Origin of the sequence: Streptomyces sp. NPDC018045 (genome assembly GCF_044327445.1) — a bacterium.
Classification (GTDB): Bacteria; Actinomycetota; Actinomycetes; order Streptomycetales; family Streptomycetaceae; genus Streptomyces.
In genome coordinates, this window is record NZ_JBIRFL010000014.1 from 57672 (window position 1) to 115342 (window position 57671).

The following is a 57671-nucleotide window of genomic DNA, read 5'->3' on the forward strand; positions in this document are numbered from 1 at the left end:
GCGAAGAGATCCACTGGACCGGCCTGGCCTTCGAGAAGGAGCGCCCGTGACGATCGACACCTTCTACGCGAACGCTCCGTCCGCCCGCGCGTCCTGGCGCCTGGCGATCCTGATGGGCCACAACGCCCGTACGTACAAGTTCGCCCTCGGCAACGCCCTGCTCCACCACGCGGCCCAGGGCCACACGGAGGTGCCCCTGCGCGATCTCGCGGCTCCGTACGCGATGACGCTTCTCGAACGTGCGGCCCAGGCTCCCCAGGCGCCGGTCGGCCGGATGGCTCTGAGCGAAACGGACTTCCTGACCGTCGCGACACAGGAAAGCGCGGAATCCCGCCGCCTCGGCCGCCCCACCGACCGGCTGCTGGACGCCGCGGTGCGGTCGATGCCGGGCATGGTGATGCAAAAGTTCCACAACCACGGCGGGACCGAGGTGCCGCACCGCTTCTACGAGGTCGTCGGCAGCCCGCGTAACCGAACGGTCCGGCTCAGCTCCGCCCTCGGCCGGGTGGCCCGGTCGCACGAGATCGCCGGGCTGCACGCGGAGCTGGACGCCCGCTGGAGCATCGTGGAGAACTCCTTCGCGACCGGCATAGGACGCAGCCTGATAGCGGACGGCGTCCGCGTCGACCGGGAGACCCTGCGCCTGACGGACCAGCGCCGGCGCCGTCAGGTCACCGGTGTCGCCGCGGCCGTGGCCGGGTTCCAGCACGGCCGCTGCCACGTCTGCGACGAGACGGTGAGCCCTGAGGAGACCGCCGTCGACCACGTCTTCCCGTACGCGCTCATGCGGCGCTTCGAAAGCGTCCGCGGCTGGTCCGGGCCCGACCTGGACTCGCTGTGGAACCTCGCCGTCGCCCACAGGACGTGCAACGGGAAGAAGAGCGACCGGATGCCGACCGCCGACGAACTGGCACGACTGGCCCGCCGCAACGAGCAGATCATGCGCTCGCCCCGGCCGCTCCACACCACCCTGCGTCTCACTCTGGAAAAGGCCGTGCCCGGTCGGCGGATATCCGACTGGGCGACGTTCCTGCGGGAGGTCGCGAAGGCCTGCGCGTGAGCGGCCCGGCACGGCGCCGCAGCCGGTGCTCCGCCCGCCCCGGTTCACCGCCCCGACCATGGCGCTCGGCTCACCGCCCCGGCCGCGCCGTCCGGAGCACCGTCCCGGCCTCGCACGCCGTCCGGAGCGCCGTCCCGGCCGCGCCGCCCGGCTCATCAGCCCGACCGCGCACGCCACCCGGCCCGCAGCTCCCCGACCCGCAGGCTTCCCGCCCCGCGAGTCCCGACTCATGCCCCCCCGGTGGCAGCTCAGCATTCGATGATGTTGACCGCCAGCCCGCCCCGGGCCGTTTCCTTGTACTTGACGCTCATGTCGGCGCCGGTGTCCTTCATGGTCTTGATGACCTTGTCGAGGGAGACGTGGTGGCGTCCGTCGCCGCGCAGGGACATGCGGGCGGCGGTGACGGCCTTGACCGCGGCCATGCCGTTGCGTTCGATGCACGGGATCTGGACGAGGCCGCCGACCGGGTCGCAGGTCAGGCCGAGGTTGTGCTCCATGCCGATCTCGGCGGCGTTCTCGACCTGCTCGGGGGTGCCGCCGAGGACCTCGGCGAGGCCGCCGGCGGCCATCGAGCAGGCCGAGCCGACCTCGCCCTGGCAGCCGACCTCGGCGCCGGAGATGGAGGCGTTCTCCTTGAAGAGCATGCCGATGGCGGAAGCGGCGAGCAGGAAGCGGACGACGCCGTCCTCGTCGGCGCCGGGCACGAAGTTGACGTAGTAGTGCAGGACGGCGGGGATGATGCCGGCCGCGCCGTTGGTGGGGGCGGTGACGACCCGGCCGCCGGCCGCGTTCTCCTCGTTGACGGCCATCGCGTAGAGGGTGATCCACTCCATCGCGTGGGCCTCGGGGCTGCCCTCGGCGCGCAGCGCGCGGGCGCCGTTGGCGGCGCGGCGGCGGACCTTGAGGCCGCCGGGCAGGATGCCCTCGCGGGCCATGCCGCGGGACACACACGCCTGCATGACCTGCCAGATCTCCAGCAGCCCGGTGCGGATCTCGTCCTCCGTGCGCCATGCCTTCTCGTTCTCCAGCATGAGGGAGGAGATGGACAGGCCGGTCTCGCGGGAGAGGCGCAGCAGCTCGTCGCCGGTGCGGAAGGGGTACTTCAGCACCGTGTCGTCGAGCTTGATGCGGTCCTCGCCGACCGCGTCCTCGTCGACGACGAAGCCGCCGCCGACGGAGTAGTAGGTCTTCTCCAGCAGGGGCGCGCCGCCCGCGTCGTACGCGAAGAGGGTCATGCCGTTGGCGTGGTACGGCAGGGAGCGGCGGCGGTGCAGGATCAGCTCGGTCGACTCGTCGAAGTCGATCTCGTGGTCGGTGCCTATCTCCGCGCCGAGCAGCCGCAGCCGGCCGCTCTTGCGGATCCGCTCGACCTCGTCGTCGGCCGTCTCGACGTCCACGGTGCGCGGGGAGTGGCCCTCCAGGCCGAGCAGGACGGCCTTGGGCGTGCCGTGGCCGTGGCCGGTGGCGCCGAGCGAGCCGAAGAGTTCGGCCCGGACCGCCGTCGTCTGGGCGAGCAGACCGTCCTTCTTGAGCCGCCCGACGAACATCCGGGCGGCGCGCATCGGGCCGACGGTGTGGGAGCTGGACGGGCCGATGCCGATGGAGAAGAGGTCGAAGACGGAGATGGCCACGGTGGCGGACTCCCTTGTCTGCTCGTGGTGGACGGTGGAGCAAAGGGGCGGACGAAACGGAAGGTACGTTCCTGCGCCGACTGTCGAGCCTAACCCGGACGGCGGACAGACTCTCAGACGGAGGCCATCGGACGGTTGTCCTCCGGCACAACGGCAGAAGACGCAGCGGAGGCGGTCCCGGTGTCGAGTACCGGGTCGGTACCGGTCAGACCCGTTTCGTGGGCGCGGACCCCGGCGCGTACGGCCAGGAAGTAGAACGCGACGGCGGAGAGCGCGACGAGGGCGATGTCCAGGCCGCCGGGGATGACGCCGTGGCCGCCGAAGTCCGGGCTGCCGAGCGCGGACAGCACGGACATCCAGACCAGGAAGCCGACCAGCCACCAGGCGGGCGCGAACTGCTCGCGCAGATTCGTCTCGCCGCGCCGCCGCAGCACCACCGCCGCGACCGGCGCGGCCACCAGCGTCAGCAGTGCGACCTTTCCGGTGTCCGGCCACTTCGACCAGTACAGCGCGCACGCCGCGAAGGCGAAGGTGACCGGGCACAGCACCGCGGCCGCGGGCAGCCGGAACGGGCGCGGCAGGTCGGGCCTGGTCCGGCGGAAGACGCCCACCGCGATCGGGCCGATCAGATACGAGATGACCATGGCGGCCGAGATCACGCTGGCCAGCGCGTTCCAGCTACGGCCGACGGTGACCAGCAGCAGGACCGAGAACCCGAGGTTGAGCCACATCGCGGGGCGGGCGGTCCCGTACCGGGGGTGCACGGCGGCCAGCTTCCTGGGGAAGAAACCGGTCTCGGCGAGGTTCTGGACCATGTACGCGGCGGACGCGACATTGGCGATGTTGGAGCCGGCCGGCGAGATGAAGGCGCCGAACTGGAGCATCGTGACGACCCAGTGCAGCATCAGCACCTTGGCCAGGTCGGCGAAGGGCGAGCTGAGGTTCACCCCGTGCCAGCCGCCCGCCTGCGTCAACTGCTCCGGCGGTACGGCGCCGAGGAACGCGGTCTGGAGCGCGAGGTAGATCACCAGGCCCAGCGAGAGCGCGCCGACCAGCGCGACCGGGATGGCCCGGCCGGGGTTCTTGGCGGCGCCGCCGAGGTTGACCACGGCCTGGAAGCCGTTGAAGGCGAAGACCACGCCGCAGGTGGTCACGGCGGTCAGTACGGCCGGCCAGCCGTACGGGGCGAAGCCGCCGTGCGCGGTGAAGTTCGACGTGTGGAAGCCGGAGGCGATCAGCGCGGCCACGGCCAGCACCGGGATCGCGAACTTGACCAGGGTCAGGACCGTGTTGGCGCGGGCCAGGAACTGGACCGACCAGTAGCAGGTCAGCCACAGCGCGAAGGTCAGCAGCAGCGCCACGCCGCTGCCGGCCGCGGTGAGGTGGCCGGTGGCCGGGTCGACCAGGTCCCGGGCCCAGCCGAAGCCCCAGGAGGACATGTACTGGGTGGCGGCGATGGACTCGATCGGGATCAGCGAGGCGACCGCGATCCACACCGCCCAGCCGGTCAGGAAGCCGAGCACGGGGCCGTGCGAGAGGTGGCCGTAGCGGGCCATGCCGCCGGGGATCGGATACGCGGAGCCGACCTCCGCGTAGGACATCGCGATCATGCCGATGAAGACGGCGCCGATGACCCAGGCGACCAGGGCTGCGGGGCCCGCCACCTGCGCGGCGGAGCCGGCGCCGAAGAGCCAGCCGGAGCCGAAGATCGAACCGATGCCGATCATGGTCAGGGCGAAGAGACCGATCCCTTTGCGGTTGCCCGCGCTCATGTCCATTGCCGTGCGTGTTCCGTCCTGCTGTGGTGCGAAGGGCCCCGCGTCATTGAGGGGCCGTTCTCAGCCTATGGGGCGGAAAATCACCGTAAGGCGGACGGAAAGGCCGTGCGCCCGGGGCCAACAACCCCGAGCGCACGGCCTGTTCACCCCACGGACACCGCCTCGGCGGCACCCGGCGGGGCGCACTTCATGAAACGCGTCACACAGCGGCGTCACGCCATGACGTCACCCGGCCGTCACGCACCGGCGGGCACGGCGGTGCGTGACGGCCGCGGTGCACGACGGCACCACCCGGCCGCGCCCCATGCGCCACGAGGCCGCGTGGGCCGGGTGGCGCGGGTCACAGCGACGGGTACAGCGGGTGCTTGCCGGCCAGGGTGGTCACCCGGGCCTTGAGCGCCTCGGCGTCGTACGAGGGCTTGAGCGCCTCGGCGATGATGTCGGCGACCTCGCGGAAGTCCTCCGCCGTGAAGCCGCGGGTGGCCAGCGCCGGGGTGCCGATCCGCAGGCCCGAGGTGACCATCGGGGGCCGCGGGTCGTTCGGGACGGCGTTGCGGTTGACCGTGATGCCGACCTCGTGGAGGCGGTCCTCGGCCTGCTGGCCGTCCAGCTCGCTGTTGCGCAGGTCGACCAGGACCAGGTGCACGTCGGTGCCGCCGGACAGGACGGAGACGCCGTGCTCGGTGATGTCGGACTGCGTCAGACGCTCGGCGAGGATGCGCGCGCCGTCCAGGGTGCGCTGCTGGCGCTCCTTGAACTCCTCGCTCGCCGCGACCTTGAAGGACACCGCCTTCGCCGCGATGACGTGCTCCAGCGGGCCGCCCTGCTGGCCCGGGAAGACCGCCGAGTTGATCTTCTTGGCGAGCTCCTGGGTGGACAGGATCACACCGCCGCGCGGGCCGCCCAGGGTCTTGTGCGTGGTGGTGGTCACGACGTGGGCGTGCGGCACCGGGTTGGGGTGCAGCCCGGCCGCCACCAGGCCGGCGAAGTGCGCCATGTCGACCATCAGGTACGCGCCGACCTCGTCGGCGATCCGGCGGAACGCCGCGAAGTCGAGCTGACGCGGGTACGCCGACCAGCCGGCCACGATGAGCTGCGGACGGGTCTCCTTGGCCAGGCGCTCGACCTCGCCCATGTCGACCTGACCGGACTCCTCGTCGACGTGGTAGGGCACCACGTTGTAGAGCTTGCCGGAAAAGTTGATCTTCATGCCGTGGGTCAGGTGCCCGCCGTGCGCGAGGTTCAGACCCATGATCGTGTCGCCCGGCTTGAGCAGTGCGAACATCGCGGCCGCGTTGGCCTGCGCGCCGGAGTGCGGCTGCACGTTCGCCGCCTCGGCGCCGAACAGCGCCTTGATGCGGTCGATGGCGATCCGCTCGACCACGTCGACGTGCTCGCAGCCGCCGTAGTAGCGGCGGCCCGGGTAGCCCTCGGCGTACTTGTTGGTGAGGACCGAGCCCTGGGCCTCCATGACGGCGGCCGGGGCGAAGTTCTCCGACGCGATCATTTCGAGGGTGGACTGCTGACGGTGGAGCTCGGCGTCGACGGCGGCGGCGACGTCGGGGTCGAGCTCGTGGAGGGAGCTGTTCAGAAGCGACATGACTCTTCCTGGGGTACGCGGGGCGCACGGCCCCGCCGGGCGGCGGGTGGGCGGGTCAGCCGGTGAAGGCGGTGTACTCGTCGGCCGAGAGCAGGTCGTCCGGCTCGCCGCTGACCTTCACCTTGAACAGCCAGCCACCCTCGAACGGGGCGGTGTTCACCAGCGAGGGGTCGCTCACCACGTCCTCGTTGATCTCCGTGACCTCGCCGTCGACGGGGGAGTAGAGATCGCTGACGGACTTGGTCGACTCCAGCTCACCGCAGGTCTCGCCCGCCGTGACCGTCTCACCGACCGGGGGAAGCTGCACGAAGACGACGTCGCCGAGCGCGTTGGCGGCGTGCTCGGTGATGCCGATCGTCGAGACGCCCTCCTCGGCGGCCGACAGCCACTCGTGCTCCTTGCTGTAGCGGAGCTGCTGGGGGTTGTTCATGTCTTGATTCTCCTGGATGCGGTGGCGTGCTCGGTGCGGGGGTCTTGACAGGTGAGACGCGAACGCGTCACTTCTGGCGCTTGTAGAAGGGCAGTGCCACGACCTCGTACGGCTCGTGGGTGCCACGGATGTCCACCGCCACGCCGGCGGTGCCGGGCGTGGCGTGCGCGGCGTCGACGTACGCCATGGCGACGGGCTTGCCGAGGGTGGGCGAGGGGGCACCGGAGGTGACCTCGCCGATGACGGCGCCGTCCGGGCCCACGACCGGGTATCCGGCGCGCGGCACGCGGCGGCCCTCGGCGATCAGGCCGACCAGTCGGCGGGGCGGCTGCGTCTCGGCGCGGTCGCGGGCCGCCTCCAGGGCGGCGCGGCCCACGAAGTCACCGCCGTTCGTCGTCTTCTCGAACTTCACGACCCGGCCCAGGCCCGCGTCGAACGGCGTGGTGCCGGTGGTCAGCTCGTGCCCGTACAGCGGCATGCCCGCCTCCAGGCGCAGCGTGTCCCGGCAGGACAGGCCGCAGGGCACCAGGCCCGCGTCCTTGCCGGCCTCGGTCAGCGCCTCCCAGAGGGCGACCGCGTCCGAGGGGCGGACGAACAGCTCGAAACCGTCCTCACCGGTGTATCCCGTACGGGCGATCAGCGCGGGCACGCCCGCGACGGTGCCGGGCAGCCCGGCGTAGTACTTCAGCCCGTCCAGGTCGGCGTCGGTAAGACCCTTGAGGATGCCGGGGGACTCCGGGCCCTGCACGGCGAGCAGCGCGTACGCGTCCCGGTCGTCGCGCACCTCGGCCTCGAAGCCGCGCGCCCGCTCGGTGAGCGCGTCCAGCACGACCTGCGCGTTGGAGGCGTTGGCGACGACCATGTACTCCGCCTCGCCGAGGCGGTAGACGATCAGGTCGTCCAGGATGCCGCCCTCGGCGTCGCAGATCATGGTGTAGCGGGCGCGGCCGACGGCCACCCCGCCGATGTTGCCGACCAGCGCGAAGTCCAGCAGGTCGGCGGCGCGCGGTCCGGTGACGGTGATCTCGCCCATGTGCGAGAGGTCGAACAGGCCGGCGCGGGTACGGACGGCGACGTGCTCGTCCCGCTCGCTGCCGTAGCGCAGCGGCATGTCCCATCCGGCGAAGTCGGTCATGGTCGCGCCGAGCGCGCGATGCGTCGCGTCCAGCGCGGTGCGGCGGGGGGCTTCGGTCATGGTGGTGGCTCCCGGGCATGGGTGACAAGACGGTCTCCCCATCTGTCATCGGAACCTGAGAGGTTCACCGGAAGGCCGTGACCGGTCCCCGGTTTGCACCTTGGGTGGAGCCACACCGCGGCGGCCCGCTTTTCAGATCTGCCTCGCCCGCGCGGTATCGGGGCCTGAGAGATTCAAGGGAGGACTTGCTCCTTCGGCGCCCCGCCGTGACGGCCGGGGACTCTCCCGCGCGGATTCAAGCGGCCGGTATGCAGTTGGCTGGGCGTGGCACCCGTACGCGGACGCACACGGAGGTGCGCGGTCCGGCACATGGCGCGCACATCATCGCACGGGATCGCCGGATACAGGAGCCCTGGTCGTACCGGTGTTCGCAGGGGTGTCACGACAGTGTCCTGGGACTGTACGAATCGTGGGATTTCCTTGAAGCGCATTACCTTTTCTTGACACTCTGCGGGTACGGGGACCACACCGGACCGGGAGGGGCGATCACGGTGCACAGGCAGGCCGCACTCGCGACAAGTCCGGGAGGCGCGCCCCCGGGCTGTGTCCCGGAAGCCACGGGAGCCGCCCCGGGGCCCCGGCGGCTGCCGCTCGGGGTGGTACGCCCCGGCCGGGCGCGGGCCGCGGCGGCGGACACCCCGACGGCGGACGTCGTCGACCTCCGGGACCGGCATGCCGTGCGCGAAGCGGCCGAGCTGCGTTTCGCGGCGGGTGACGTGGTGGTGGTCTCCGGTCTGCCGGGCAGCGGCAAGAGCACCCTCATGCTCCGGGTGGTGCCCGACCTCGACCGCCGGGGCGCCGCCGTGCACCGCGTCGACTCGCAGGACGTACGGGAGCGCTGGGAGCGCGGCAGGCTGCGCCGGCTTCCCTACGCGCTCTACCGGCCGCTGGTCAGGGCCGCCCACTATCTGGGGCTGCGGCGGGCGCTTCGCTCCGGCGGCAGTGTGGTGGTGCACGACTGCGGCACCCTCGCGTGGGTGCGCCGCTGGCTCGCGCGCGCGGCACGGCGCGGCGGGCGCGGCCTGCACCTGGTGCTGCTGGACGTGCCGCCCGAGGTCGCGCTGTCCGGGCAGCGTTCGCGCGGACGCGGCGTCTCCGGTTACGCCTTCGCCCGGCACCGGCGCGCGGTGCGGCGGCTGGCCGCCCGTGCCCAGGCGGCCCGGCTCCCCGCGGGTTTCACCTCGGCCGTCCTGCTGGACCGGCCGGCGGCGGGAGCGCTGCGGCGGATCGCCTTCGAGTGAGGCATGGCCCCGGGGCCGAGCCGGGGTGCGCGCGGCGTCCGCCGCGGCCCGCCCCGCCCGCCGGGCCGTACGCCCGTGGCCGCCCGGGGTGCCGGATGCCTGACGGGCCGTACGGAAGGTTCCGTACGGCCCGTCAGGACCGGTCCTAGCTCTGGCGTATCTCCCGCATCTGCGCCTCCTCCGGACGCTCGGCACCGGCCCGATCTAAAGGCCCAGGGCCTTGAGCAGCACGACCGGCAGCGACAGCACCGACTTGACCAGCGAGCCGGCGGCCGGCTGCTCCGGCTGCTGCGCCGCGTCGGCCGGCCGCGCCTGGGCGTTCGGCTGTCCCTCGGCGTTCGGCCGCGGTTCGGCGGCGGCCGGCTGGGTGTCGGCGTTCGGCTGCGGGTCGCTGGTCGGCGCCTTCGGCTGGGCGGCCGACTGGCCGTCCGCCTCGTCCGCCGGCTCGGCGGCGGGCCGGGCCGGCCGGTTGGCCGCCTGCACGGCGGGCTGCGCGGCGGGCTGCGCCGCGGGCTCGGCGGCCGGCTGCTGTTGCAGGCCGCCGAGCAGCTTGTCGATGCCCAGGATCTTGAAGATGTCGGTGACGGACCGGGAGACCGACTCGGTCAGGCCCTGGGTCGCGCCGGCCGGCTCCTCCGGCCCCGGTGCCCGGCGTGCCAGCTCGTCCATCTGCGCGCGCAGGTTCTGCGAGGCCCGGCGCAACTGGACGGAGTCGGCCGACACCGAGCGGTCGGAGTCCTCGTTCAGCAGGTCCGCCAGCCGCTGCGCGTCCTGGAGGACCGTGTCCAGGCGGGTGCGGGCGGCCCTGACCTCCACGGAGTGGCCGCGGCTGTCGGCCGACTTCTCCGCCAGCTCGGTCGAGGCGTCCGCCAGCCTGCCGATGTCGTCGACGATGATGCTGTGGTTGCGGACCGGGGGCTTGGGGCCCTCCACCGCGGTCGCGGAGCCCGTGGCGCCGAGGGCGAGGGCGCCGGCGGTGGTGGCGCAGAGGAGGGCGGAGGCGGTCCGGTGCGTTGCCATCAGGAGACGTGCCTTTCTGTAGGAACGGCAGGGCAAGATCACCCTGGAGCCACCTTCGGAGCGGGGTGCACGGTCCGCAACCGCTCGCGCGCGTTCGGTGGTCATCCGGATGCACCAGGCCCCCTCCCGTCTGCTGGCGTTAGGGTCGTCGACCAGGTAAGGCGCGGTACGAGCGGTGAAGAGCGGGTGGGTGGACATGGACTTTCCGGAGCAGGGCATTCCGCGGCTGGAGTGGCCCGCCAACGAGCTGGAGGAGGTGCTCGCCGCCTCGGTGGGGCACCCCGGGGCGGGCGCCCGCATCGTCGAGGTGCTCGGCCGCAGCCGTATATGGGTGCCGCTGCCCAAGGGCGGCGGCCCGGAGAGCGCGGGGATGGGCCGGGCGGGCCTGGACCTGCCGACCGTCGAGATCGGCCCGGCCGCGTACGTCCCGGTCTTCAGCTCCGAGCAGGAGTTCCAGCGGGTGGCCGGGCCGCATCTGTCCTTCGCCGTCGCGCCGGCCGCCGAGTTCGCGCGCGGCCTGCCCCCGCTGATCGGCATCGCCGTCAACCCGGAGGGCACGGTCGGCGTGCCGCTGCCGCCGGACGCGGTGGCCGAGCTGTGCCGGACCGGCCGCCCGGACCAGCCCGGCGCGCCGAGCGGTGGCCGGGTCCGGCTGTTCGAGCCGGACTGGCAGGAGGAGCCGGTGGACTTCCTGGCCGCGGCCGGGCTGGAGTTCTCGTCGGCGGGCTTCGTGGTCACCGCGCGTCGCGCGCTGGCCAGCGTCGAGGGGGACGCGCCCGCGCTGTTCGTCGGCGTCCAGGTGGACGCCGCGGCCGTCCTGCCGCACGACCCGGCCGTACGGGACGCCGTGACCGCCGCCCTCGGCCGGGCCCTCGGCGGGACCCCGCTGACCTGGCCCGTCCAACTGGTCATGCTGGACCTCGCCCAGGGCGACCCGGTCGCCGACTGGATGCTGGAGCGGGTCCGGCCCTTCTACTCCCGCGATGTCGCCTAGCGGCCCGCGGACGTCCGCTCCCCCGGCGCCCCCGGAGTGCTCCTTCCCGTGACCGCAAGCGGCGTGTGCTGATCCGGCCGGGGTCCGGACGCAGGCTCTAAGCTGTTGTTGCAACCGGCAGGCGTACCCCACGTGCCTGCCGTCAGGAAGGGACGGACCACGTGAGCGCGGGTGCGCATCAGGGAGCGGCTGCCGGGCAGGTCGAGCAGGTGCTGCAACAGGTCTCGCCCGGCCGGTACGACGCCTACGAGGCGTTGCTGCAGGCCCTCGCCGCCGGTCAGGTCTGGATGCTGCTCTGGCACGGCCAGGCCGGTTCGCCCGATGCGCAGTACGGCAACATGGAGGTCGACGGGCTCGGCTACGCGCCGTGCGTGACCTCCGCCCCCGAGCTGGCCGCCAGTGGCTGGAACCGCGCCCACGAGGTCGTCTACGGCCGGGACATCGCGGCCACCCTCTTCCCCGACCGCTGGGGCCTGTGGCTCAACCCGCACGCCCCCGGTGGCGGCGTCGGCATCCCATGGCTGGACCTGCGGCGCATCGCGGGCGGCCTGGACCGGCTGCCGGCCGGCCCGCTGCGGATCACCGAACCGGCCATCGAGATCCCTCAGTTCTATGCCCTGCTGGGGCAGAACGCGCACCGCACGCCCGCGGTGCGCTCCCTGCGCCGTGCCTGGGTGCAGCCCGCCCTCGGCGCCCCGTATCTGGCGATCGGTCTGGATCTGTACGACACGGGTCAACCGGCCGTCGAATCCGTGCGGCTGATGGTCCAGCAGTCCATCGGCGCGGTACCGGAGGGGCTGCCGGTCTCGACGGTCGCGATGAACGACGAGTACGACCCGGTCGGCATGTGGATGCGGGCCAACGCGCGGCCGTTCTTCGACCGGGACGCCTACGCGGCGGGTCCGGTGGCCGCGCCCGCCCCTGCCCCCGCGCCGTCGTACGGGTACGGCTACCCGCGCCCGTACTGATCCCGCCGTACGCCCTACGCCGGCCGCGTGCCGCTTCGGCCGCCCCGGCGCCCGCGCCGCGCCTCTGCGGGCTTCGCCGTGCCGCCCTGTGGGCCGGCCGCGCCCTCTTGCGGCTCCCGACGGCGTCCCGCGGCCCGAAATGGCCGCCGCTGCCCGTAAGTTGCCTCCTGCGCGCCGCCGCGCGAACCGCTCAGTCGGGGCCGATGTCCGCATAGCGGAAGCCCGTGGGCCACATCACAGTTGCGCATCCATTCCCGGTCAGGGCTGGTGAGTGATCGCGACTCGGATGAAGACTCCGGCAGCAGAGGGTTTCGGCCCTGTGTACGAGATGCACCGCTCGTCGTCGCGTGACGTTCCGCGGCAACTGCTCCGCCCGCACCACCCGCAAGGCCTGCAACACCTGTACCCGCAACGCTCGCTGTACATGCACCAGTTGCTCCTGCTCTTCCAGAGTCCACCCGTCGCCTCCGACGTACCACGCGCTCCAGAGCACGACTCGCACCAGAGCACACCTCGCACCAGTGATGTGAACCAGGCCGCTGACCGCGGCGCGCATGGGCCGGCGGCGCCGGCCGAGAGGGGTCAAAGGCACCGTGACCGCACCGATCGAGACCACCGGGGCGGCTGCCGAAGCGCAGCCGGAAGCGGTGCTGGAAGGCGTCGAGAGCAAGAAGATCGAGGGGCGCTCGCTCGGCCAGATCGCCCTGCTGCGCTTCCGGCGCGACAAGGTCGCGGTGGCGGGTGCCATCGTTGTCATCCTGCTCATCGTGATCGCGGCGCTCTCCCGGCCCATCCAGTCCTGGCTGGGCCTGGACCCCAACAGCCCCCATCAGGACCTCATCGACCCCAACACCACGCTGCCCAAGGGCGACCTCGGCGGGATGAGCCTGGACCACCCGCTCGGCGTGGACCCGAAGTTCGGCCGCGACCTGCTCGCGCGGGTCCTGGAGGGCTCCTGGGTCTCGCTGATCGTGGCGTTCGGCGCGACACTGCTGTCGGTGGCCATCGGCACCGTGCTCGGCGTGGTGGCCGGCTTCTACCGGGGGCGGGTGGACGCGCTGATCAGCCGGCTGATGGACGTCTTCCTGGCGTTCCCGCTGCTGCTGTTCGCCATCGCCATCTCGGCCTCGCTCCAGGGCGGCGCCTTCGGGCTCGAAGGGCTGCCGCTGCACATCTCGGTCCTGATCTTCGTGATCGGTTTCTTCAACTGGCCGTACATGGGCCGGATCGTGCGGGCCCAGACGCTCTCGCTGCGCGAGCGGGAGTTCGTGGACGCCGCGCGCGGCATGGGCGCCCGCGGCCCGTTCATCCTCTTCAGGGAGCTGCTGCCCAACCTGGTGGGCCCGATCATCGTCTACTCGACGCTGCTGATCCCCTCCAACATCCTCTTCGAGGCGGCGCTGAGCTTCCTGGGCGTCGGCATTCAGCCGCCCCAGGCGTCCTGGGGCGGCATGCTCAACCAGGCGGTCAAGTACTACGAGGTCGACCCGCAGTACATGCTCGTCCCCGGCCTCGCGATCTTCGTCACCGTGCTGGCGTTCAACCTCCTCGGCGACGGCCTCAGGGACGCGCTGGACCCGCGCAGCCGCTGACACCGCCCGGGCCCGTACGCCCGGCAGCCCCCATCCAAGTTTCCGACCAACGAAGGGGAAACCGACCATTATGCGAAGGTCAGTCCCGGTCGCGGCGATCGCGGCCCTCACCAGCACGGGCCTGCTGCTGTCCGGCTGCAGCGGCAAGAGTTCGGGCAGCGGCTCCGCCGAGGCGAACGCCGCCACCAAGGGCATCGTCAACGTCTCGGACGAGAAGGGCGGCACGCTCACCTACGCGATGAGCGACGCCCCCGAGTCCTACGACCCGGGCAACACGTACTACGCCTACGTCTGGAACTTCAGCCGCCTGTACGCGCGCCCGCTCACCACCTTCAAGCCGGGCCCGGGCGCCAAGGGCAACGAGCTGGCGCCCGACCTGGCGGAGTCGATGGGCAAGGCCACCGACGGCAACAAGACCTGGACGTACAAGCTCCGCGCGGGCCTCAAGTACGACGACGGCAAGCCGATCACCTCGAAGGACGTCAAGTACGCCGTGGAGCGCAGCAACTTCGCGCGCGACGTGCTCTCGCTCGGCCCGAACTACTTCCAGACGTACCTCAAGGACAACGAGGGCGGCTACAAGGGCCCGTACAAGGACAAGAGCCCGGAGGGCCTGAAGTCCATCGAGACGCCGGACGACCGGACCATCGTCTTCCGCCTCAAGCAGCCCTTCGCCGAGTTCGACTACCTGGTCAGCGCCCCGCAGACGGCACCGGTGCCGCGGGCCAGGGACAAGGGCGCGGACTACACCAAGAACATCGCCTCCTCGGGCAGCTACAAGTTCGACACCTACGAGGAGGGCAAGAAGGTCGTCCTCGTCCGCAACCCCCACTGGTCGGCCAAGACCGACCCGCTGCGCAAGCAGCTCCCCGACAAGATCGTGCTGAACATGAAGGTCGCCCAGTCGACGATCGACAAGGACCTGAAGGCCGGCAACACCCACATCGACATGGCCGGCCGCGGTGTGGACGCCCAGACCCAGGCCCAGCTCCTGACCAGCGCCAAGGAGAAGGCCAACACCGACAACGCGCTCGGCCAGCGGCTGTCCTACGTGGCGATCAACTCCAAGGTCGCGCCGTTCGACAAGCTGGAGTGCCGCCGGGCCGTGCAGTACGCGATCGACAAGAAGGCCGTGCAGACCGCGCAGGGCGGGCCGGTGCGCGGTGACATCGCCTCCACCGTGCTGCCCACCGACCTCGCCGGGTACCAGAAGTTCGACCAGTACCCGCAGAAGTACAACGGTGACAGCCTCGACCTGACCGAGGCCAAGAAGCAGTGGCAGGCGTGCGGCGCCGGCAACGTGAGCACCACGATCACCGCCCGCAGCGACCGGCAGGACGAGGTGGACGCGGCGACGTCGGTGGTCGGCTCGCTGAAGAAGATCGGCATCGACGCCAAGATCCAGACGTACCCGAGCGGCAAGTACTTCTCCGACTACGCGGGCGTCCCGGAGTTCACCCAGCGCAACAAGATCGGCCTGATGATGATGCAGTGGGGCTCGGACTACCCCACCGGCTTCGGCTACCTGAACCAGATCGTCAACGGCAAGGCGATCCAGAAGTCCGGTAACTCCAACCTCTCCGAGCTGGACGACGAGACCATCAACCAACTGCTCGACGACGCCATCGCCAGCAGTGACAAGGCCCAGCGCGAGAAGGACTACGCGGAGATCGACAAGAAGACGATGGAGCAGGCCGTCATCGTCCCGCTGACCTACTTCAAGATCCTGCTGTACCGCTCGCCGAAGGCCACCAACCTGGTGTCCACCTCCGCCTACAGCGGTGAGTACGACTACCTCAACGTCGGCGTCAAGAAGTAGCAGCCCCGAAAGGCAGGTGAAGGCAAGGGCTTCCGCGGGCCGGCCGGTCCGGCCCGCGGTGCCGACGCCGCAGTCCCGTGTTCGCGTACATCATCCGCAGGTTGATCAGCGCGGTGATTCTGCTGCTGATCGTCAGCGCGGTCACCTTCGGCATCTTCTTCGTGCTGCCGAAACTGGCCGGACAGACCGCCGACCAGTTGGCCGCGCAGTACATCGGGAAGGCCCCATCGGCCGCGGACCTCGCCGCGGTGAAGAAGAACCTCGGCTTGGACAAGCCGGTCTTCGTGCAGTACTGGGACTTCCTCAAGGGCATCTTCGTCGGGGTCGACTACAAGTTCGGCCCGGACGCCGCCACGTGCAACGTGCCGTGCTTCGGCTACTCCTTCAAGACCCACATCGAGGTCTGGCCCGAGATCCAGACCCGCCTCCCGGTGACGGCCTCGCTGGCCGCCGGCGCGGCCGTGGTGTGGCTGGTCTCCGGCGTCGCCACCGGCGTGCTCTCCGCGCTGCGCCCCGGTTCGGTCTTCGACCGGGTGGCGATGAGTGTCGCGCTGGCCGGCGTGTCGCTGCCCATGTTCTTCACCGGCGCGCTGGCGCTGGCCCTGTTCACGTACCAGTGGCCGGTCATCGAGCGCAGCGACTACGTACCGCTTGTCGAGGACCCCTTCATGTGGGCCCAGACGCTGGTGCTGCCCTGGATCACCCTGGCCTTCCTCTACTCCGCCCTCTATGCACGCCTGACCAGAGCGGGCATGTTGGAGACGCTGAGCGAGGACTACATCCGTACCGCGCGCGCCAAGGGGCTGGGCGAGCGCAAGGTCGTGGTGCGCCACGGCCTGCGTGCCGCGCTCACCCCGATCATCACGGTGTTCGGCATGGACGTGGGCCTGCTGCTCGGCGGAGCGCTCATCACCGAACAGGTCTTCTCCCTCAAGGGGGTCGGCGCGTTCGCCGTCGAGGCGATCAACGCCAACGACCTGCCGAACATTCTCGGCGTCACCTTGCTCGCCGCGTTCTTCATCGTCATATGCAACCTGGTGGTGGACGTTCTGTACGCCGCCGTCGACCCGCGGGTGAGGCTCTCGTGACCGACTCCCCAGACTCCACCGCCGAATCCACCGCTCCGGGCACCACCGCGGCCGGAACGCCGTCCGCCGCCGCGCCGGACCTGACGAAGACGGGCGTCGCGGTCGGCGAACCGGCCCCGGCCGGCTCGGGGGCGCCCACGGCCTTCCTCGAAGTGCGCGACCTGAAGGTGCACTTCCCCACCGACGACGGCATCGTGAAGTCCGTGGACGGCCTCTCCTTCTCCCTGGAGAAGGGCCGCACCCTCGGCATCGTCGGCGAGTCCGGCTCCGGCAAGTCCGTCACCTCGCTCGCCGTCATGGGCCTGCACCGGGCCTCCCGGCAGCAGCGCGCCAAGGTGGACATGTCGGGGGAGATCTGGCTGGACGGCAAGGAGCTGGTCGGCGCCGACCCGGACGAGGTGCGTCGGCTGCGCGGCCGCGAGATGGCGATGATCTTCCAGGATCCGCTGTCCGCGCTGCACCCGTACTACACGGTCGGCAACCAGATCGTGGAGGCGTACCGGGTCCACCACGACGTCGACAAGAAGACCGCGCGCAAGCGGGCGGTCGAGATGCTGGACCGGGTGGGCATCCCGCAGCCCGACAAGCGGGTGGACGACCACCCGCACCAGTTCTCCGGCGGGATGCGCCAGCGCGCGATGATCGCCATGGCGCTGGTCAACAACCCCGAGCTGCTGATCGCCGACGAGCCGACCACCGCCCTGGACGTGACGGTCCAGGCGCAGATCCTCGACCTGATCCGTGACCTCCAGAAGGAGTTCGGCTCGGCGGTCATCATCATCACCCACGACCTGGGGGTGGTCGCCGAACTGGCCGACCAACTGCTGGTGATGTACGGCGGCCGGTGCATCGAGCGCGGCCCGGCGGAGAAGGTCTTCTACGAGCCGCAGCACCCGTACACCTGGGGCCTGCTGGGGTCGATGCCGCGCATCGACCGGGAGCAGACCGAACGCCTGATCCCGGTCAAGGGATCGCCGCCCAGCCTGATCAACGTCCCCGGCGGCTGTGCCTTCAACCCCCGCTGTCCGTACGCGGACGTCCCCAAGGACAACGTCACCCGCACGGTCCGCCCCGACCTGCGCGAGGCCGGCGGCGGCGGACACTTCGCCGCGTGCCACATGGCGCAGGAGGAGCGGGAGCGTATCTGGACCGAAGAGATTGCGCCGAAGCTGTGACCGAGACTGATGAGAGCGGCATCGCCGCCGGCACGACGGACGAGAGCGCCGACGCCGCGCCGCTGCTGCGGGTGCGCGGCCTGGTACGGCACTTCCCGATCACCAAGGGCCTGCTCAAGCGGCAGGTGGGCGCGGTGCAGGCGGTCGACGGCATCGACTTCGACGTCCGGCCGGGGGAGACCCTCGGGGTGGTCGGCGAGTCCGGCTGCGGCAAGTCGACGATGGGCCGGCTGATCACCCGGCTGGACGAGCCGACCGGCGGCAGCATCGAGTTCGAGGGCCGGGACATCACCCATCTGTCGACGGGCCGGCTGCGACCGATGCGCCGCGACGTACAGATGATCTTCCAGGACCCGTACGGCTCGCTGAACCCGCGGCACACCATCGGCGGCATCGTCGGCACCCCCTTCCGCCTCCAGGGCGTCGAGCCCGAGGGCGGCGTGAAGAAGGAGGTGCAGCGGCTGCTGGAGCTGGTGGGCCTGAGCCCGGAGCACTACAACCGCTATCCGCACGAGTTCTCCGGCGGCCAGCGCCAGCGCATCGGCATCGCGCGGGCACTGGCCCTCAAGCCCAAACTGGTCGTCGCCGACGAGCCGGTCTCCGCGCTGGACGTCTCCATCCAGGCGCAGGTCGTCAACCTCATGGACGACCTCCAGGACGAACTGGGCCTGACCTACGTCATCATCGCGCACGACCTGTCCGTCATCCGGCACGTCTCGGACCGGATCGCGGTGATGTACCTCGGCAAGATCGTGGAGCTGGCCGACCGGAAGGCGCTGTACGAGGCGCCGATGCACCCGTACACCAAGGCGCTGCTGTCCGCGGTGCCGGTGCCCGACCCCAAGCGGCGCACCCAGCGCGACCGCATCCTGCTCAAGGGCGACGTGCCCTCGCCGATCGACCCGCCCTCGGGCTGCCGGTTCCGTACCCGCTGCTGGAAGGCGACCGAGGTGTGCGCGACCACCGAGCCGCCGCTGGTGGCGCTGCGCGGCGGCCACAAGGTGGCCTGCCACCACCCGGAGAACGCGCCGGAGAGCGTCGGTGCGGGGACGCCGGGCGCCGCGGGGAGCGGCGGCTGAACCGGCGGACGTACGGAACGCGGGGCCGGTACGGGACGAGCGGGAACGCCGTCCGCGTACCGGCCCCCGCGCGTCCCCGGCCGCCCTTGACCGGCCGGATTTACCGACCATAGATTCATCGGCGCCCGCCGCACCAGCATCCGGGCGACAGCCGTGCCGGTGCCCGCCGGCCGGCCCCATGGAGAGGTAGTGCCTTGTCCGCGCAGCACGAAGACCACGACGCCACGGCCGCCGACGACCCCGCGCTGACCGCCTACGCGGCGGTCGCGGCGGACTACGACACCATTGTCGAGGACCCGTACCTGCTGCGCTGGGTCACCTTCTACCGCAAGCTCGTCGAGCGGTACGGGCCGGCCGGCAAGCGGCTGCTGGACGCGGGGTGCGGCACCGGACGCGGCACCCTCGCCCTGCGGGACCACCTCGGATTCACGGTCACCGGCTGCGACCTCTCGCCGCAGATGATCGAGGCCGCCCGGGCCAAGCCGGAGGCGGCCGGCACCCCGTTCGTCGTCGCCGACCTGCGGGACATGCCGGACCTCGGCTCCTTCGACGTGGTCACCTGCATGGGCGAGCCGTTGAGCTATCTGTCCGGGGACGAGCTGGCGGCCGCGTTCGCGGGCCTGGGCCGGCAGCTCGCGGACGGCGGCGTCGTCGTCTTCGACATGACCACGCTGGGCAGTTTCCGGCGCGACTACGCGGTGACCAAGGTCGTGGACCGGGACGGCCGGTTCGACGTGTGGCGGGGCGGTCCCGTACCGGCCGGGCCGGACACGGTGGTGGACGTCACCCACGACTACTTCGCGCGCACCGGCGACGACACCTGGCGCCGGGTGTCCTCCCGGCACCTCTACCACCACCACTCCGACGCCACGGTGCGCCGGGAGCTAGCCGCCGGGGGGCTGCGGCTGATCGCGGCGCACGGTGTCGAGGGCCGCAAGCTGACCGACACCCCGGACGAGGACGGCTGCCGCAAGATTCTCTACGTGGCCGGAAAGCAGTCCGAGTGAAGCGTCAACCAGTCCGGCTGTCATGACAAGTTGGCAAAGTCAGGCGTGAAAAACGACAGAAGAGTGCAGAGTCGGCGCGGTTGTTTCACCAGACGACACCCGTGTGTTCGAAGGGACGGCTCATGGCACTCTCCCGTTCAGCACGTCGCCCCGCTCGTCTGCTCCCCCTCGCCACTGCGGCGGCCGCCGCCTTCACCCTCGCGGCGGCCCCCGCCGCCCCGCCCGGCGCCCCGGGCGTCGGCGACCCGTACTTCCCCAACCTCGGCAACGGCGGCTTCGACGCCCTGCACTACGACCTCGGCGTCAGCTATCAGCCCGCCACCGGCCGCCTCGACGGCCGTACGGAACTGACCGCGCGCGCCACCCAGGACCTCGGCTCCTTCCACCTCGACCTCCAGAAGCTGGAGGTCACCTCCATCGAGGTGGACGGCAGACGGGCGAGGTTCACCCGCTCCGGGGACGAGATCACCGTCACGCCACGACGGACCCTGGAGGAGGGCGAGCGCTTCACCGTCGAGGTGGTCTACGGAGGCGTACCGCTGCCGCTCGGCGGACCCATCGTCTTCGGCTCGGACTACGGCTGGATGAAGACCGACGACGGCGTCTTCGTGGCCTGCGAGCCCAACGCCGCGTCCACCTGGTTCCCCTCCAGCGACCACCCGGGCGACAAGGCCACGTACGACATCCGCATCGACGCGCCCGAGGGCCTGACCGGCGTCTCCAACGGGCGGCTGGTGGACACGTGGGACGAGGACGGACGCTCGTACTTCCACTGGCGTGAACGCAAGCCGATGGCGACATACCTGGCCACCGCCACCATCGGGAAGTTCGACGTCCGGACGGGCACCACCCCCGGCGGCATCCCGATCTACGTCGCCACCGACCCCAGGCTGCCGACCGGGAACGTCGACGTGTACGGCATCACCGCCGCCGTGATCGACCACTGGTCGAAGGTCTTCGGCCCGTACCCGTTCGAGGAGACCGGCGCGATCGTCGACGACATGCCGGATGCGGCGTTCTCCCTGGAGACCCAGACCAAGCCGGTCTACTCGGCGGTCCGCAGCGAGACGACCATCGCCCACGAGATCGCCCACCAGTGGTTCGGCGACTCGGTCACGCCCCGCGACTGGCGGAACATCTGGCTGAACGAGGGCTTCGCCTCGTACGCGCAGTGGCTGTGGGACGAGCACAAGGGCACCCGCACCGCGTACGACGCCTTCCGCGCGGCGTACGCGGCCCGGCCCGCCGAGTCCGGCTTCTGGCAGGTCAAGATAGGCGACCCGCAGCGGGACACCATGCTCGACCGAGCGGTCTACACACGCGGCGCGATGACGCTCCAGGTACTGCGCGAGCGGATCGGCGACCGGGCGTTCTTCCGCCTGCTGCCCGCCTGGACGAAGCAGCACCGCTACGGCAACGCGGACATCGGGCAGTTCATCGCGCTGGCGGAGAAGATCTCCGGACAGCGGCTCGGTGACCTCTTCCACACCTGGCTGTACACCACCGGCAAGCCGGCACTGCCCTGACACACCGACGGGACCGCGCGGCGGAACCCCCGGCGCGCGGCCCCGGCCGTCCTAGCGCGGCTTGAGCTGCTGCGGGCGCGGCAGGTGGAAGCCGAAGTAGACCGCCGCCATACGGAGCGCGAAGACCAGCCCGGCGCAGACCACGGCGGCGACGTCAGCGCGTACATCGAGGTGGTGCAGACCCAGATACGAGGCGGCGCCGGCGAGCGCCGCGATGGCGTACACGTCCTCGCGCAGCAGCAGCGGCGGGAACTCGCCGCACAGCACGTCACGGATCACCTCGCCCGCCACCCCGCTCATCACCGCGAGGATGATCACCGCCAGCGGCGTCGCGCCCGCGGAGATAGCGGCGCGGGCCGCGATGACGGTGACGACGGAGAGCCCGACCGCGTCGACCACCAGCAGCGACTTGCGGGGAAGCTGCCAGTACCGCAGATAGATGATGGTGCCCACACTGACGCAGACGATCAGCGTCAGCAGAACCCAGTCGTGCGTCCAGTACAGGGGATGGTCGTCGAGGATGAGGCTGCGCAGGGTGCCGCCGGAGGTGGCGGCGGCAAAGGCGAGCACCAGACCGCCGAACGGGTCCATGTTGGCGCGGTACGCGGCCAGCACCCCGCTCGCGGCGAAGGCCGAGATGCCGACCAGGTAGAGCACGTGAAGCATGGACCCATGATCTCAGGCCACCGGAGACCGCGGTGCCGGCGAGTGACCACGACGGCGGGAAAGCCGCATACGGCGCGCGGGCTCGGGGCCACGCAGGGGGCTCCCCGCAGGCAGCCCGGCGCCAGGGTTCACGAATGAGATCACATTGCCTCACGGGTGCGGCCGGGGGTACCCCCGGCCGCACCAGCGCGGAAGCCGAGGCAAACCGTTGAAGAAAAAAGGGTCTACCAGTCAGTAACAAACCCGTGTAGCGTGCCGCACATGGCACAGGTGACCATAGGTAACAGCGAATTCGACCGCGACACGGCGATCGTCCGACGCGCCCCCGGCCACTACGAGGCCGACCTCTCCGCCGGCTGGACGATCATCCACGCGGTCAACGGCGGCTACCTGCTCGCCCTGATGGGCCGGGCCCTGGGCGACGCCCTGCCGCACCCGCACCCCTTCTCGGTCACCGCGCACTACCTGACCGCCTCGACGCCCGGCCCCGCCGTGATCCGCACCGAAACCGTCCGCACCGGCCGCACCATGTCCACCGGTACCGCCACCCTCGTCCAGTTCGAGGAGGACGGCAGCGAGGTCGAACGGCTGCGGGTGCTCGCCGCGTACGGCGACCTCGACACGCTCACCGACGACGTGCGGACCACCGCCAAGCCGCCCGCCATACCCCCGTACGAACACTGCCTCGGCACGGAGAGCGCGCCCGAAGGACAGTCCACCATCCCCGGCAGCACCGCCATCGCCGACCGGCTCAGCATCCGGCTGGACCCGGCCACCTGCGGCTGGGCCGTCGGCGCGCCCTCCGGCAACGGCGAGATGCGCGGCTGGTTCGGCCTCGCCGACGGCCGCGACCCCGACCCGCTCTCGCTGCTGCTGGCGGTCGACGCGCTGCCGCCCACCGCCTTCGAGCTCGGCCTGACCGGCTGGGTGCCCACCGTCGAGCTGACCGCCCACATCCGCCGCCGCCCGGCCCCCGGCCCGCTGCGCGTCGCCATCACCACCCGCAACCTGGCGGGCGGCTTCCTGGAAGAGGACGCGGAGGTCTGGGACAGCGCGGACCAGCTCGTCGCGCAGTCCCGCCAACTGGCCCGCGCCCCCAGGCCGGTATCCGCCCCGGCGTGAATCGCGGCGCCAAAGGGGGCGCGGCGGCCCGGGTGACGTGCCAGACTGATCACATGGGGGACATGGTACCGAGCATCGACGCAAACAACGGCGAAGAGACGGTCGTCTGGCTGCACTTGGCCCCGGCCGGCCCGCACGGCGCGGCGCGGCCCGCGGGCGCGCCCGCCGAGAAGCCCGAGAAGCCCGAGGAGGAAGCCGCCGGGCTGGAACTGCCCGACGGCTTCGGTCACTCCCGCCCGGTCAGCGTGGACGGACGGGTCGCGCGGGCGCTGACCCGGGGCGGCGAGACGCTGGAAGGCGCCCTGCGGCCGCTGGGCGCCGTACTGGGCAGCATCCACCGCTCGCTCGCCGCCGGCGACCACCGGCCGGACGAGGTCACGGTGGAGTTCGGGGTCACCCTCGGCTCGGACCTGAGCCTGGGGGTCTTCTCCGGCAACGGCGAGGCCAGCTTCAAGGTCTCCGCCACCTGGAATCTCGGCAGCGGCAGTACGACCTGAGGACGGCGAGGTGGTGTCCGGGGTGGATCAGCCGTTGCACCGCTCCTTCGTCTCGGTACGCGACGCCGGGCGGGCCGTGGGCGCCGGCGTCCTGCTCGCCGACGACCTCGTGCTCACCTGCGCGCACGTCGTCAACAGCGCGCTGGGCCGGGACCGTTACGACCAGGCGCTGCCGGGGCCGGGCCACCCGGTCCGCGTCCGGCTGCCGCACGTCGCGCCCGACCGGGACCTGACCGCCCACGTGGAGCCCGCGCTGTGGAGCCCGCCGCGGGCGACCGCGGGCGGCACCGGGCCGGTGCCGCCCGGCGCGCTGCTCCACCACGGTGATCTGGCCGTGCTCCGCCTGCCGGGTGCCGCGCCGGCCGGCGCCGAACCGGCCCCCTTCCTCCCGCACGCCTACGGCAACGAGGTCATCGCCCTGTGGGCCAGCGGCCACCCGCTGCCCACCGTGCGGGCGGTGCCCCGGGTCTCCGCGCCGCCCTGGGTGGCGCTGGACGTGGTCGGCGGCACGGAGGTCAAGGAGGGCTTCAGCGGCGGGCCGCTGTGGGACCGCGAACGGCAGGCCGTCGTCGGGCTCGTGGTGGCCGACCTCCAGGCCCCGCCCGGCACCCGGCCGCCGGGCGCGCCGCAGGCCGCGGCCACCCTCTACGCGATCAGCGTCCCGGCGATCGAGGCCGAACTGCCCGCCTTGCCACCGCCCGTGGTGCCCACCGCCCGGCGCGGCGTCCAGCAACTGCTGGCCGTCCTGGAGACGATCCTGACCACCCCCGACGCGGTCCGCGCCGGTGAGGAGCTGCTCGCCGCCCGGCTGCTGCGGCCGTCCCTGGGCCCCGGCGCCGACCTCGACCGGCTGGTCGGCCTGGCCGTGGGCGTCCGGCGCGGCGTGCCCGAACTCCTCCAGGCCGTACGGGAGCTGATGCCGCCCGGCAGCGAGCCGCAGTGGGAACGGCTGCGCCGGGTGGCCCGTGCCGTCAGCCCCGGCGAGTGCCTGACCCGCAAGCAGCAGCGCGACCTGACCGGCCTGCTGGCGCACTGCGGCCGTACGGACCCGCGGGAGCTGCTCACCGCCGTACTGCCGCACGCCATCGAACTGCCCGCGGTCACCGGGCTGGCCGACGCCGTCGACATCCTGGAGGGCTTCGAGGCCCAGGGCGCCCAGCCCATGCCGCCGCTGCTCCAGGGCGTGGTGCGCATCGGTGTCGACGAGAGCGAGGCGGACGCGTACCCGGCCGAGGACCTGGCGGCCTGGACGGAGCGGACCGCCCTGCGGCTCGGCGTGGACGTGGCCGCCGTACGCCAGTACGCCGCCGACGTACGGGGCTACCGCGCGGAGCGGGCCCGCGACGCGGCGGCGGAACGCCCCGCCGCCCGCCACGGCACGCGCCCGCCCGCCGGCTGGGCGGCGACCGGCGGCGCCGCGGTGGGCATGGCGGCGGTGGGCACGGCCCCGACGGATACGGTCCCGGCGACGGCCCCCTCGCCGAACGGCAGCCGCCCGCCCCGGCCCGGGCACGGGGGCGGCGCGCGGTTGTCGAGGGTGCCGCGCGTCCAGGTGGAGCTGCTGCCCACCGCCACCGGACGGCACTACACGTACCAGGTCTGGGCGTGGAGCGGCGGCGACGCCCCGCACCACCTCGTCCTCGCCCGGGACACCGAGGTGACCAGCGAACAGGTCGTGGACGACATCCACCGGGTGCTGGTCGACGAGATCCGCGAGGACCCGGAGCCCGCGCTCGTCGAGTTCTTCCTGCCCGCCGCCTGGCTCGGCCTGCCGGTGGACCGCTGGGAGTCCTTCGACAGCGACGAGGACGGCCCCTTCGGGCTGGGCTTCACCCGCCGGGTGGTGATCCGCACCGCCCGGCGCTCCCGCGAGAGCTACGCCGGGTGGAAGCGGCGCACCGCCGCCCTGGACGCCGCCCGCAGCCTGGTGCTGGACCACGGCTGCACCGACCGCAAGGTGGCCCGCGCCCGTCTGGAGATGCAGCCCGAGGTGGGCACGGTGATCGTGTGCTGCGAGCCCCGCCACCATGGTGCGCTGCTGCGCCAGTGCGTCCAGGCGGGCGTCCACACGGTCCTGTGGCACCGCGAGGAGCACGGCGAGAGCGTCGCGGCGGGCCTGCTCGAACTGGTCGAGGGCGGGCACCACACCCAGCTTCCCGAGATGGTACGGCTGGAGCGGGCCAAGGCGGTCGCCGAGGTCGCGTCCACCGGCCACCGGGGGCGCCAGCTCTCCCTGATGTACGACGCGCCCGATCACCGGCCACCGCAACTGGCCCCGGACGCCTGGGTACTGACCCAGCCGTGACGCAGCACCTGAGCATGGACGAAGGAGAACGACCCGTGGCCCCACAGAGCACACCCGACCACGGCCCGGGAGCCGGTCCGGCGCCCGAGGGCTGGTGGGTGTTCCGCGGCCCCGCGCCCCTGCCGGCGGCGCCCCCGTGGCGCTACTTCGCCGCCGCCCGCAGGAGGGCCGAGGCGCCCGCGCCGTACCTGATGGACCGCAACGAGGTGTCCGTCGTCAACGCCGCCCTGCACCTGCACCGCCCGTTGCTGGTCACCGGCCGCCCGGGCACCGGCAAGAGTTCGCTGGCCCGCGCCATCGCCTCCGAGCTGGGGCTCGGCGACGTACTGCGCTGGTCCGTCAACTCCCGCTCGACCCTCGCCGACGCGCTCTACCGCTACGACGCGGTGGGCCGGCTGCGTGAGGCGTCGCTGCGCCGCGAGCGGGAGGCGGCCCGTACGGCGCCGCGCCGGCTCAAGGAGCCCCGCGGCTCCTTCACCACCGACATCGGCCACTACCTGCGCCTGGGGCCGCTCGGTACGGCGCTGGCCGCCGCCGACCGGCCCCGGGTGCTGCTCGTCGACGAGCTGGACAAGTCCGACATCGACCTGCCCAACGACCTGCTGGTGGTCCTGGAGGAGGGTGAGTTCGAGATCCCGGAGCTGGCGCGGCTGTCCGAGCAGCACCAGGACGTGCACGTGCTCACCGACGGGAGCCGGGAGCGGGTACGGGTGCACCGCGGCGTCGTCTCCTGCGCGCACTTCCCGGTCGTGGTGATGACCAGCAACGGCGAACGGGAGTTCCCGCCCGCCTTCCTGCGCCGCTGCGTCCGCCTGGACCTGCCCGACCCGACGCCCGAGCGGCTGCGCGAGATCGTCGCCCACAACCTGGGGCCGGAGGCGCTCGCCGACGCCGAGGACCTCATCGACGGCTTCCTCCAGCGCTCCAAGACCGAGACGCTCGCCACGGACCAACTGCTGGCCGCCGTCCACCTGCGCATCACCGGTGCCGACCTGACCCAGGACGAACTGCTCTCCGCGGTCATGCACCGCCTGGACGAACCCATGTCGCCATGATCGACCGGCTGCGGCAGATCCTCGCCGGCCAGGGGTACGACCTCGGCGCGAGCGAACTGCTGGACGTCCTGTGGCTGGCCCGCGCGGTGCGCGAGGGCGAGCGCCGTTCCGTGCCGTCCGCGCGGCCGGACGCGGCGGGCGACGGGCCGGGGCCGGACGGCGGCCGGCCCGGGACGGCGGAGCCGTCCCACGCGCCCGCGGACGGAACCGCCGGCGGTCCGGCGGCGGCGGACGGCCCGGACACCACGGACGGGCCGCGGGGGGACCAGGGGGCCGGGGAGCTGCCGGACGGCGCCTCCGCGTCCGCGCTGCCGTCGCGGCGTTCCCTGTACGCGATGGGCAGTGAGGGTGGCGGCGCGCTCAGCCGCCGGGCCCGGCCCGCCCGGGCTCCCGGCCGCCGCGCACTGGCCCGCCCCCAGCACCTGTCCCGGGCCCTGCGCCCGCTGCGCCGGTTCGAGCCGCACCCCCATCGCCGCGTACCGGACGTGGAGGCCACCGTCCGGCTCGCCGCGGAGACCGCCCTGTTCGACGTCGTCTCCCGGCCGGACCAGGAGCGCCGCTGGTCCGCCGTCCTGCTGGTGGACGACGCGCCCTCGATGCAGGTGTGGCGCCAACTCGCCGGTGAGCTGCGGTCGGTGCTGGACCGCGGCGGTGTCTTCCGGGGCGTGCGCGGGGCCAGCTTCGACCCCCGCGACATGGCCGCCCAGGGCCGGCTGCCGTGGGCCGCGGGCCCCACCCTGACCTTCGTCCTCACCGACGGCACGAGCCCGGGGTGGCGGACCCCGGAGGCGGCGCGCGCCGTGCGCCGCTGGGGCCGCTACGGGCCGGTGGCGGTGCTGCACCCGCTGCCCCGGCGACTGTGGCGGGGCACCGCGCTGGACGCCCAGCCCCGGTTGCTGACCTGTCCGGTGGAGTTCGGCGGCCCCGGCCGGACCACCGTGCTCGACCCGCTGACCGGCGAGCCGGACCCCGAGGCCGAGGAGCCGGGCACGGTGGCACTGCCCGTCGTCCCGCTGACCCCCGGCGGGCTCGGGCAGTGGGCCGCGCTGCTGACCCGCCCCGGCGTCCCGCGCCTGGTCGACACGGTGCTGCTGGGCGAGGACCCGGAGCAGGACCCGCCGCGGCCGGTGGGCACGGCGGAGGAGCTGCTCGCGCACTTCCGCGGCGCGTTCTCGCCCGAGTCCTACCGGCTGGCCGTACGGCTCTCCGCGATCAACCCGCTCACCGTGCCCCTGATGCAACTGGTACGGGCCGCCACGATGAGCGACGCCGGGCCGACCCAGGTCGCCGAGATCCTCCTCGGCGGACTGCTGGAACGTGTCCCCGCCCCGCGCGGGGCACGCTCCCTCGGCGGGTTCGACGGCCCGCTGGGCACCGGCCCGGGGCAGGCCGTCTACGACTTCCGGCCCGGTGTGCGCGAACTCCTCTTCAGCGGCCTCGGCACCCAGCAGTCCCTGGCCGTCGTCGAGGCGGTCGGCCGCGCCCTGGAGCCGTACATGGGCCGGCTGCCCGACTTCCCGGCCCTGGTCGCCGACGACACCGGGGCGATGCGGCTCCAGGAGTCGGCGCAGGCGTTCGCGGTGCTCGCCAGCCCCGTGCTGGAGCGGCTGGGCGGCAGCGTGCCCGGGGCGACGGGCGTACGCGGAGTGCCCGCGGGGGCCGAGGACGGGGCTCCGGGCGCGGCCGGCGAGCCCCCGGGCGCCCGGGGCGCGACGGCCGTGCCGGACGCGACCGGCGACGCGGTCGAGCCGGCGGTGGCGCCCGTGGCGAGTCCGGACGAGACAGCCGGGACCGCCGAAGCACCCGCCGGTACGGACCCGGACCTGCCGGAGGAACCCGCCGCCGGGCCCGCCCCGCCCCCGGTGGCCGGCCGCCCCGCCCCCGTCCTGCCCGTCGAGGAGCTGCGCGAGCCGCTGCGCTTCACCGTGCTCGGCCCGGTCGGACTGTGGCGGGGGGACCAGCGCATCGAGGTCCCGTCCCGCCTGGACCGGGCGCTGCTCGTCGCCCTGCTGCTGCGCCACGAAAGCGTCGCCTCCGAGGCCGAACTGCTCAACGCGCTCTGGGGCGGCGACCCGCCGCGCAGCGCCCGTTCGATGCTGGACCACAGCATCGCCCGGCTGCGCAGGGCCCTCGGCGAGGACGAACACGTCCTGGTCCGCGAGCGCGTCGGCTACGCCCTGCGCGGCGACGCCGGAACCGACATCGACCTGGACCTGGAACGCGCCCAGGGGTACGAACGAGCAGCCCGCGCCGCCCGGGACGCGGGGGAGTGGGACCGCGCCCGCACCCTGCTGAACGCGGCCCTCGACCTGTGGCGTGGCGAGCCGCTGGCCGGGCTCCCCGGCCCGTACGCCCTGTCCGAACGCCTCCGGCTGACCGAGTGGCGGCACACCCTGGTCGAGGACCGCGTCGAGTGCGACCTGTGGCTCGGCCGGTACGACGAGGCCCAGGCCGAGCTGTCCGAACTGCTCGCCCGCACCCCGTCCCGCGCCCGCCTGCGCGACCTGATGACGCTCGCGCGGGACCAGGGCCGGTCGAGGCGGAGCGATCCCGCCCTGCGGCCCCCGCGCGAGCCGCTGCGCATCACGGTGCTCGGTCCGGTGCGGATGCTGCGCGGCGGCGAGAACCTGGCGGCCGGCTCACCGCAGCAGCGCGCGCTGCTCGCCGTGCTCGTCCTGCGCGCCGGCCGGGCCATCTCCGAGGCCGACCTGGTCGATGCCCTGTGGGGGGAGAGCCCGCCCAACGCCGCGCCCGCCGCCCTGCGCACGTACGCCTCCCGGCTGCGCAAGGCCCTCGGGCCGGACGCGGAGGTCCTCGTCGGCGAGGACGGCGGCTACGCGCTGCGCCGGACCGCCAGGACCGACCTCGACGTGGACCTGCGCCGGGCCGACGACCTGGCCGCGGCGGCCCGCGCGGCCCGCGCCGCCCGGGACTGGGCGCGCGCCAGGGACCTGCTGGACGCGGCCGTCGCCCTGTGGCGGGGCGGCCGGCCCCTGGCGGGCCTGCCGGGGCCGTATCTGCGCGCGGAGTCCCGGCGGCTGGCCGACCGGCGCCGCACCCTGGTCGAGGACCGTACGGAGATGGAACTGCGCCTCGGCCGGCACGCCGCGGCCGAGGAGGCACTGACCTGGCTGCTGTTCCTGGACCCGGCCCGCGAGCGCACCCGCGAACTCCTCACCCGCGCCCTGGCCCACGACGAGCCGGTCTCGCCGGGGCTGCGCAGCCTGCTGCGCGCCGGCCGGTACGGGCTCCGGCAGGACCGCGCGGGCGGCGGCCGGACGGCCGAGCTGGGGCAGTTGGCGGATCACCTGACGCGGGAGCGGCCCACGGGACGCAACGCCTGTGTCATCTCCGGGGGCGCGGGCGTCGGCAAGACGAGCCTGGCGGCGCGGGTGGCCGACGCCGTGCAGGACCGGTTCCCGGACGGGCGGCTGTACGCGATCATGCCGGCGGACGGCGATCCGGAGGACTGCGTACCGCGGCTGGCCGGCGTGCTGCTGCGCCAACTCGGCTACCGCGACGAGGAGATCCCCGCCGGGGGCGCGGAACGGGTGGCCTTCTACCGGTCGGCGGTCGGCGCGCTGCGCCTGGTCGTGGTCCTGGACGAGGTGCGCGCGGTCGCGCCCGTCCTGCCCCTGCTCCCGGACGCCACGGGCGCCGCGCTGGTCGTCGGCCGCGACCGGCCGCCCGCCGGCCTGACCGGTGTCCGGTCCCTGCACCTGGAGACCCTGAGCACCACCGACGCGCTGGAACTCCTCGCCCTGCGGGTGGGCGAGGAGCGGGTGACGGCCCGCCGCGCGGTGGCGCGCGCGGCACTGGAGGCGTGCGGCTGCTCGGAGGCCGCGGTCGAGGCGGTGGCGGCGGAGCTGATGCTGGACGGCCCGGCGGACCGCACGGCCGCCGAGGTCATGATCAACAGCACTGCGCTGCGCCTCACCCACGATCTCGCCCCGCCGGCGCTCGCCGCCTTCCACCTGCTGGCGCTGCCGCACTGCCCCGACCTGCCGGCCGGCGCCGTGGCCGCCCTCACCGGCGGTGAACCGGCCGCCGCCCAGCGGCACCTGGACACCCTGGTGCGCGCCGGCCTGCTGAAGACCTCGGCCCCCGGCCGCTACCGGCACCGCGAGGCGCTCGCCACCTTCGCGTACGAACACCTCACCCGCCACACCTCGCCGCAGGAGCGCAACGCCGCGCTGTCCCGGCTGCTCGACTGGTACCTCGTCACCGCCCACCGGGCGTACGGCCTCGACGCGCCCGGCGCCCCGCTGCTCGACCGGACCGCCTCGCCCGGCTCGTCCGTCACGGCCGTCCCGCTCGCGGACCGCGGGGCGGCGGCGGACTGGTGGGCGGCGGAGGGGGCCGGAGCGCTGTCCGTCGTCCGGCAGACGGTGGAACTGCCGTCCGGGGCGCACACCGCCCGGTGCGCCGACACGCTGCTCCTCCTCGAACCGCTGCTGGGGACGGGGCGCTTGACGGACCGGTACGAACAGACCGCGCTGGCCGTGACCGCCGGGGCCGTCACCGGCCGCGACAAGCGCGCGGAGGCGCGGGCCCGGCTGGCCCGCGCCCGCGCCTGCCTGGCGACCGACCGGTTCACCGAAGCGGAGGACGAGGCCCGCCGCGCGTACCGGCTGGGCCTCGACGCGGGGGACCCGGTGACCAGCGGACGGGCACCGCTGGTGCGCGGCGCCGCCGCGGTCGCGCTCCGCAGGCCCGACGCCGAGCAGCACTTCACGCTGGCCAGGAGCCACTGCCAGGTGCAGGGTGACCGGCTGGGCGAGGCCGCCGTACTGGTGGAGCGCTCCCGGCTGTGCGTCCGCGACCGGGACGTGAGGCGGGGCATCGCGCTGGCCCGGCAGGGCGTGGCCCTCTACCGGGCGGCAGGACAACAGGGGCACCGCCTCGGCATGGGCCTGTACTTCCTCGCCGTCGCGCAGGCCGAGGCGGGCCGGCACGAGGAAGCGCTGCGCGCTCTGGAGGAGGCCCTGCCCGTCCTGAACGAGGCCGGACAGCGGCTCTGGACGGGCCTGACCCACCTCAGGACCGCCGAGGCCCACCTCGCATCCGGCCGGCCGGAGGCCGCCGGGCAGGCGGCGGAAGCCGCGGTCCGCCTGTTCGCGGAGGCGGGCGGGGGGCGGCGGATGGCCGACGGGCTGAGTCTGCTGGCCCACGCGCTGGAGGACCGGGGCCGGCACGCGCGGGCCGAGGAGCACCGGCGCGAGGCGCTTGCCGTGTACGAGGCGCTGAACGTGACCGACGCGGCGGGCCGACGGGCACGGCCGCCGCTGGAGCCGGGCGCGGCGGGGGCGTAGCGGGGCCGAGGCGGGGGCGTACGAGGACCGCTACGCCGACCGCCGGTGGGCCGCGCCCGCGGCCGGGTCAGTTACCGTCCGACGGACCGTGGCCGTCCGGGTCGGCGAACGCGGCCAGTACCGCCGCCAGTTCGGCCGGCGCGTCCTCCTGCACGAGGTGCCCCGCCCCCTCGAAGAGGTGCAGACGGGCGCCGGGGATCATGGCCGCGAGGCGGTGCGCCAGGGCGACGGGGTTCCACGCGTCCTCCGCTCCCCAGGACACCAGGCTCGGTACCGAGATCCTGCCGTAGTCCTCCTCCTTGAGGTCCGCGGTGAGGTCCAGCCCGTTCTGCTCGATCTGCCGGTAGAAGGCGGGCTGCCCCTCCTCCGTGCACCACGGTTCGACGAGCTGTTCCAGGACGGACGGGTGCAGGCCGGGGCCGCTCGCGGAGGAGAGGTACTCCGTCACCAGCGCCCGGTGCAGTGCGGCGGGCAACTGCGTGAAGACATCGGCATGCTCGCCGATCAGGCGGTACGTGGCGGAGCCCCAGCCGGGCAGGGCGGTCGGGCCGACGAGGGCGAGACGCCGGTAGCGCGCGCCGTGCACCAGGTGGGCGCGCAGCGCGACGTAGCCGCCGAAGTCGTGGGCGACGACGGTGGGCTCCCGGTCGGTGAGCCCCCAGTGGGCGAGCAGCTCGGTGAAGACCTCCGCCTGCCGGGGCAGGGAGACGTCCTGGCCCGCGGCCTTCTCGGAGGCGCCGTAGCCCGGCATGTCCCAGACGTACACCCGGAACCGCCCGGACAGTGCCCGCGCGATGCCCCGCCAGACGTACGAGGAGAACGGCGTCCCGTGCAGCAGGACCAGGGGCGGTGCCCCGTCCTCGCCGAGCGCGGTCCAGCGCACTTCACCGGAGGTGCTGCGGTACGTACGGTCCAAACGCCACGATGTCATGACCGTAAGCCTAGTGACTCCTTACAGGGGTGTCGAGGGTACGCGACCGGCCGGGCCGGGACGCCGCGCGACAAGGGGAGCGGGGCCGCGCCCCCACACGCCCGGTATGCGCCCCCGCGCCTGCTCGTAGAATCGTGCGCACCATGGTTTACCTCGACCACGCCGCCACCACCCCGATGCTCCCGGAGGCGGTGCAGGCGATGACCGCCCAGCTCACCGTCACCGGCAACGCGTCCTCGTTGCACGCCGCCGGCCGGCGGGCCCGGCGTGCCGTCGAGGAGGCGCGGGAATCCCTCGCCTCCGCGCTCGGCGCGCGCCCCAGTGAGGTGGTCTTCACCGCGGGCGGCACCGAAGCCGACAATCTCGCGGTCAAGGGCCTCTACTGGGCCCGCCGGGACGCCGAGCCGGCCCGTACCCGCGTCCTCGCCAGCCCCGTCGAGCACCACGCCGTCCTGGACGCCGTGGAGTGGCTCGCCGAGCACGAGGGCGCGCGCGTCGAATGGCTGCCCGTCGACGCGTACGGACGGGTGCACGCCGACGCGCTCCGCGAAGCGATCGCCCGCGACCCCGACGACGTGGCGCTCGCCACCGTCATGTGGGCCAACAACGAGATCGGCACGATCATGCCGGTCCGCGAACTGTCCGCCGTCGCGGCGGAATTCGGCATTCCGCTGCACGCCGACGCGGTCCAGGCGTTCGGGCAGGTGGAAGTCGACTTCGCGGCCTCCGGCCTGGCCGCGATGACCGTCTCCGCACACAAGATCGGCGGGCCGTACGGCGTCGGGGCGCTGCTGCTGCGGCGCGAGTACGCGCCCGTCCCCGTCCTGCACGGCGGTGGCCAGGAGCGGCAGGTGCGCTCCGGCACCCTGGACACCCCCGGCATCGCCGCGTTCGCCGCCGCCGCGCGGTACGCCGTCGCGCACCGCGCGGAGTTCGCCCGGGACGTCGGCGCGCTGCGCGACGACCTCGTCAAGGCGGTACGGGCCGCCGCCCCGGACGCCGTCCTCGGCGGCGACCCCGACCCGGCGGGCCGCCTCCCCGCCAACGCGCACTTCTCCTTCCCCGGCTGCGAGGGCGACTCCCTGCTGCTCCTCCTGGACGCCCAGGGCATCGCCTGCTCCACGGGCTCCGCCTGCACGGCGGGCGTCGCCCAGCCCAGCCACGTCCTGCTCGCCGCGGGCATGGACGCGGACCTCGCCCGCGGCACGCTGCGCTTCTCCCTCGGCCACACCTCCACCGAGGCGGACGTGGCGGCGGTGGCGGAGGTGATCGGCCCGGTGGTGGAACGGGCGCGCAGCGCGGGGCTGAGCTGAGGACCGGGGATGCGCGCCGAGCTGGGGGCCGGGGCGCGGGCTGGGCCGGGCTGGACTGAGGCCCGGGGCACGGAGCGCGGGTCCGAGCCGGGGCCTGGGCGCGGAGTGGCGGTGGGCTCACCGGCCCGGTCGAGCGCGCGCCCGGCTCATCCGACCGTGTCGAGCACGGCCTGGAGGAGCAGCCGCCAGGCCGGCTCGGCACCGGTGCCGAAGGCCGCGGCGAGGGTGTAGCCGATCGCGGCGTCCTCCCGCAGCGGCGGCGCCACGTCCGGGTGCCAGTCGGCCCAGACGTGCCCGGTGCCGTCCGAGGAGAAGTCCGCGATCCGGCGGCCCTCCTTGACCAGCCGGCTCCCGTTGGGCGAGTCCGGCAGGAGCCGGTAGACGGCGCCGCCGTAGATCACCTCCACCCGGTGCGAGCGCCGGGTGAGCCGCCCCTTGCCGGGCGTGAGGTGCGCGGGCCGGCCGTCGACGGTCAGCCGCAGATACCCGCCGTCGCGGGTGCCGACCGGGACGTGCCGGGCCGCCGGCGCGCCCGGTGAGCGGCGCAGCTCCGCCGTCGCCACCCGGTCACCGCGCACCGTGAGCAGGCCGGCGTCGGAGTCCAGGTCCAGCCGGACCGCGCCGAACGCGCGGTCCTCGGCGAGGCCGGGCCCGCCGTCGCTGCTCCGGTCCGCCGGCCCGGTGGCCGGGGCTCTGTCGTACGCCATCAGTGGTCCGTTCCGCGAGGGGCGCCGCGCGGCGCCGGGACGCCCCGGCGGCCCCGTGTCACGCCCCCGGCGCGGGGGACGGCCGGCGCAGCTCGGCGCGCACCAGGTCCAGGTACAGCCTCCAGTTCCAGTGTGGCCCGGGATCGGTGTGATCGGTGCCCGGTACCTCCACATGGCCCACGATGTGCTGCCGGTCGGCGGGGAAGCCGTAGCGCCGGCAGATCCCGGCGGCAAGGCGCGCGGATGATGCGTACATGGCAGGCGTGAAGGACGCCGGACGGTCCACGAACCCCTCGTGCTCGATGCCGACGCTGCGCTCGTTGTACGCGCGGTTGCCCGCGTGGTACGCCACGTCCAGCTCGCGGACCGTCTGCGCCACCTGCCCGTCCTTGCGCACCACGTAGTGCGCCGCCGCGCCGTGCAGCGGGCTCTGGAAGACCCGCAGTGCGTCCGTGTAGCCGCCCTGGACGACGTGGACGACCACCCGGTCGACGGGGTAGTCGTCCGGGCGGTCGGCCTGCCGCCAGTTCGCCGGGGCGGCCGGGACCCAGCGCGCTCCGCCGTGGTCCACCGCGCCGTCCGTCCGGGGCTTCCTGCGGCCGGGCAGTCGCCACCACCAGCGCAGCAGGTCGTCGTGCAGCGCGTACGCCGCCCCGCCCGCCAGCGCCGTGCCCGCGCCGCCGAGCAGCAGGGCCCGTCTGCTGAAACCCTGGCCGGCCGGCCGCCCGGCCTCCCCCGCGTCTCCCATGAGCTGCACAACGCTTGGGAGGCTGTCGGTGGTTCCGTCTACCCTGGAAGGGTTATGACGACTGACGCTCCCCGCCGCCTCCGCGTGCTCGCCGCCATGTCCGGCGGTGTCGACTCCGCCGTCGCCGCCGCCCGCGCCGCCGAGGCCGGCCACGACGTGACCGGCGTGCACCTCGCGCTCTCCGAGAACCCGAAGTCCTTCCGCACCGGGGCCCGGGGCTGCTGCACGATCGAGGACTCGCACGACGCCCGCCGCGCCGCCGACGTCATCGGCATCCCGTTCTACGTCTGGGACCTCGCCGAGCGCTTCCGCGAGGACGTCGTCGAGGACTTCTTCGCCGAGTACGAGGCAGGCCGCACCCCCAATCCCTGCCTGCGCTGCAACGAGAAGATCAAGTTCGCCGCGCTGCTGGACAAGGCGCTCGCCCTCGGCTTCGACGCGGTCTGCACCGGCCACTACGCCACGGTCGTGGAGCACCCGGACGGCAGCCGCGAGCTGCACCGCGCCTCCGACATGGCCAAGGACCAGTCGTACGTCCTCGGCGTGCTCGACGACCAGCAGCTCGCGCACGCCATGTTCCCGCTCGGCGACACCCTCACCACCAAGGCGGAGATCCGCGAGGAGGCCGCCCGGCGCGGCCTGTTCGTCGCCAAGAAGCCGGACAGCCACGACATCTGCTTCATCGCCGACGGCGACACCCAGGGTTTCCTCGCCAAGCGGCTCGGCACGGCCGAGGGCGACATCGTCGACGAGTCCGGCGCCAAGCTCGGCACCCACGAGGGCGCGTACGGCTTCACCATCGGCCAGCGCAAGGGCCTGCGCATCGGCACCCCGGCCCCGGACGGCAAGCCGCGCTACGTCCTGGACATCTCCCCGGTCGACAACACCGTGACCGTCGGCCCGGCCGAGGCACTGGACGTGACCGCGCTGACCGCCGTCCGCCCCCGCTGGTGCGGCGCCGCGCCGTCCGGCCCCGGCACGTACACCGCGCAGTTGCGCGCCCACGGCGGCGAGACCGAGGTCACCGCCGAGCCGGTCGACGGCGGACTGCGTGTCACCTTCGCCGAGCCGGTCCGCGGCGTGGCCCCCGGCCAGGCCATCGTGCTGTACGACGGCACGCGGGTGGTCGGCTCGGCGACGATCGCGACGACGGACCGCGCCCGGGCGCTCGCGTGACCGGCGGGCGCCCGGGCGGGGCCTCGGGCACCGGGGCTCAGAGCACCCCGCGCACCGACCGGCGGTAGCCGGAGCGCCGCTCCTCGATGGCGCTCCAGCGGTCGCCGTAGACGTTTCGTGTGATCCCGGGCTCGGCCAGGAAGTCGTGCGGGAAGCCGAGGGGGACGGCGCTCACCTCGTCGAGCCGCCGCAGGGCGTCCGCGTCCAGCTCGACGTCCACGCTCGCGAGGTTGTCGGCGAGCTGGCTCTCCTTGGTGGCGGCGATGATCGGGATGACGTTCCCGGGCCGCTGCCGCAGCCAGGCCAGGGCCACCTGCGCCGGGCTCCAGCCGCCCTGCTCGGCGACCTCCAGCACCGCCGAGACCGTCGCCTCCTCGGTGTCCGGCGCGCGGCCGTCGTCGCCGACGACGTCCAGCCGGCCCCGCTCGCCGCGCCGGTACTTGCCGGTGAGTTTGCCGGCGGCCAGCGGGGCCCACGCCAGGACGGCCAGGTCGAAGGCGCGTGCCTGGGGGAGCAGCTCGCGCTCCGGGGTGCGCTCCAGCAGGCTGTAGCGGAGCTGGGAGCCGGCGAACGCGGTCCAGCCGCGCAGCCCGGCGAGGGTGTTCGCCTGCGCGATCTCCCAGGCGGGCCAGTCGGACACACCGACGTACAGCACCTTGCCCGACCGTACGACGTCGTCCAGCGCCCGCATGATCTCCTCGACGGGCGTGAAGTTGTCCCGGGCGTGCACCCAGAGGACGTCCAGGTGGTCGGTGCGCAGCCGGGCGAGGCTCTGCTCCACCGACCGCACCAGGTTCTTGCGGTGGCTGCCCGCCGCGTTCGGGTCGCCCTCGCGGGTCGCGCACGTGTACTTGCTGGCGAGCACGAAGCGGTCCCGGCGGCCGTCGAGCAGGCGCCCGAGGATCTTCTCGGAGCTGCCGTCGGTGTAGTTGCCGGCGGTGTCGATGAAGTTGCCGCCCGCGTCGTCGTAGGCGTCGACGATCCGCCCACTGGTGTCCTCGGAGGCGCCCCAGCCCCAGTCCGAGCCGATGGTCATGGTGCCGAGGCTCAGCTCGCTCACCCGCAGACCGGTCCTGCCGAACAGTGTGTAACGCACGGAGAGTTCCCCTTCGCTGGTCGGTACGTGCCTCAGACGCTAGGAGGTGGAGGGCGCTCCAACGCAAGCGCCGGGCCGGACCGGTCGCACACCGGGGCACTGACAAATGTCACGGCGATGTGGGGACACCCGTGACTGCCGGGGGGCGGGGTCCGGAGGCGAAGCTGAAGGCGTCAAGATCGGACGGCGCGGACAGCGACACGGAGGAGCCCCATGAACAGCCAGGCCCCGCACGGAACAGCGGCCGGAACCGGCACCGGCGAGGCGGCCCGGCCCGGCGCGAAGCTGGAGGGCCCCCGGGCGCTGCTCCTGGACGCGGGCATCCCGATCGCGTCGTACTACGTCCTCACCGGTGTCTTCGGCATGAGCACCCTCGCCGCGCTGGGCTGGAGCGGCGTCCTGCCCGCCGCGCGCTCCGTGTGGAGCCTGGTCAGGGAACGCCGCTTCAACGCCATGGCCACGGTGATGACGGCGACCAACGTCATCGGACTGCTGCTGAGCCTGCTGGCCGGTGACGAGCGGCTGATGATGGCCAAGGACAGCGCCGTGAGCAGCACCTTCGGCCTGGCGGTGCTGGTGTCCGCGCTGATCGGCCGGCCGATGATGGCACCGGCGCTCAAGCCGTGGCTCACCCGGGGCGACGCGGCCAAGGGCGCCGCGTGGGACCGGCTGACCGCGGGGTCGGCGCGGTTCCGGCGGGTGCAGAGCGCGCACTCCGCCGTGTGGGGCGCGGCCCTGCTGGGCGAGTGCGTGGCGCGGGTGATCGGCGCGTTCACGCTGCCGGTGGACACCATGGTGTGGCTGGGCACGGTGATGCTGATCGTGGCCATCGTGGTCGCCACGGTGGTCAGCGGGCTGGTCGGCGTCAACCGGCTGGAGAAGATGCTCGGGGCCGAGATGGCGGCGCACGCGGCGGCCGGGGCGCCGGCTCCGGCCGCCGCCCCGGCCCCGGCGGTCAGCGCAGTCCCGGCAGGGACCGCAGCTCGGTGATCCGCAGGACACGCGCCAGCAGCAGGAAGAGCAGGGCCATGGTCACCGCCCCGGCGGCCATGGCCGCCACCGTGGCCCAGAAGGCATCCCCGGTGGCACCGGCGCAGGCGTGGGCCGCCGCCCAGCCCACCGCCCCGGCGGCCAGCGCGGCACCGGTCAGCTTGCCGTACGTACGGGTCAGGCGGCGCCCGTCCAGCCGCCCCGCCAGCTTCCGGCGCAGGAGGAACGCGCCGGCGAGCAGCCCGACGGCGTACGACACGGCGTACGCGGCGGCCATGCCGACGACCGCCCACCGGGCCGGCAGCAGCAGATGGCAGCCGGTGGCGAGCGCGATGTTCACGCCGGAGATCCCGGCGGCCAACAGGAACGGCGTACGCGTGTCCTCGAAGGCGTAGAAGCCGCGCAGCAGCAGCGACTGGGCGGAGAACGGGATCAGGCCCAGCCCGAGCGCCTGGAGCATCTGCCCCAGCGGCACGGCGGACTCGGCGCTGGCGGCGCCGTGCGCGTACAACAGCCGCGCCATCTCCGGGCCGAAGGCCACGAAGAAGACGGCGGCCGGGACGATGACCGCGCCACTGACCCGCAGCGCGCGCGAGAGGTCGTCCCGCAGGTCGTCCAGGCGCCGTTCGGCGGCCGCCCGGGTCATCCGCGGCAGCAGCGCGGTGATCAGCGAGACGGTGACGACGGACTGCGGCAGGCCCCAGATGTTCTGCGCGTACGTGTACGCGGAGAAGCCGACGCCGGCCGTGGGCAGTTCCTGGTCGGCGGCGGTCGCGTAGTGCGTGACCACGGTCATCGAGACCAGGTTGGCCAGCACGAACAGCAGCGTCCAGCGCGCCGCGTCGGCGCTCTTGCGCAGCCCGGTGCCGCGCCAGTCGAAGCGCGGCCGGAAGCAGAAGCCCGCCTCGCGCGCGTAGGGGACCAGAGCCACCGCCTGGAGGGCGATGCCGATCGTGGTGCCCACCCCGAGCATCCGCACCTGCGCCCCGGTGATGTCCGCCACCGTCTCCGGGACGGTCAGCAGGCCGATGTACGCGCCGAACACGGCGATCAGAACGACGTTGTTGAGCACCGGCGTCCACATCATCGCGCCGAACTTCCCGCGCGCGTTGAGCACCTGCCCCAGGATGCCGAACACCCCGTAGAAGAAGATCTGCGGCAGCAGGAACCGGGCGAAGACCACGGTCAGTTCGTAGGCGGCGTGGTTCTCCGGTGTGTCCGTCGTGTAGAGGCGCACGATCTCGGGCGCGGCCCACACCGCGAGCAGCGTGCCGACGCCCAGGACGGCCAGCACGAGCGTGACGAGCCGCTGCTCGTGGGCCCGCCCGCCGTCCGGGTGCGTCACCCGCGCCCGGACGAGCTGCGGCACGAGCACGGCGTTGAGGGCGCCGCCGATCAGCAACGTGTACAGGCTCATCGGCACGAGGTTGGCGGTGTTGTACGTGGTGGCCAGCAGCCCCGTACCGAGGGCGCCGGCCTGGAGGACGCCCCGGATCAGGCCGGTCGCGCGGGAGACGACCGTACCGGCGGCCATCAGGAGGGAGGAGCGGCGCAGGCTGCCGGCGGCGGCCCCGCCGCCCGCGCCGTCACCGGCTGCCGTACGGGCCCCGGTCCCCGCCTCCGGGCCGCTTTCCGCCCCGGTGTCACCGTGCGTCCCTGTCCCTGTCCCTGTCCCAGTTCCCCCGTGGCCGTCGGCCGTGTTCCGTGTGTGCGCTGCTGGGCGCGTTCCCTCCACCATGACGGCAACCTAAGCCCAGAGGTTCACGCTTCGCGACTTCCGCCCCGGTGCTCCCGGGCGTCCCCCGGGCCCCTAGGCTCGGCGGCAGCGACGGGACGTCCCAGGGCCGCCCGGCCGGAATCCGGTGCCACGCGCGGAGCACGGCTGCCGGCGGCCCTTCGTCGGCCACGAAGGGAAGTACAGACATGTCGACAGTTCACGCCGGGGCCGGTACGGCCGGACGGCACTCGACGGCCGTACCGGAAGCGCTGCACCGGGAACTGGTGCGGCGCAACCCCGGGGAGCCCGAGTTCCACCAGGCCGCCCTGGAAGTGCTGCAGACCCTCGCCCCGGCGCTGGCGGCCCGCCCCGAGTACGCCGAGGCCAAGATCCTGGAACGGCTCTGTGAACCGGAGCGCCAGATCCTCTTCCGCGTGCCGTGGCAGGACGACTCGGGTGCCGTCCACATCAACCGGGGCTTCCGGGTGGAATTCAACAGCGCGCTCGGGCCCTACAAGGGCGGCCTGCGCTTCCACCCGTCCGTCAACCTCGGCATCGTCAAGTTCCTCGGCTTCGAGCAGATCTTCAAGAACGCCCTCACCGGGCTGAACATCGGCGGCGGCAAGGGCGGCAGCGACTTCGACCCGCGCGGCCGCTCGGACGCCGAGGTGATGCGGTTCTGCCAGTCCTTCATGACCGAACTGCACCGGCACCTGGGCGAGCACACCGACGTCCCGGCGGGCGACATCGGCGTCGGCGGCCGGGAGATCGGCTACCTCTTCGGCCAGTACCGGCGGATCACCAACCGCTGGGAGGCCGGGGTGCTGACCGGCAAGGGCCTCGGCTGGGGCGGCTCCACGGTCCGCACGGAGGCCACCGGCTACGGCAACGTGCTGTTCACCGCCGAGATGCTGCGGCAGCGCGGCGAGGACCTGGACGGGCAGCAGGTCGTGGTCTCCGGCTCGGGCAATGTCGCCCTCTACACCATCGAGAAGGCCCAGGCGCTCGGCGCGCACGTACTGACCTGCTCGGACTCCGGCGGCTACGTGGTCGACGAGAAGGGCATCGATCTCGCCCTGCTCAAGCAGGTCAAGGAGGTCGAGCGGGGCCGCGTCGAGGAGTACGCGGACCGGCGCGGCGCCTCCGCCCGGTACGTGCCGGGCGGGCGGGTCTGGGACGTGGCGTGCGACGTCGCACTGCCCTCCGCGACCCAGAACGAACTGGACGCCGACGCCGCGCGCGTCCTCGTGCGCAACGGCGTCAAGGCCGTCTCCGAAGGCGCCAACATGCCGACGACACCCGGGGCGGTGGCCCTCCTCCAGGAAGCGGGCGTGGCCTTCGGGCCGGGCAAGGCGGCCAACGCGGGCGGTGTGGCCACCAGCGCGCTGGAGATGCGGCAGAACTCCGGCCGCGAGTCCTGGAGCTTCGAGCGCACCGAGGACGAACTGGCGGCCATCATGCGGGGCATCCACGCCACGTGCCACGAGACCGCGGAGCGCCACGGCCTGCCGGGCGACTACGTCACGGGCGCGAACATCGCGGGCTTCGAACGGGTGGCGGCGGCGATGCTGGCACAGGGGCTGATCTGAGGCGGAGCCGACGCCGGGACGTAGCCGGTGCCGGGCCGGGCGGCCGGGCCGGGACGCGCGGCCGGCGGCTCGTAGAGTGACCGGTATGAACATCTGTGTCTTCTGCTCCGCCGCCGACCTCGACGCCCGGTACACGGCCCCCGCCCGGGAGTTCGCCACGCTGATCGGCAAGGGCGGCCACGCGATGGTGTGGGGCGGCTCGGACAGCGGGCTGATGAAGGTCATGGCCGACGGCGTGGAGGCGGCGGGCGGCCGGCTCGTCGGCGTCTCCGTGGACTTCCTCGCGCACAAGGTGCGCCCCAGGGTCGACGACATGGTGGTCACCAAGGACCTCGCCGAGCGCAAGGCCGAGCTGCTGGCGCGCGCCGACGCCGTCGTCATCATGGTCGGCGGCACCGGCACGCTGGACGAGGCCACCGAGATCCTGGAACTGAAGAAGCACGGGCTGCACACCAAGCCGGTGGTGCTGCTGAACACCGCCGGTTTCTACGACGGCCTCAAGGAGCAGTTCCAGCGGATGGCGGACGAGGGTTTCCTGCCGGTGCCGCTCACCGACCTGGTCTTCTTCGCCGAGGACGGCGCCGGGGCGCTGGCGTATCTGGAGGAGCAGGCGGGCATTCAGGGCTGAGGGGCGTACTGGGGCGAACCCGGGTGTACGGCGCATACCGAGCGTACGGCGGTGTACACGGGCGTACGGGGTGGAGCCGGGCCGGTCCTGGTCCGGGCCTGATCCAAGCCTGGCCGGTCCTCCCCGGAACCGTCGATTCCGCTCCGCGCGGACGGCGCCGCACCGGCCCGGCCCCCTCGTTAGGATCGGGCCCATGGGTACGCACTTGATCACGGGCGCAGGATCGGGCATCGGAGCGGCGGTCGCGCGGCGGCTCGCCGGCCGGGGTGAGGAACTCTGGCTGCTGGCGCGCGACGCCGGCCGCGCCAAGGAACTGGCCGAGCAGTTCCCCGGCGCCCGCACGGTGGTCGGCGACCTCGCCACCCCCGAGAAGCTGGACTGGGCCTTCGGCAAGCAGTCGCTGCCGGACCGCCTCGACTCCCTGCTGCACATCGCGGGCGTCGTCGAGCTGGGCGCCGTCGGCGACCTCGGCCCCAAGGCCTGGCAGCGCACGCTCGCCGCCAACCTCGTCTCGCCCGCCGAGCTGACCCGCCAGTTCCTCCCGCAGTTGCGGGTCGCCAAGGGCCACGTGGTCTTCGTCAACTCCGGCGCCGGGCTGCACGCCCACGCCCAGTGGGGTGCGTACGCCGCCAGCAAGCACGGCCTGAAGGCGCTGGCCGACTCGCTCCGGGCCGAGGAGCACGGCAACGGCGTACGGGTCACCTCCATCTACCCGGGCCGCACCGCCACCCCCATGCAGGAGAGCGTCTTCCGCCAGGAGGGCCGCGCGTACGACGCCGCCCAGTGGATCGACCCGGAATCGGTCGCCACCACCCTCCTCACGGCCCTCGACCTCCCGCGCGACGCGGAGATCAACGACTTGACGGTCCGGCCGGGGCGGTAACCGGGACGGCAGGGCGCGCCCAGGTCACGCCCCCCCCCCGGAGGGGCGCCCGCCCCAATGGCCCGAGGTCACACCGCTTACCCTCGGGGCGTGACCGAGAACAGCACCCCCGCCCGCCTCCCCGGCAACGCCGCCACCGGTATCGGTTCGATGCCGGGCGGCGACGCCCGTGAGGCCGCCAGGACCGTGACCGGCTCGCTGGAGACTTTGCCGTACCTGCCGGAGCTGCCCGCCCGGGGGCCCGGCGCCGACATGATCGGCCGGACCGCCGGGCTCCTCGTCGAGGTGTACGCCCATGTGGAGCCGAGCGGCTGGCGGATCAGCGACCGGCCCGGCCGGGACACCCGGCGCGCCCGCTCCTGGATGGGCGAGGACCTGGACGCGCTGGAGGAGTTCACCCAGGGCCACGACGGGGACCTGAAGGTCTCGGCGGTCGGCCCGTGGACCCTGGCCGCCGCGCTGGAGCTGCGCAACGGCGAGGCGGCCCTCAGCGATCCCGGCGCCTGCCGTGACCTGACGGCGTCGCTGGCCGAGGGCCTGCGCGCGCACCTCGCCGACGTACGGCGCCGGGTGCCCGGCGCGCGCCCGGTGCTCCAGCTCGACGAGCCGTCGCTGACCGCCGTTCTCCAGGGGCGGGTCAGGTCCGCGAGCGGCTACCGCACCCACCGCGCGGTGGACCGGGCCGTCGTGGAGGGCGCGCTGCGCGACCTGGTGGCCGTCGCCGGCGCGGCGGGCGCGCCGGTGGTCGTGCACTCCTGCGCCCCCGAGGTCCCCTTCGCCCTGCTGCGCCGGGCCGGCGTCACCGGCGTCTCGTTCGATTTCGGGCTGCTCACCGAGCGTGAGGAAGAGGCGATCGGAGAGGCGGTCGAGGGGGGTACGACGCTCCTGGCGGGCGTGGTGCCCGGCGTGGACGGTCCATTGTCAGACCCTGCCGGTAGCGTCATGGGTGTCAGGACGCTGTGGCGCAGGCTGGGGCTGGCGCCGGGGACTCTCGCCGAGTCCGTGGTGGTCACTCCGTCGTGCGGGCTGGCGGGCGCTTCGCCCGCATATGCCCGTTCGGTGCTCGACCATTGCGTCCGGGCCGCGAGATCGCTCGCAGACAACCCTGAGTGACGGCACTCAAGGACCACGGGAGGACGTAACGGTGGCCGGCGAACAGCACACGGCGGGGCACGCGGTGCCCGCGAAGGCGCGGGAAGAGCACGCCCATCTGGCCGAGCAGATCGAGGAGCACCGCTTCCGCTACTACGTGCGGGACGCCCCCGTCGTCAGCGACGCGGAGTTCGACAAGCTGCTGCGGTCCCTGGAGGCGCTGGAGGAAAAGCACCCCGAGCTGCGCACCCCGGACTCGCCGACACAGAAGGTCGCCGGGCAGTACGAGACCGAGTTCACCGAGGTCGCGCACCGCGAGCGGATGCTCTCGCTGGACAACGCCTTCGACGACGAGGAGCTGGCGGCCTGGGCCGAGCGGCTGGCGACGGAGCTGGGCGGCGACCCCAAGAGCGCGGGCTACCACTTCCTGTGCGAGCTGAAGGTCGACGGCCTCGCGGTCAATCTCACGTACGAGAACGGCCGGCTGACCCGCGCCGCCACCCGGGGCGACGGCCGTACGGGCGAGGACATCACGCCCAACGTCCGCACCATCACCGAGATCCCCGACCGCCTCAAGGGCGACCGGGTCCCCGCCCTGGTGGAGGTGCGCGGCGAGGTCTACTTCCCGATGGAGAAGTTCCTGGAGCTGAACGAACGGCTGGTGGCCGACGGCAAGCCGCCGTTCGCCAACCCGCGCAACGCCGCCGCCGGTTCGCTGCGCCAGAAGGATCCGAAGGTCACGGCCACCCGCCCGCTGCACATGGTCGTGCACGGCATCGGCGCCCGCGAGGGCTTCGACATCGACTGCCAGTCGCACGCGTACGACCTGCTGCGCGAATGGGGCCTGCCGACCGCCGACCACAACGAGGTCGTCGACTCCCTGGCGGCCGTGCGCGACTTCATCAAGCGCTACGGCGACCCGGAGACCCGGCGCACGGCCGTCGCCCACGAGATCGACGGCACCGTGGTCAAGCTGGACGAGATCGCCTTGCAGGGCCGTCTCGGCGCCACCTCGCGCGCGCCGCGCTGGGCCATCGCGTGGAAGTACCCGCCGGAGGAGGTCAACACCAAGCTGGTGGACATCCGCGTCGGCGTCGGCCGTACGGGCCGCGTCACGCCGTACGCGGTCGTCGAACCGGTCACGGTGGCCGGCTCCGAGGTCGAGTTCGCCACCCTGCACAACCAGGACGTGGTCAAGGCCAAGGGCGTGTTCATCGGCGACACGGTCGTCCTGCGCAAGGCGGGCGACGTGATCCCGGAGATCCTCGGCCCGGTGGTGGATCTGCGGGACGGCAGCGAGCGGGAGTTCGTGATGCCCGCCGAGTGCCCCGAGTGCGGTACGGCGCTGCAGCCCGCCAAGGAGGGCGACGTCGACCTGCGCTGCCCCAACGCCCGCTCCTGCCCCGCCCAGATCCGCGAGCGGCTGTTCTACCTGGCCGGCCGCAAGTGCCTGGACATCGAGAACTTCGGCTATGTCGCGGCCACGGCCCTCAGCCAGCCCCTGGAGCCGGCCGAGCCGCCGCTGAAGGACGAGGGCGACCTCTTCGGCCTGTCCATCGAGCAGTTGCTGCCCATCAAGTCCTACGTCCTGGACCCGGACAGCGGCCTGCCCAAGCGCGACCCGAAGACCGGAGAGGAGAAGGTCGTCACGTTCTTCGCCAACCAGAAGGGCGAGCCGAAGAAGAACGCCCTGGCGATGCTGGAGAACATCCAGGCGGCCAAGGAGCGGCCGCTGGCGCGGATCCTGACGGGCCTGTCGATCCGTCATGTGGGGCCGGTGGCGGCCCAGGCGCTGGCGATGGAGTTCCGTTCACTGGACCGGATCAGGGACGCGAGCGAGGAGGAGCTGGCCGCCGTCGAGGGCGTCGGCGCGACCATCGCGGCCTCGCTCAAGCAGTGGTTCGCCGACGACTGGCACCGCGAGATCGTGGAGAAGTGGCGGGCCGCCGGTGTCCGGATGGAGGAGGAATCCTCAGGAGACGAAGGCCCGCGTCCACTTGAAGGCGTCACCGTCGTTGTAACGGGCACACTTCAGTCACACACCAGAGATGGCGCGAAAGAAGCCCTGCAGCGTCTCGGAGCGAAGGTGACCGGTTCCGTTTCGAAGAAGACCGGTTTCGTGGTGGTGGGAGACAATCCTGGTTCGAAGTACGACAAGGCCATGCAGTTGAAGGTGCCTGTGCTAGACGATGACGGCTTCGCGGTGCTGCTGGAGCAGGGTCCCGATGAAGCACGAGCGGTAGCTGTCACTCCGCCTGAGGGCGAGTGAGGAGTCACCTCATCGGCGCATAGCAGATGGTTCCGGATGGCCGGGTCGCATTCGGGCAACCGCTGCCGATCGCTGCCCGCGGCGGCCTTCTGCGGCCTACTGTTGAGGTGTGCGCCTGCCGTGGCGCGGGCACAGCCGGCTGTGAGAGGTATCGGAATGAAACCGACCGACAGCGCCGCTCCGGCGTCGCGGCTCCGCCGGCTCGTCGTGCCCGCGCTGCCCGCGGCCGTCGTGCTGATGGCGGGCACCGCGCTCGCGGCGGGAGTGATCCGGACGCTCGGCGCCGGCCGGGCCCTGTTCCCGGAAGGCGCCGTCGGCTGGTCCCTGGCGATCCTGACCGGCGTCATCGTCGGCCACCTCGTCGCGCTCGGCCGCGACCGCTGGTGGGGCGGCACGGGCTCGGGCGCGGCCCTGGCCCTCGCCGTCCTGCTGCTGTACGGCTGGGTGCCCGCCGTCCTGGTGAGCGTGGCCGTCGTCCTGCTGGTCGGCGCGGCGCGCCGGCACCGCTGGCGACAGGCCCTGCTGCACGGCGCGGTGGACATCCTCGGGATCGGTGCCGCGGCGCTGGGCCTGGCCGCCTTCCATGTCGTACCGACCATCGAGCACCCGTGGCAGCCCGCCGCCTGGGACCTGTCCGTACTGCCCGACATCCTGGTCGCGGCCGCCGCCTACCTGATCGTCACCCGCGCCCTGCTGTGGTTCACGATGGCCTCGCGCAGCGGCAGCCTGCCCACCATCGCCCGGACGGCCCTGGCCCGCCAGGCCCTGGTGGGCGTGGCGCTGCTGGGCATCTCGCCGCTGATCGTGGTGGCCGCGGTGCACGCGCCGTTCCTGCTGCCGATGTTCGCCGTGCCGCTGATCGCCCTGGACTCCACCCTGTGGATCGCCCGCGCCCGGGCCGAGGAACAGCTCCGGGACCCGCTCACCGGCCTGCCCAACCGCCAGTGGCTGCTGGAGCGCACCTGGACCGCGCTGGACGACGCCGAGCGCATCGGCGCCCGCTCCGCCCTCGTCCTGATCGACCTGGACCGCTTCCGCTCGGTCAACGACACCCTCGGCCACCTCGCCGGCGACCGGCTGCTCCTCCAGATAGCCGACCGGTTGCGGCACGCGCTGCCGCGCGGCGCCGAGGTCGCCCGGCTCGGCGGCGACGAGTTCGCGGTCCTGCTGCCCACCGCGGACTCCCTGACCAGCGCCCAGCGGGTGGCCCGCAACCTGGTCGCGGCCCTCGGCTCGCCGCTCGACCTGGACGGCCTCACCCTCGTGCTGGAGGCCAGCGCGGGGGTCGCGGTCTTCCCCGACCACGCCCTGGACGCCGAGGGCCTGCTGCGCCGGGCCGACGTCGCCATGTACCAGGCCAAGCGGGACCGCAGCGGCGTCGAGGTGTACGAGGCCAAGCGGGACGGCAACACTCCCGACCGGCTGGGCCTGTTGGGTGATCTGCGCCGTGCGCTGGACGCCGGCGACGTGGAGCTGCACTACCAGCCCAAGGTCGGCTTCGACGGGCATGTGGCCGGGCTGGAGGCGCTGGTCCGGTGGGTCCATCCGGAGCGCGGCCGGGTCCCTCCGGACGAGTTCATCGCCATCGCCGAGTCCTCCGGGCTGATGCCGCGCCTGACGGAGTACGTCCTGGAGACCGCGCTCGCCCAGGTGGCCCGGTGGCGCGCGTCCGGCCTGGAGGTGCCGGTCGCCGTCAACGTCTCGCCGCGCGATGTGCACACCCCCGGCTTCGCCGGCGCGGTGGCCGCCCGGCTGGCCCGCCACCAGGTGCCCCCGGGCTCGCTCCAGTTGGAGATAACGGAACACGTCCTGCTGGAGGACCCGCAGCGGGCCGCCGACACGCTGGCCGGGCTGACCGGCCACGGCGTCAAGATGTCCCTCGACGACTTCGGCACCGGCTACTCCTCCCTCGTCCACCTGCGCCGCCTGCCGGTCAGCGAGCTGAAGATCGACCGGTCCTTCGTCGCCCGGCTCGCCGTGGACAACGAGGACGCCGAGATCGTCCGCTGCACCCTGGACCTGGCCCACTCGCTCGGTCTGCTGGTGGTCGCCGAGGGCGTCGAGGACGACGAGACCTGGGAGCGGCTGCGCGACCTGGGCTGCGACGCCGTACAGGGCTGGCTGGTCGCCGCCGCGATGCCGCCGGACGAGACCACGGCCTGGCTGCGGGCCCGCGGCGAGCGCGGCTGGCAACGCGAGACGGAGCGTCCCGCCGTCGAGCCGCAGCACGAGCGCGCCACGGCGGTCGGGGAAGCCGACCAGCGCGTCACCTGACCGGTCGGCCGCCCGGGCCCGGCCCGGCCGCCGGCCCGTCGTCTCCAGGGGTGCCGCCCCACCGGCCCCGTGCTCCAGGAGGCTCTCCGGCCGCCCCTGCGGGAATGCGTTTCGAACCCCCATCGGCTACGCAATAGGATTGGCCCGGACAACACAGCCAAGACACTCACCCTGAGGATCGCTGCATGCCTGGCATCACGCGCGAGGAGGTTGCCCACCTCGCCCGGCTGGCGCGCTTGGAGCTGAAGGACGAAGAGCTCGATCACTTCGCCGGACAGCTCGACGACATCATCGGCGCGGTCGCCCGCGTCTCCGAGGTCGCCGACCAAGACGTACCGCCGACCTCCCACCCGCTGCCCCTGACCAATGTCATGCGGCCGGACGTGGTCCGTCCGTCGCTGACGCCCGAGCAGGCGCTGTCCGGCGCCCCGGCCCAGGAACAGCAGCGTTTCAAGGTGCCGCAGATCCTGGGGGAGGAGTGACCGACATGGCAGATCTGATCAAGCTCACCGCCGCCGAGACCGCGGCGAAGATCGCCGCCGGCGAGGTCACGGCCGTCGAGGTCACCGAGGCGCACCTGGCCCGCATCGAGGCCGTCGACGAGAAGGTGCACGCCTTCTTGCACGTGGACCGCGAGGGCGCGCTCGCCCAGGCCCGTGCCGTGGACGCCAAGCGCGAGCGCGGCGAGAAGCTGGGCCCGCTGGCCGGCGTCCCGCTCGCCCTGAAGGACATCTTCACCACGGAGGGCGTCCCCACCACCGCCGGATCGAAGATCCTGGAGGGCTGGATCCCGCCGTACGACGCGACGGTGACCCGGCGGCTCAAGGCCGCCGACGTCGTCATCCTCGGCAAGACCAACATGGACGAGTTCGCCATGGGGTCCTCCACCGAGAACAGCGCCTACGGCCCGACCGGCAACCCCTGGGACCTCACCCGCATCCCCGGCGGCTCCGGCGGCGGCTCCTCCGCCGCGCTCGCCGCCTACGAGGCCCCGCTGGCCATCGGCACGGACACCGGCGGCTCCATCCGCCAGCCCGCCGCCGTCACCGGCACGGTCGGCGTCAAGCCCACCTACGGCGCGGTCTCCCGCTACGGCATGGTGGCGTTCTCCTCGTCCCTCGACCAGGGCGGGCCCTGTGCCCGTACGGTCCTGGACGCGGCCCTGCTGCACGAGGCCATCGCCGGCCACGACGAGCTGGACTCGACCTCCATCGACGCGCCGGTCCCGGCGGTCGTCGAGGCGGCCCGCAACGGCGACGTCAAGGGGATGCGCGTCGGCGTCGTCAAGGAGTTCTCCGGCGAGGGCTACCAGGCCGGCGTCATGCAGCGCTTCAACGAGTCCGTGGAGCTGCTGCGCGAGCTGGGCGCGGAGATCGTGGAGATCTCCTGCCCCTCCTTCGACAAGGCGCTCGCCGCGTACTACCTGATCGCGCCCTCCGAGTGCTCCTCGAACCTGGCCCGCTTCGACGCCATGCGCTACGGCCTGCGGGTCGGCGACGACGGCACCCGGTCGGCCGAGGACGTCACGGCCCTGACCCGTGAGGCCGGCTTCGGCCCCGAGGTCAAGCGCCGCGTGATGCTCGGCACGTACGCGCTCAGCTCCGGCTACTACGACGCGTACTACGGCTCGGCGCAGAAGGTGCGCACCCTGATCACCCGGGACTTCGAGAAGGCCTTCGAGCAGGTCGACGTACTGATCTCGCCGACCACGCCCACCACGGCCTTCCCGATCGGCGAGCGCGCCGACGACCCGATGGCGATGTACCTCGCCGACCTGTGCACCATCCCGACGAACCTGGCAGGCAACGCGGCCATGTCGCTGCCCTGTGGTCTGGCCCCCGAGGACGGGCTGCCGGTGGGGCTGCAGATCATCGCTCCTGCCATGGCCGACGACCGGCTCTACAAGGTCGGTGCCGCGGTCGAGGCCGCGTTCACCGCCCGTTGGGGGCACCTGCTGCTTGAGGAGGCACCGTCCCTGTGAGTGGAAAGCTCGCGAAGGCCAAGGGCTTCAAGAAGTCCAAGGCCGGTACGTATCTGTCCATCGGCACCACGCTGTTCGGTGCGGTGAGCGTCGTCAAGCAGGCGAAGAAGGCCAAGGGCGAGCAGGACAAGCTCCAGCTCCTCGACGCCGTCGTCTCCGCCGCCGCCATCGCCACCGGAGTCGCGCTGCTGGTCCGTGATCTGCGTCGTCTCGGTGACGACGACGTGCTCGCGGGCTGAGCGGGAGAGGTTAGTTTTCCGTGACCGTCACTGAACTGGTGTCGTACGAGGACGCGCTGGCCACCTACGACCCCGTGATGGGTCTTGAGGTGCACGTCGAACTCGGCACCAAGACCAAGATGTTCTGCGGGTGCTCGACCGCCCTGGGCGCCGACGCCAACACGCAGACCTGTCCCACCTGCCTGGGGATGCCCGGCTCGCTCCCGGTCGTCAACGCGGTCGGCGTCGAGTCCGCCGTCAAGATCGGCCTGGCCCTGAACTGCTCCATCGCCGAATGGTGCCGTTTCGCCCGGAAGAACTACTTCTATCCGGACATGCCGAAGAACTTCCAGACGTCGCAGTACGACGAGCCCATCGCCTTCGACGGGTACCTGGACGTCCAGTTGGAGGACGGCGAGATCTTCCGCGTGGAGATCGAGCGCGCCCACATGGAGGAGGACACCGGCAAGTCGACGCACGTCGGCGGCGCCACCGGCCGTATCCACGGCGCGTCCCACTCCCTGCTGGACTACAACCGCGCCGGCATCCCGCTCATCGAGATCGTCACCAAGCCCATCCAGGGCGCGGGCGAGCGGGCCCCCGAGGTCGCCAAGGCGTACGTCGCCGAGCTGCGCGAGCTGATCAAGGCGCTGGGCGTCTCCGAGGCCCGCATGGAGATGGGCCAGATGCGCTGCGACGTCAACCTGTCGCTGCGCCCGAAGGGCACCGAGAAGTTCGGCACCCGCTCGGAGACGAAGAACGTCAACTCGCTGCGGTCGGTCGAACGGGCCGCCCGCTTCGAGGTCCAGCGGCACGCGGCGGTGCTGTCCTCGGGCGGCACGATCATCCAGGAGACCCGCCACTTCCACGAGGAGGACGGCTCCACCACCCCCGGCCGGGTCAAGGAGGAGGCGGAGGACTACCGCTACTTCCCCGAGCCCGACCTGGTCCCGGTGGCCCCGTCCCGCGAGTGGGTCGAGGAGCTGCGCAAGGGCCTGCCCGAGCTGCCGCGCGTACGCCGTAACCGGCTGCGCGAGCAGTGGGGCGTCTCCGAGCACGACATGCAGTCGATCCTCAACGCCGGCGCCGTGGACCTGATCGTTGCCACCACCGAGGCCGGCGCGGACTCCGCCGCCGCCCGCAAGTGGTGGATGGGCGAGCTGGCCCGCCGCGCCAACGAGGACGGTGTCGACCTCGCCGCCCTGCCCATCACCCCGGAGCAGGTCGCACGGGTCGCGGCGCTGGTCGCCGAGGGGTCCCTCAACGACAAGCTGGCCCGCCAGACCATCGAGGGCGTCCTCGCGGGCGAGGGCGACCCGGACACCGTCGTGGAGAAGCGCGGCCTGAAGGTCGTCTCGGACGAGGGCGCGCTGGGCAAGGCCGTCGACGAGGCCATCGAGTCGAACGCCGCCATCGCCGACAAGATCCGCGGCGGCAAGGTCGCGGCGGCCGGCGCCCTGGTGGGTGCGGTCATGAAGGCCACCCGCGGCCAGGCGGACGCGGCCCGGGTCCGTGAACTGATCTTGGAGAAGCTGGGCGTCGAGGGCTGACACCCGGTTCCGGTACGCGAGGGGCGGCACACCACCGGTGTGCCGCCCTTTCCGTACCGCCGACGTACTGCCGATGAACCGTTACGGCAGGTTGTGCACGTGCGGCCCGACCGCGTTCGACCAGGCGTTGCCGGTCGACGCGTCCCAGTTGGTGGACCAGGTCATGGCGCCGCGCAGGGACGGGTAGGTCCTGGCGGGCTTGAAGGAGCCGCAGTTGGTGCCCTGGGTGAGGCAGTCCAGCGCGCTGTTGACGACGCCGGGCGACACGTAACCGCCACCGGCGGCGCGGGTGGAGGCCGGGACACCAATGCCCACCTGCGACGGGTCGAGGCCGCCTTCGAGCTGGATGCAGGCCAGTGCGGTGAGGAAGTCCACCGTGCCCTGGGAGTAGACCTTGCCGTCGCAGCCGAGCATCGAACCGCTGTTGTAGTACTGCATGTTGACGACGGTGAGAATGTCCTTGATGTTCAGCGCCGTCTTGAAGTAGCCGCCCTGGGTGGACTGCATGTCGATGGTCTGCGGGGCCATGGTGATGACCAGCTTGCTGCCCGCCTTCTGGGACAGCGAGCGCAGGGCCTGCGACATGTAGGTCGGATTGATGCCGTTTTCGAGGTCGATGTCGACGCCGTTGAACCCGTACTCCTGCATCAGCGCGTGGGCACTGTTGGCGAAGTTGTTCGCCGAGGCGGAGTCGTTGACGGAGATGGTCCCCTTCTCGCCGCCGACGGACAGGATGACGTTCTTGCCGGCCGCCTGCTTGGCCTTGATGTCGGCCTTGAACCGGTCGACGGTGTAGCCGCCCAGGCCCGCCGAGTCGAGGTTGAAGGTGATCGCGCCGGGCGTGGTCGTGGCGTCGGCGAAGGAGACCGCGATGATGTCGTACTGATCGGAGACATCGCTGATCTTCTGTACGGTCGCGCCGTTGTTGAAGTTCTGCCAGTAGCCGGTGACCGCGTGCTTCGGTACGGAGGGGCCGGGGCCGCCGCCACCCGGGGACGTGGTGGCAGTGACCTCGGCGGACTTGGCCGACTCGCCTGCCGCGTTGGCCGCGGCGACCTGGAAGCGGTACGCGGTGGACGGGCTCAGGCCGGTCACGGTGGCCGACGTGCCGGTGACCGACTGGACCTTGGTGCCGTCACGGTAGACGTGGTAGCCGGTGGCGTACGTGGCCGGGCTCCAGGACAGCGCCACCGAGGACGAGGTGACCGCGCCGGCGGTCAGCCCGGTGGGCGTGCCGGGAACCGGATCGCCCGGGTCACCGTTGCCGCCGCCGTCCGGCCCGAAGACGCTGAGGTCGTCGGCGAAGTAGGCGGACTGCCCGTACCAGCCGTGGGTGTAGACGGTGACGGAGGTGGTGGAGGGGCCGGTGGTGAAGGTGGTCTTCAACTGCTGCCAGGTGGTGGCGCCGGGGGTCCAGGTGGACACGTCGGTGGTGCCGGTACCGCTCGCGCCGAGGTGGACGTACGAGCCCTGGACGTACGCGCTCAGCGTGTACGTGGAGCCGGGCTTGACGGCCACGGTCTGCGAGCACTTGGCCTGGTCGGTGCCGGAGGGCGTGGCCTTCAGGGCCGAGGTGCCGCCGTGCACGGGGGAGGCCACGGTGGTGCCGGCGGCCGACGAGCAGGTCCAGCCGGAGAGCCCGGCCTCGAAGCCGGGGTTCTTGGCGTTGTTGACGTCGGCGGCGGGCTGCGCGGCGGCGTGGGGGGCCGCCGAGGCGCCGGTCTGGGCGCCGGTCACGGCCAGGGCGGCGGCCAGCCCGGTGAGGGCGGTGGTGAGCCACCGTCTGTGGCGGGAGCGGGGGGAGCGGGACATGAGGGGGTGCGGCATGGCTGTCTCCAAGTCATGAGCCCGGAAGGGCCGCCCGCCGGTCCCGTGGGCGGGCGGGCGTTGCGCACAAAATGGTCCAGACCAATGCGGTTGTCAAGAGTTCGTGAAGTCTTCCGCCGGAGTCGGCACCGTCGCCCGGGCGGGAGAACCGTTCTCCCGGAGGATGCGCGCTGCCCGCGTGCCCTCCTGAGGGAGGGGAGGTCCCGAGCGGCGTACATCCTTATCCCTAGGGGGCAGGTGGTCACCGTGGACGATGATCCAGGGCCCGGCGGGGCCGATGGTGGAGGGGTGCAGCAACAACAAACACCGTTACGGCTACCGCGGTTGAAGGGCGGACGAACATGGGGGAATTGAAGCGCCGGAGCGTGCTCGCGGGAGCGGCGGCGCTGGGAGGTGCGGCCGTGGGGCCGGCGCTACCGGGCCTGGCGGCCGCCGCGAGCGCGCCGGCCACGGCCGCCCCGGCGGACGTGACCGCCGCCGGCCGCCCGCCCGGCACCGGCCTGATCACCCTCGGCCCCCGCGACCCGCGCTACGCCTCCCTGACCCGGCGCGGCTGCAACGGCCGCTTCGTGGGCAAGCCCGACCACGTACACGTCGTGAGCACCACCGAGCAGGTCGTCGCCGCGGTCCGGCAGGCCGTACGGGACGGCAAGCGCATCGCCGTACGCAGCGGCGGCCACTGCTTCGAGAACTTCGTCGACGACCCGTCCGTCACCGCCCTGATCGACACCTCGCCCATGCGCGCGGTCTCCTACGACGCCACCCGGCGGGCGTTCGCCGTCCAGCCCGGTGCCCTGCTCGGCGAGGTCTACCGCGCGCTGTTCCTAGGCTGGGGCGTGACCATCCCGGCGGGGGCGACCGCCGAGGTCGGCGTCGGCGGACACGTCCTCGGCGGCGGGTACGGCACCCTCTCACGGCGGTACGGACTGTCCGTGGACCACCTGTACGCCGTCGAGGTCGTCGTGGTGGACCGTACCGGCACGGCCCGCAGCGTGGTGGCCACCCGCGACCCCGAGGACCCGCACCACGACCTGTGGTGGGCGCACACCGGCGGCGGAGGTGGCAACTTCGGCATCGTCACCCGCTACTGGTTCCGCGACCCGCACGCCCGGGGCGACGACCCCGCCCAGCTCCTGCCCAAGGCCCCGGCGACGATGCTCGCCTTCGCCGCCACCTGGAACTGGAAAGACCTCGACGAGCGCGCCTTCACGCGCCTGGTGCGCAACCACGGCACCTGGTACGAGCACAACAGCGGTCCGGACTCCCCGTACCACGACCTGTTCAGCGTCTTCATGCTCAACGCCCGCAACACCGGCAGCATCGCCCTGGTGGGACAGCTCGACGCCACCACACCCGACGCCGAACGGCGGATGCGCGCCTACGTGGACGCCGTAGGGCGCGGCGTGGGCGCCCGGCCCGCGCTCGACCATTCCGTCCGGCCGTGGCTGGAGGCGGTGGCCCTCGTCCAGGAGAGCGAGCCGGCCGCGTTCAAGGTGAAGGCCGGCTACCTCCGGAAGCGGTACACGGACCGGCAGATCACCGCGCTCCACCGGCACCTGGCGGGCCCGGCGGGCAGCAGGGACGCGGTGCCCGAGGGCGTCAACGGCTCACTGTGGCTGGTCTCGTACGGCGGACAGGTCAACAGCGTCGCACCGGACGCGACGGCGGTCGCCCAGCGGGACTCGATTCTCAAGGCGGTCTACATGACCGGCTGGGAGGGGGAGGAGGCGGCCGGGACGAAGCCCTTGGCGTGGCTGCGGGACTTCTACCGCGACGTGTACGCGGACACCGGCGGCGTACCCGTCCCGAACGCCGTCAGCGACGGCTCGTTCATCAACTACCCGGACCGGGACCTCGCCGACCCGAAGCTGAACACTTCCGGCGTCCCCTGGCACACGCTCTACTACAAGGACCACTACCCGCGCCTCCAGCGGATCAAGGCGCGCTGGGACCCTCGCGACGAATTCCACCACGCCTTGTCGATCCGCCCGCCTCGGTGACGCGCTCCGGCCCCGCCCGCATGCCGCGGAGGAGGTCGCGGGCGGGGCCGGTTCGGGTGTGCAGGATCAGTGCGTGCCAACCTCCGTCCATCACCCGGAGGCTGTGCGTTGACCCGCTCCGGCCGCTCGCCCTGTCCGGGGTGAGGGCGACCGGAGCGGGGCCTGAGGGGACGCCGGCAGCGGCGGGACGCCGTTCGCCCCTCGTTCGGTTCCAGGCGGCGCACGAGCGCTACGTCCTCGTGTGTCCGGGCGAACGTCGAGTGCCCGGTACGGCCCGTGTGCGCCGTCATCGCCAGGTCGGCGGCCACCAGATCGGCGGGCGCCGCCAGTGTCCATCCGCATCCGCCGCTCAGGCAGCGCGCCGTGAGGGTGATCTCGCTCTGCGGAGGGGTGCCGATGGCGTGCTGCACGGGACGGATCACGCTGCGGGTACGTACGGGCGCACCACCGGGGCGTTGACCGGCAGCCCCGTCCCACGCGGCTCGTGCGCATGGTTGCGCATCTCCAGGGAACAGTCCACGG

The 57671-nt window shown here is 72.9% G+C and carries 45 protein-coding genes and 1 riboswitch (2 of these 46 cut by a window edge); of the genes, 31 read left to right on the top strand and 14 right to left on the bottom strand.

Annotation, left to right across the window (positions count from 1 at the left end; genetic code table 11):
* On the top strand, window positions 1–50 hold the 3' portion of the coding sequence (locus tag ACH4EB_RS26305; protein WP_398350205.1) for a class I SAM-dependent methyltransferase. The gene continues 619 nt to the left of window position 1, outside the view; the window shows 50 of its 669 coding nt (coding positions 620–669); its start codon lies beyond the left edge, outside the window; its stop codon occupies window positions 48–50.
* Window positions 47–1060: an HNH endonuclease gene (locus tag ACH4EB_RS26310; RefSeq protein WP_398350206.1), complete on the top strand. Its 1014-nt coding sequence runs from the start codon at window positions 47–49 to the stop codon at window positions 1058–1060. The genes ACH4EB_RS26305 and ACH4EB_RS26310 overlap by 4 nt, the downstream gene beginning before the upstream one ends.
* A gap of 248 nt (window positions 1061–1308) precedes the next feature.
* Here the strand turns inward: ACH4EB_RS26310 and ACH4EB_RS26315 are convergent, their stop codons facing one another.
* From ACH4EB_RS26315 to gcvT, 5 genes are all read right to left on the bottom strand, one after another.
* Window positions 1309–2691, bottom strand: a complete 1383-nt coding sequence (locus tag ACH4EB_RS26315) for an L-serine ammonia-lyase (protein WP_398350207.1) — start codon at window positions 2689–2691, stop codon at window positions 1309–1311.
* A 113-nt stretch (window positions 2692–2804) separates the two neighbouring features.
* Window positions 2805–4469, bottom strand: coding sequence for an APC family permease (locus ACH4EB_RS26320; protein ID WP_398350208.1), 1665 nt, complete (start codon window positions 4467–4469; stop codon window positions 2805–2807).
* A gap of 340 nt (window positions 4470–4809) precedes the next feature.
* Entirely contained in the window at window positions 4810–6069 is a 1260-nt protein-coding gene (gene glyA / locus ACH4EB_RS26325; protein ID WP_030018262.1) for a serine hydroxymethyltransferase, read from the bottom strand.
* Between the two features lie 55 nt (window positions 6070–6124).
* Window positions 6125–6499, bottom strand: a complete 375-nt coding sequence (gene gcvH / locus ACH4EB_RS26330) for a glycine cleavage system protein GcvH (protein WP_398350210.1) — start codon at window positions 6497–6499, stop codon at window positions 6125–6127.
* 67 nt (window positions 6500–6566) lie between these two features.
* Window positions 6567–7694 (bottom strand): glycine cleavage system aminomethyltransferase GcvT, encoded by a 1128-nt coding sequence (gene gcvT, locus ACH4EB_RS26335; protein WP_398350212.1) that lies wholly within the window; start codon window positions 7692–7694, stop codon window positions 6567–6569.
* Between the two features lie 142 nt (window positions 7695–7836).
* Window positions 7837–7932: riboswitch (glycine riboswitch) on the bottom strand.
* Between the two features lie 253 nt (window positions 7933–8185).
* On the opposite strand from gcvT, the gene ACH4EB_RS26340 reads away from it, so the two are divergent.
* A complete protein-coding gene (locus tag ACH4EB_RS26340) occupies window positions 8186–8935 on the top strand; it encodes an AAA family ATPase (protein WP_398350213.1) in 750 nt (249 codons plus the stop codon).
* 204 nt (window positions 8936–9139) lie between these two features.
* Here the strand turns inward: ACH4EB_RS26340 and ACH4EB_RS26345 are convergent, their stop codons facing one another.
* Window positions 9140–9955, bottom strand: a complete 816-nt coding sequence (locus tag ACH4EB_RS26345) for a hypothetical protein (protein WP_398350214.1) — start codon at window positions 9953–9955, stop codon at window positions 9140–9142.
* Between the two features lie 196 nt (window positions 9956–10151).
* Here ACH4EB_RS26345 and ACH4EB_RS26350 point away from each other — a divergent pair, with 196 nt between their 5' ends.
* The 9 genes from ACH4EB_RS26350 (at window position 10152) to ACH4EB_RS26390 (ending at window position 21203) form a co-directional block, all read left to right on the top strand.
* Window positions 10152–10949, top strand: a complete 798-nt coding sequence (locus ACH4EB_RS26350) for an enhanced serine sensitivity protein SseB (protein WP_398350215.1) — start codon at window positions 10152–10154, stop codon at window positions 10947–10949.
* Window positions 10950–11110: 161 nt separating this feature from the next.
* Complete coding sequence (locus tag ACH4EB_RS26355) at window positions 11111–11917, top strand: enhanced serine sensitivity protein SseB C-terminal domain-containing protein (protein ID WP_398350216.1); 807 nt, start codon at window positions 11111–11113, stop codon at window positions 11915–11917.
* Between the two features lie 593 nt (window positions 11918–12510).
* Window positions 12511–13509 (top strand): ABC transporter permease, encoded by a 999-nt coding sequence (locus ACH4EB_RS26360; protein ID WP_398350217.1) that lies wholly within the window; start codon window positions 12511–12513, stop codon window positions 13507–13509.
* Between the two features lie 70 nt (window positions 13510–13579).
* Window positions 13580–15328 carry an ABC transporter substrate-binding protein gene (locus ACH4EB_RS26365; RefSeq protein ID WP_398350219.1) on the top strand — a complete coding sequence of 583 codons (1749 nt, stop codon included), beginning with the start codon at window positions 13580–13582 and terminating at the stop codon, window positions 15326–15328.
* Between the two features lie 77 nt (window positions 15329–15405).
* Window positions 15406–16416: an ABC transporter permease gene (locus tag ACH4EB_RS26370; RefSeq protein ID WP_398350220.1), complete on the top strand. Its 1011-nt coding sequence runs from the start codon at window positions 15406–15408 to the stop codon at window positions 16414–16416.
* The gene (locus ACH4EB_RS26375) at window positions 16413–17591 is read left to right on the top strand and encodes an ABC transporter ATP-binding protein (RefSeq protein ID WP_398350221.1); all 1179 of its coding nucleotides are present in this window, start codon (window positions 16413–16415) and stop codon (window positions 17589–17591) included. The genes ACH4EB_RS26370 and ACH4EB_RS26375 overlap by 4 nt, the downstream gene beginning before the upstream one ends.
* Window positions 17588–18670 (top strand): ABC transporter ATP-binding protein, encoded by a 1083-nt coding sequence (locus ACH4EB_RS26380; protein ID WP_398350222.1) that lies wholly within the window; start codon window positions 17588–17590, stop codon window positions 18668–18670. Before ACH4EB_RS26375 ends, ACH4EB_RS26380 begins: the two co-directional genes overlap by 4 nt.
* A 194-nt stretch (window positions 18671–18864) precedes the next feature.
* The gene (locus ACH4EB_RS26385; RefSeq protein ID WP_398350223.1) at window positions 18865–19677 is read left to right on the top strand and encodes a class I SAM-dependent methyltransferase; all 813 of its coding nucleotides are present in this window, start codon (window positions 18865–18867) and stop codon (window positions 19675–19677) included.
* 122 nt (window positions 19678–19799) lie between these two features.
* On the top strand, window positions 19800–21203 hold the full coding sequence (locus ACH4EB_RS26390; RefSeq protein WP_398350224.1) for a M1 family metallopeptidase: 1404 nt from the start codon (window positions 19800–19802) through the stop codon (window positions 21201–21203).
* A gap of 51 nt (window positions 21204–21254) precedes the next feature.
* Here ACH4EB_RS26390 and ACH4EB_RS26395 read toward each other — a convergent pair whose 3' ends face one another.
* Window positions 21255–21869 carry a trimeric intracellular cation channel family protein gene (locus ACH4EB_RS26395; RefSeq protein WP_398350225.1) on the bottom strand — a complete coding sequence of 205 codons (615 nt, stop codon included), beginning with the start codon at window positions 21867–21869 and terminating at the stop codon, window positions 21255–21257.
* Window positions 21870–22130: 261 nt separating this feature from the next.
* Between ACH4EB_RS26395 and ACH4EB_RS26400 the strand changes: the two genes are divergently transcribed.
* Genes ACH4EB_RS26400 through ACH4EB_RS26420 form a run of 5 tightly spaced genes read left to right on the top strand, consistent with a single transcriptional unit; the run spans window position 22131 to window position 32160 of the window.
* Complete coding sequence (locus tag ACH4EB_RS26400) at window positions 22131–22991, top strand: thioesterase family protein (RefSeq protein ID WP_398350226.1); 861 nt, start codon at window positions 22131–22133, stop codon at window positions 22989–22991.
* A 53-nt stretch (window positions 22992–23044) separates the two neighbouring features.
* The gene (locus ACH4EB_RS26405) at window positions 23045–23488 is read left to right on the top strand and encodes a CU044_2847 family protein (protein WP_398350227.1); all 444 of its coding nucleotides are present in this window, start codon (window positions 23045–23047) and stop codon (window positions 23486–23488) included.
* A 22-nt stretch (window positions 23489–23510) separates the two neighbouring features.
* Entirely contained in the window at window positions 23511–25793 is a 2283-nt protein-coding gene (locus ACH4EB_RS26410) for a trypsin-like peptidase domain-containing protein (protein WP_398350228.1), read from the top strand.
* Window positions 25794–25828: 35 nt separating this feature from the next.
* A complete protein-coding gene (locus ACH4EB_RS26415; RefSeq protein ID WP_398350229.1) occupies window positions 25829–26848 on the top strand; it encodes an AAA family ATPase in 1020 nt (339 codons plus the stop codon).
* Entirely contained in the window at window positions 26845–32160 is a 5316-nt protein-coding gene (locus ACH4EB_RS26420) for an SAV_2336 N-terminal domain-related protein (protein ID WP_398350230.1), read from the top strand. Before ACH4EB_RS26415 ends, ACH4EB_RS26420 begins: the two co-directional genes overlap by 4 nt.
* 67 nt (window positions 32161–32227) lie before the next feature.
* Here ACH4EB_RS26420 and ACH4EB_RS26425 read toward each other — a convergent pair whose 3' ends face one another.
* Window positions 32228–33091, bottom strand: a complete 864-nt coding sequence (locus ACH4EB_RS26425) for an alpha/beta fold hydrolase (protein ID WP_398350231.1) — start codon at window positions 33089–33091, stop codon at window positions 32228–32230.
* A 143-nt stretch (window positions 33092–33234) separates the two neighbouring features.
* Between ACH4EB_RS26425 and ACH4EB_RS26430 the strand changes: the two genes are divergently transcribed.
* Window positions 33235–34404 carry a cysteine desulfurase family protein gene (locus ACH4EB_RS26430; protein WP_398350233.1) on the top strand — a complete coding sequence of 390 codons (1170 nt, stop codon included), beginning with the start codon at window positions 33235–33237 and terminating at the stop codon, window positions 34402–34404.
* Between the two features lie 146 nt (window positions 34405–34550).
* On the opposite strand, the gene ACH4EB_RS26435 is transcribed toward ACH4EB_RS26430, so the two are convergent.
* Both ACH4EB_RS26435 and ACH4EB_RS26440 read right to left on the bottom strand, forming a co-directional pair.
* Window positions 34551–35111 (bottom strand): hypothetical protein, encoded by a 561-nt coding sequence (locus ACH4EB_RS26435; protein ID WP_398350235.1) that lies wholly within the window; start codon window positions 35109–35111, stop codon window positions 34551–34553.
* Window positions 35112–35169: 58 nt separating this feature from the next.
* Window positions 35170–35859, bottom strand: coding sequence for an N-acetylmuramoyl-L-alanine amidase (locus tag ACH4EB_RS26440; RefSeq protein WP_398350236.1), 690 nt, complete (start codon window positions 35857–35859; stop codon window positions 35170–35172).
* Between the two features lie 54 nt (window positions 35860–35913).
* On the opposite strand from ACH4EB_RS26440, the gene mnmA reads away from it, so the two are divergent.
* The gene (gene mnmA, locus ACH4EB_RS26445; RefSeq protein ID WP_398350238.1) at window positions 35914–37035 is read left to right on the top strand and encodes a tRNA 2-thiouridine(34) synthase MnmA; all 1122 of its coding nucleotides are present in this window, start codon (window positions 35914–35916) and stop codon (window positions 37033–37035) included.
* Window positions 37036–37072: 37 nt separating this feature from the next.
* On the opposite strand, the gene ACH4EB_RS26450 is transcribed toward mnmA, so the two are convergent.
* Window positions 37073–38131 (bottom strand): aldo/keto reductase, encoded by a 1059-nt coding sequence (locus ACH4EB_RS26450; RefSeq protein WP_398350239.1) that lies wholly within the window; start codon window positions 38129–38131, stop codon window positions 37073–37075.
* Between the two features lie 213 nt (window positions 38132–38344).
* Here ACH4EB_RS26450 and ACH4EB_RS26455 point away from each other — a divergent pair, with 213 nt between their 5' ends.
* A complete protein-coding gene (locus tag ACH4EB_RS26455) occupies window positions 38345–39121 on the top strand; it encodes a VC0807 family protein (protein ID WP_398350241.1) in 777 nt (258 codons plus the stop codon).
* On the opposite strand, the gene murJ is transcribed toward ACH4EB_RS26455, so the two are convergent.
* The gene (murJ, locus tag ACH4EB_RS26460) at window positions 39087–40655 is read right to left on the bottom strand and encodes a murein biosynthesis integral membrane protein MurJ (RefSeq protein ID WP_398350242.1); all 1569 of its coding nucleotides are present in this window, start codon (window positions 40653–40655) and stop codon (window positions 39087–39089) included. The two genes, ACH4EB_RS26455 and murJ, sit on opposite strands and share 35 nt — an antisense overlap.
* A gap of 389 nt (window positions 40656–41044) precedes the next feature.
* Between murJ and gdhA the strand changes: the two genes are divergently transcribed.
* From gdhA to gatB, 10 genes are all read left to right on the top strand, one after another.
* The gene (gene gdhA, locus ACH4EB_RS26465) at window positions 41045–42427 is read left to right on the top strand and encodes an NADP-specific glutamate dehydrogenase (RefSeq protein WP_398350243.1); all 1383 of its coding nucleotides are present in this window, start codon (window positions 41045–41047) and stop codon (window positions 42425–42427) included.
* A gap of 85 nt (window positions 42428–42512) precedes the next feature.
* Window positions 42513–43055 carry a TIGR00730 family Rossman fold protein gene (locus ACH4EB_RS26470; protein WP_398350244.1) on the top strand — a complete coding sequence of 181 codons (543 nt, stop codon included), beginning with the start codon at window positions 42513–42515 and terminating at the stop codon, window positions 43053–43055.
* Between the two features lie 193 nt (window positions 43056–43248).
* Complete coding sequence (locus ACH4EB_RS26475; protein WP_398350246.1) at window positions 43249–43938, top strand: SDR family oxidoreductase; 690 nt, start codon at window positions 43249–43251, stop codon at window positions 43936–43938.
* A gap of 90 nt (window positions 43939–44028) precedes the next feature.
* On the top strand, window positions 44029–45051 hold the full coding sequence (locus ACH4EB_RS26480) for a methionine synthase (RefSeq protein WP_398350247.1): 1023 nt from the start codon (window positions 44029–44031) through the stop codon (window positions 45049–45051).
* A gap of 31 nt (window positions 45052–45082) precedes the next feature.
* Window positions 45083–47299 carry an NAD-dependent DNA ligase LigA gene (ligA, locus tag ACH4EB_RS26485; RefSeq protein ID WP_398350249.1) on the top strand — a complete coding sequence of 739 codons (2217 nt, stop codon included), beginning with the start codon at window positions 45083–45085 and terminating at the stop codon, window positions 47297–47299.
* 156 nt (window positions 47300–47455) lie between these two features.
* Window positions 47456–49573 (top strand): putative bifunctional diguanylate cyclase/phosphodiesterase, encoded by a 2118-nt coding sequence (locus ACH4EB_RS26490; protein ID WP_398350250.1) that lies wholly within the window; start codon window positions 47456–47458, stop codon window positions 49571–49573.
* 185 nt (window positions 49574–49758) lie between these two features.
* Entirely contained in the window at window positions 49759–50055 is a 297-nt protein-coding gene (gene gatC / locus ACH4EB_RS26495; protein ID WP_003984986.1) for an Asp-tRNA(Asn)/Glu-tRNA(Gln) amidotransferase subunit GatC, read from the top strand.
* Window positions 50056–50060: 5 nt separating this feature from the next.
* Window positions 50061–51554, top strand: coding sequence for an Asp-tRNA(Asn)/Glu-tRNA(Gln) amidotransferase subunit GatA (gene gatA, locus ACH4EB_RS26500; protein ID WP_398350252.1), 1494 nt, complete (start codon window positions 50061–50063; stop codon window positions 51552–51554).
* A complete protein-coding gene (locus ACH4EB_RS26505; RefSeq protein WP_398350253.1) occupies window positions 51551–51793 on the top strand; it encodes a hypothetical protein in 243 nt (80 codons plus the stop codon). The genes gatA and ACH4EB_RS26505 overlap by 4 nt, the downstream gene beginning before the upstream one ends.
* A gap of 20 nt (window positions 51794–51813) precedes the next feature.
* Window positions 51814–53322 (top strand): Asp-tRNA(Asn)/Glu-tRNA(Gln) amidotransferase subunit GatB, encoded by a 1509-nt coding sequence (gene gatB / locus ACH4EB_RS26510; RefSeq protein ID WP_398350254.1) that lies wholly within the window; start codon window positions 51814–51816, stop codon window positions 53320–53322.
* Between the two features lie 81 nt (window positions 53323–53403).
* Here gatB and ACH4EB_RS26515 read toward each other — a convergent pair whose 3' ends face one another.
* Window positions 53404–55149, bottom strand: a complete 1746-nt coding sequence (locus ACH4EB_RS26515) for a chitinase (RefSeq protein ID WP_398350256.1) — start codon at window positions 55147–55149, stop codon at window positions 53404–53406.
* A gap of 341 nt (window positions 55150–55490) precedes the next feature.
* On the opposite strand from ACH4EB_RS26515, the gene ACH4EB_RS26520 reads away from it, so the two are divergent.
* Window positions 55491–57149, top strand: coding sequence for an FAD-dependent oxidoreductase (locus ACH4EB_RS26520; protein WP_398350257.1), 1659 nt, complete (start codon window positions 55491–55493; stop codon window positions 57147–57149).
* A gap of 418 nt (window positions 57150–57567) precedes the next feature.
* Here ACH4EB_RS26520 and ACH4EB_RS26525 read toward each other — a convergent pair whose 3' ends face one another.
* Window positions 57568–57671, bottom strand: partial view of a hypothetical protein gene (locus ACH4EB_RS26525; protein WP_398350258.1) — the end only. The gene runs 136 nt beyond the window's last position; only the last 104 of its 240 coding nucleotides appear in the window; the start codon falls outside the window, past its right edge; it ends in the stop codon at window positions 57568–57570.

Coding starts and splice junctions, on each gene's coding strand:
- ACH4EB_RS26320 (WP_398350208.1), bottom strand. CDS start 4,469: ATGGACATGAGCGCGGGCAACCGCAAAGGGATCGGTCTCTTCGCCCTG.
- glyA (WP_030018262.1), bottom strand. CDS start 6,069: ATGTCGCTTCTGAACAGCTCCCTCCACGAGCTCGACCCCGACGTCGCC.
- gcvH (WP_398350210.1), bottom strand. CDS start 6,499: ATGAACAACCCCCAGCAGCTCCGCTACAGCAAGGAGCACGAGTGGCTG.
- gcvT (WP_398350212.1), bottom strand. CDS start 7,694: ATGACCGAAGCCCCCCGCCGCACCGCGCTGGACGCGACGCATCGCGCG.
- ACH4EB_RS26345 (WP_398350214.1), bottom strand. CDS start 9,955: ATGGCAACGCACCGGACCGCCTCCGCCCTCCTCTGCGCCACCACCGCC.
- ACH4EB_RS26350 (WP_398350215.1), top strand. CDS start 10,152: ATGGACTTTCCGGAGCAGGGCATTCCGCGGCTGGAGTGGCCCGCCAAC.
- ACH4EB_RS26365 (WP_398350219.1), top strand. CDS start 13,580: ATGCGAAGGTCAGTCCCGGTCGCGGCGATCGCGGCCCTCACCAGCACG.
- ACH4EB_RS26390 (WP_398350224.1), top strand. CDS start 19,800: ATGGCACTCTCCCGTTCAGCACGTCGCCCCGCTCGTCTGCTCCCCCTC.
- ACH4EB_RS26395 (WP_398350225.1), bottom strand. CDS start 21,869: ATGCTTCACGTGCTCTACCTGGTCGGCATCTCGGCCTTCGCCGCGAGC.
- ACH4EB_RS26400 (WP_398350226.1), top strand. CDS start 22,131: ATGGCACAGGTGACCATAGGTAACAGCGAATTCGACCGCGACACGGCG.
- ACH4EB_RS26405 (WP_398350227.1), top strand. CDS start 23,045: ATGGGGGACATGGTACCGAGCATCGACGCAAACAACGGCGAAGAGACG.
- ACH4EB_RS26420 (WP_398350230.1), top strand. CDS start 26,845: ATGATCGACCGGCTGCGGCAGATCCTCGCCGGCCAGGGGTACGACCTC.
- ACH4EB_RS26425 (WP_398350231.1), bottom strand. CDS start 33,091: ATGACATCGTGGCGTTTGGACCGTACGTACCGCAGCACCTCCGGTGAA.
- ACH4EB_RS26430 (WP_398350233.1), top strand. CDS start 33,235: ATGGTTTACCTCGACCACGCCGCCACCACCCCGATGCTCCCGGAGGCG.
- ACH4EB_RS26435 (WP_398350235.1), bottom strand. CDS start 35,111: ATGGCGTACGACAGAGCCCCGGCCACCGGGCCGGCGGACCGGAGCAGC.
- ACH4EB_RS26440 (WP_398350236.1), bottom strand. CDS start 35,859: ATGGGAGACGCGGGGGAGGCCGGGCGGCCGGCCGGCCAGGGTTTCAGC.
- mnmA (WP_398350238.1), top strand. CDS start 35,914: ATGACGACTGACGCTCCCCGCCGCCTCCGCGTGCTCGCCGCCATGTCC.
- ACH4EB_RS26455 (WP_398350241.1), top strand. CDS start 38,345: ATGAACAGCCAGGCCCCGCACGGAACAGCGGCCGGAACCGGCACCGGC.
- murJ (WP_398350242.1), bottom strand. CDS start 40,655: ATGGCCGCCGGTACGGTCGTCTCCCGCGCGACCGGCCTGATCCGGGGC.
- gdhA (WP_398350243.1), top strand. CDS start 41,045: ATGTCGACAGTTCACGCCGGGGCCGGTACGGCCGGACGGCACTCGACG.
- ACH4EB_RS26470 (WP_398350244.1), top strand. CDS start 42,513: ATGAACATCTGTGTCTTCTGCTCCGCCGCCGACCTCGACGCCCGGTAC.
- ACH4EB_RS26475 (WP_398350246.1), top strand. CDS start 43,249: ATGGGTACGCACTTGATCACGGGCGCAGGATCGGGCATCGGAGCGGCG.
- ACH4EB_RS26490 (WP_398350250.1), top strand. CDS start 47,456: ATGAAACCGACCGACAGCGCCGCTCCGGCGTCGCGGCTCCGCCGGCTC.
- gatC (WP_003984986.1), top strand. CDS start 49,759: ATGCCTGGCATCACGCGCGAGGAGGTTGCCCACCTCGCCCGGCTGGCG.
- gatA (WP_398350252.1), top strand. CDS start 50,061: ATGGCAGATCTGATCAAGCTCACCGCCGCCGAGACCGCGGCGAAGATC.
- ACH4EB_RS26515 (WP_398350256.1), bottom strand. CDS start 55,149: ATGCCGCACCCCCTCATGTCCCGCTCCCCCCGCTCCCGCCACAGACGG.
- ACH4EB_RS26520 (WP_398350257.1), top strand. CDS start 55,491: ATGGGGGAATTGAAGCGCCGGAGCGTGCTCGCGGGAGCGGCGGCGCTG.